Here is a 57,671-nt window from a genome sequence, read left to right on the forward strand (position 1 = left end):
TAAACAGTAACACAGCATCCTCTGTTTTCTGCAAAATTCATCAGGAAAATTCACTCTTTTTTCTCATAAAAAGAATATCATATTGAAATTTTTGAAACAATAATGTTAAAGAAGGTTGCGTTTTTTATGCACAAGATTGCGTTTTTTATGCACAACACAACCTGTTTGACAACTATCCAGAAGGCAGTGTGAAGATACTAAACAGTTATCCTGTTTGAAAAAAACTGCCGTGTCCAATATGTTTCTTAAACATATCAGACACGGCAGTTTATCAGAGGCATCATACATCCTGTAATATTGGCAGTTCTAAAGTCTGCCCCCTAATCATTCTTACAATCTGCACGCCCCGCTTTACGGTATATTTTGTCTTCTTTCAGTAGGCGTAGCCTGCTTCGCTCTCTTACGATTTATGACACTTTGACTGTAATAACCACCTTTTTACTTCCGGAGCGTACCGTAACTTTTGCAGTACCTTTTTTCTTCGCTGTGATTACACCACTTTTTGTCACAGTGCAGACTTTCTTATTAGATGTGGTGTAGGTCACTTTCTGCTGGGTTGTGATCGGCGCCAGAATCGGTGCCAAAGTCTGTTTTTTCCCTTTCTTTAAGGTAATTTTCTTCGGTACACCTGAAATTTTGGTGGTTTTCACCGTTCCCTTCTGGATGGTAACATTCACAGTTTTTACTGCCCCACCAGCCAGAGTCACTGTAAGTTTCGTCTTTCCTGTTTTCTTCTGCGCCTTCAGCGTAACTGCACCGTCTTTGGTGTAGGAGCTTACCTTCAGAAGCTTACTGTTGCCGGAAACCACAGATGCTACATAGTCCCCACTCTCCATGCCGGAAATCTTGAGCGCTTTTGTGGTCTGTTTTATTTTCATTTTCAGGCTGGAGGCTGTAAGTGTCATTTTGGAAGTCAGCGGATTTCCATTGTCTCTTTCTTCTGTGGTCTGGCAGATCTTACAGATTCTTTTCTCTTTCTGAGCTGCAAATACGGTAGCATCTGATGTCTTTTCCCATTCTCCCCAGGTATGTTCTGTCTTTGCGATTGTTTCACCACCGCTTAATCTGGTTCCGCAGGTCTTACAATAAGTGTCGCCTGTATAGCCTTCACTTGCACAGGTTGCTGCTTTTTTCCCTCTGACCTCTGTTTCCCCATGTCCCTTCGCGGGCAGCTTCTCGGTTCTGGTCTGTCTGCAGTTCACACAGGTAAAGGTTCTGATACCTTCCTCAGTACAGGTGGCTTCCTTTGTCACATTTCCGTTATCCCAGCTGTGGGCGTCCGGATTCACCGGTAAAACCTCTGTTCTGGTAATATGGCAGTCCGTGCACTCATAGCTGATAATTCCTGTGGAAGTACAAGTCGCTGCTATGACTACCGTTCCGTTATCCCAGCTGTGCTCTACCGACGGTTTTGTCTGCGATACCATACCGATATTCACTTCGGTTCGAAGAGGCGGAACGGTCATCCAGTCACTCCATGTAGTTTCATATCCCTCTTTCTCGTATTTTACTCTCCACCAGCCTTCCGGAACATCCCATGCATATTTTCCGTCTGCATTTGTCTGAAGAGGATTGTACTGGTTATACTCCCCCGCATTCCATTTCGTTCCATACTCGGATGGGGACGGCGTTTTATTCCAGAAATCATCAGATTCATCATATGGAATCCAGTAAGCTGTTACGGTAACATCCTCAATTCTCTCTCCTGTGGAAAGATCAAACACATAGCCGCTTGGATCTACTACAAAACGAAGCTTGAATTTTTCCCCTTTAATATCTGCTTTTCTGATATCCCAGAATAATGAGGAAGCTGCTGTAATCGTTCCCAATATGGCAGTCAGCGCAATTACCGGGCCTGCGCCCATCGCCCCTCCTGCTACGACCAGTGGAATCATCGCTGTCATGATCATAAACATTTTCTGGTCACTCTCCAGATTATCCACAGCTTTCAATTTCTCCTTTAATTCCTGGTCAGAATAGTGACCGCCAGAAGCCAGTACGTCTTTTCTCAGCTCATCCATGTCTTTCTCAATCTGATAGTTCTGATATAACATGGACGCTCCCTTATTTATTGTTGACAGGTGGGAGGAGATCTGGGAAAGTGTCCAGTACTGATCCAGAGTCCCGGCATTTTCAGTAGCAGTGTCCAGCATAAATCCAATGTATTTATTTCCGGTAACATCCTTTACCAGCATATACCAGGTGCCTTTGTCGGAATAATCCAGGTTGCAGATATACTTGCTGTCATCATACCCCGGGATCAGATAACCCATATCTTTATTGGCTTCGTCGATCAATCCCTTCCATGTTCCCATACTGGAACCGTTGCTCTCGTCAAACACGCTGATGGTGACATCCAGTCCTACATCTTTCAGATCCTCCCCGAATTTACTGAGATCAATGGTTGCGTCATAATCGGTTGCTGTATTTTTCCTTACCGTAATATCCTTTTCTGCACCTTCCGGAAGTCCTTTCTGCAGAGCCTCCCAGTCAAAATCCTGTCCCATTTTTACTTCTGGAACTGTTTTGTTATATTCATAGCTAATCACGCCAGGAACATAGTTGTGATCGGATTCATCGAAATATCCGTCTGTCACAAATGCATTTTTTTCTGGATCATAAGTCGCTTCCAGATATTTGGTCTGGTTGTTTCTGGTGCTTGTAACGTACAGAGTCTTTATCTGTTCCGGGTTTTCAAAGGTAAGCTCATAATCAAATTTGCTTTTCGGAAGGTAATACACCAAAGGTGTTACTCCGTCTGTCTTTGTCAGATCGTAGGATTTTATTTTGTCATGCTCATTATAGTACATTTTGAAGGACTCGATTGAGGGTTCTCCTTCATTATAAGTAACTGCGGCAGTTCTTGTTTCTGTTGTACCATCTGCCTGTGTGCAGAGTGCTTTGATCTTATAGGTCTCATAGTTGGAAGGATTTTCCAGTGTAAGGACGGCAGACCATAAGCCGGCCTTTGATACCTGGACTGTCTGCTGTTCTTTCTCATTCACAAGCAGGGTAACAGTTCCACCGGCATTTGCCATACCGGAAACATTTACGGTTGGCTTTGATACAACATCTGGTGCATCTATGGTGAACAGATTAATACTTTCATTCAGTACACCGATGATTTCCTGGCTGGAGTTTCTGTTCTTTTTGTAGTTCAAAATAGCGTAGCTGCGTGCTACCGACTGACTCTGTGCTTTGATACTGAAACGGATAATTCCAGAAGTACCGCTCACAGGAATGGTCAGTGTCCTGTCCTTTAAATTATAGTTCTGGCATAACTCCCCATCCACCTTTAATGTAGATTCGTCAAGCTCTCCGTTGGAAGGAAGAACCAGCTTCACATTCAGGTCGCTTACTGCGGATTTCCATGTGTCTTTTATGTTATAGCGTACTGTCATGGCCACATATCCATTGGCTGTGGCACTTCCGAAGTCTCCGTAATAGCTGGTGTCTGAACGATCCAGGACGGTTTCGGCGCTGTCCGTATAAGTTCCTATTTGCTCAAATGGAATATTATTTTCAATGGCATATATGGTTGCCATAGAATAATAACTGCAATGTATCGTCAGCTGTGGGCAGTTTTCGAATACAGCTTTCCTGATATCAGTAGTGGAATCTGGAATGTAAATGTCCTTTAAACCTGCGCAGTCGGCAAATGCATAATCTCTTATCGTCTTGGTATTGGAAGGAAACGTTACTTCTGTAAGACCGGTTGCTCCTGCGAATGCGTATGCACCGATTTCGGTCAGGCTTGATGGCAACGTTACACTGGTTAGTGTGGTTAAGCTTGCAAAGCTATGCGGTGCGATTGCCTTTACTCCTTCCGGAATCTCTATCTCGGTCAGTTTCGGACAGCCGGAAAATACATTTCCATATTCATAGCTGTTCGATCCGTTTCCACTGGGACTGTTTACCCAGTTCACCGGATAATTGGCACTGACAAGATTGCTGCAGCCTCCAAAGACTTTATAGCCCAATGTGGTAATGCTGTCTGGCAGATGTATGCTGGTGATACTGGTACAGTTTTCAAATGCATAGGCGTATATGGTGGTAAGACCATCGGGAAGCTCCACACTTTCCAGCACTGTATTTCCCTGGAATGCTCTCGCTCCGATCACCTGAACCGCATAACCACCTATGGTAGACGGAACCTGAACGCTGGTGGCACTTCCGGAATATCTGGTAATACGCGCATAACTGTTATTTACAATTACATAGGAAAAATCACCTTCTGTCATCTCTGCCGATTCAGAAAGAGCCTCTTCCAATTCATTTGTCTCTCCAGTTTCCTCTACGTTTTCTTCCACGTCGCCCGAAACAAAAGCTGCAGCATCTCGCTTTATCGCCTCATCTCCCGCTTCTGCTCCATTCATTTCCGCAGATTCCCATCCATCAGAACCATTTGCTGAAGATTCAACTGTTTCTGATTCTCCAGACCAGAATCCGTCCTTGTCAGTAACCGTTTCCTCCGATGTGGTCGCTGAATTACTCTCTTCCAACGTATACGCTTCCGATATGCCGGTTGTCGCATCGGCTTTCGCATTGGTTTCTGTATTAGATTCCGCGTTGGTTTCTGTGTTGGTTTCCGTGTTAGTTTCCGCGTCGCCTTCATTCAAACTCTGGTTTTCAATAGAATCTTCTGCGAAGAAGTCCGCTGCAGCTGAAGTCCTAATTTCTTCTGCCGCATAAATCGGAATGCTTTGTGCACACATTGCAACACTCAGCGAAATTGCAAGTATCCGGCTGATTGCCTTCCTTTTCATAACTCTTTTCTCTCCCTTAAATTCATTTGTAACTGGTCAGACTCAAACGACGAAATGCAAAGCATTTTTGAAATTGGATCTGAACAATTACATTTATTTTTGATAATTGACTAGATTCATTTTAGCATAGCTATTTTTCCCTTACAATCACAAACGGCGCCGGAAAAGTTAGTTGTCGTTTTTATGTATAAGCATGCAATTTTTATGTACATTCCATCAAAATAAGCGCATAGCATTACGCAAAAAAACCTCACCAGTCTGAGCTCTATACAAGCAGTATCAGATTAGTGAGGCTTCTTATTCGCTAGAGCGTGTTTGAAAAATCATTCCTGCAATCTGCACGCCCCACTTTGCGGGAGATTTTGCCCGAATTCAGTTGCCGTAGCCCGCTACGGCGCCCTCATCCGGACAAAATCTCCCACAAATTGTGACGCACATCTTGCAGAAAGCCTTTTTCAAACACGCTCTAAACTATAACTGTTTAGTTCTTTCACAGTTACCGTATATTTACAATGTATCTTTATTCAGTAAACAATGGTGTAGAATAATATCTGTCACCAGTATCCGGAAGAAGGGCTACGATCACTTTGCCCTTGTTCTCAGGCTTCTTTGCATAGTCGATTGCGGCTTTTAACGCAGCTCCGGAAGAGATTCCTACCAGGATTCCCTCTTTGTGTGCAAGAAGCTTCGCTGCTGCAAATGCATCATCTGCCTCTGCTTTATAAATTTCATCATAAACCTTGGTATTCAGAACATCCGGAACAAATCCGGCACCGATTCCCTGGATCTTGTGCGGACCTGCTTTTCCCTCAGATAATACCGGGGAAGTAGAAGGCTCAAGTGCTACAATTTTCACATTCGGGTTCTGCTCTTTCAGATATTCGCCTGTTCCGGTAAGGGTTCCGCCTGTACCAACACCTGCGATGAAGATATCAACCTTTCCCTCAGTGTCCTTCCAGATCTCCGGACCTGTAGTAGCCTTGTGCACTGCCGGGTTCGCCGGGTTCACAAACTGTCCTGGTATGAAGCTGTTCGGAATCTCCTCTGCCAGTTCGTTAGCCCTGGCAATGGCACCTTTCATTCCCTTGGTTCCATCGGTAAGAACAAGTTCTGCACCGTATGCTTTCAGAATGTTTCGACGCTCAACACTCATGGTCTCTGGCATGGTGAGGATGATTCTGTATCCCTTAGCTGCTGCGATAGATGCCAGACCGATTCCGGTATTTCCAGAAGTTGGCTCGATGATTACGGAACCTTCCTTCAGGATTCCCTTCTGCTCTGCGTCTTCGATCATAGCCTTGGCAATTCTGTCCTTAACACTTCCTGCCGGGTTAAAGTATTCCAGCTTTACAAGAACGGTAGCTTCCAGTCCAAGTTCCTTCTCAATATTAGTAACCTCTACAAGTGGGGTGTTTCCGATCAATCCAAGTGTTCCCTTATAATATGCCATATCCATTCCTTTCCCGGCGCCTGCGGCCGCTTTACATTTATTCGAGGTGATGTCGCCGTATGGCGGCCCGCCTGTTATGTCTGTATCTGCCCCCAGTAACTGCCAGCTTGCTTCTTCGGCAATAATTGTCGATATTCCGTATTGATTTACTGGGTTATTTATTCGTTAAATGGATATTACCACTATTAACCCACTATGTCAATAGGTTTTTGGGATTTTATATGAGAAAATAGATTAGAGCGTTACTGTTCACTGGTAACGTTCCGCGAGGTGTTTTTTGTGAACAAAGTTCACAGAAAACCCGAGAATTGCAGCGCGAAGCGCGTTACTGTGAACGGAGTGAACAGTAACATTAGAGCCGTCGCGTAGCGACGCTTGTACGATTTCTATACACTATAAAATCTCCACAATATGCAAGAAAAGTGCATCTAGTACTAAGTTTCGTGTTTTTAGCTGGATGCACTTTATTTTCAATAAATTATCACTCCTCTGCCTCAGCAACTTCACAGACCATCTCATATGCATCTTCCAACGCGTCCAGAGCCTCAGTCAGTGTATCCACTTTCCTTACATCTGCGCCATCATCCTCATACTCCTGGATCAAATCTGAAAACTGGTCTTTCAGTTCCTCCATGTACTCTACTACCTGCTGTAATTTTTCCTCTTTTTCCAGTACGGATGATAAATTAATAATTTTTCCCATAGTATAATGTCCTCCGCTTTCAAAAAATTGTTTCTTAAAGGTTTTTCATATTTTCCACATCATAACATGTCCGAAACGTGTTCTCAATATTTCGCTTAAATTTTCACCTGCAGATTATAACGTATATTTTACAGAAAGCCTTTTTTCAAACACGCTATAGAGTTTCTCCCTTTTAATTATAACGTAGTCTGTAAATTCTTTTACAGGATTCCGCCCCGCATGCGCCGTCTCGTACTGCGCCAGCTATAATTTGCAAAAGCATCCTGGATTTCCTTTCGCTTAAGACGACTGATGGGGATTTCTGTCTTATCCGACAGCTTCAGAATATCCGTAGGCATAGCCACGATTTCCCTCATGGAAACCAGCGCCCACCGGATCGGGCGGCAAAACTCATTGGCTGGCAGAACCTCTTCCAGATCTGCCATAGACATGGAAGCATCTATCACGCCCTTTTTCGTGTGAATTTTCGCTCGTTTTCCATCTGCTTCTGCATACAGAATATCGGAAATGTAAATGCTCTCCTCCAGCCGTCCCACTTTCACGTTCACAGTCCGCAGGGAGTAGACACTGTCAAAAAAGCGATCCAGAATGTGAAACAGCTTCTCTTTTCCCACTGGCTTCACCATGTAATGAAGTGCCTCAATATCAAAGGCCTCTGCTGCAAACTCCGTACTGGTGCTCCCAAACACGATCTGCACCCGGCTGTTTCTTGAAATCAGCTTCTTCGCCGTCTCCATACCGTTCATCCCACTCATAAAAATATCCATAAAAACCAGTGAATAAACGGATGTATCTGAGGATAAAAATGCCTCCCCGGAAGAAAATTCTTCTATTTTCACATATAGGTTATTTTTGTCTGTGTATTCCGAAAGCAGCCGGGTGATATTCTCCCTGTCTTCCGCAAGGTCGTCACAAACCGCTATTTTTATCTCCTGGTTCATGTGTTGTTCCTCCCATAGAATCTGTCTGAAGTCTGTTTCTGAACCTGCCATCCCTCATATTTCAGCATAATAAATGCCGCATTCTCCGGGTAAAAATCTGTCTTTTATGATTCGCTCAGTTTTTGAAACATTTCCAGATATTCCTGCTCTACTTCAACAAACGGCCGCACTGTATAATCCAGTTCAAAGTGCAGCTTCGGTGCATCCCCCGGTTGTTTCTCTTCCAGAAGAACCTCTAAATCATACCAGAGAAGATCATCATCGATTTCTTTCAGACGCTGCGCTTCTTCATCAGTCAGACTGCTTCCCAGAAATTTCTTATAAATCACCTGAAGCAGCTGCTCTTCCACCTCACGGTATCTGGGCATCTCCTGCTTCAGCGGACGGGGCACATCTGACATATAGCACTCGCTGGCATCATGCAAAAGACAAGCCAGCGCCTGACGATTGGAATACCCTCGCCCAAGTGCCTCCTTCGCACAGCAAATACAATGCTCCCCAACAGACCAGAAAGAACTTACATGCCCATTCCCCCTACAGGTCAGCGACAACGCATGTGCAATATCCTGAATATCGATCTTCTCCGCCTCCGGATGAACCGGATTGAAATGTTTTCTTGTGTATGTGGTTATGTAACTCATAGGATGCCTCCCCTACTGCTCTTTTCTTTTTCTTGCAAGATACTCATCCAGTTCTTTCTTGATTTTCTCCGGAATCTCCCTTGCAACCGGACACACTGCTGCATTTGCAAAACGTTCTGTAAACTTCGCCAGAAAATCAATATCCCCCTGTAGCTGCTCCATGGACATAACCTCCTTCACATCATAGCGGCAATGAATTGGTGCCACATTGGAGCTGGCAATTCTGGCAAAAGAGAGTGCCGGAATTCCACTGTCTGCAAAAGGTGTAGAATCACTGGAATACACTCCGGTCTTTGCCTCAATTGGAAAACCGATTTCTGCTGCCATGTAAGATATATAATGTGCCAGCTTGTCCTCTGCTGAAACACAGGAGATAAATTTACCCATATAAGTTCCAATCATATCCAGATTAATGTTCAGCACTATTTTGTCCAGTTCCTCTTTATGCTCCTTCACATATGCCTTAGAGCCCAGAAGCCCTCTCTCCTCACTTCCGCAGAATACGAAACGAAGACCATAGTTCAGTTCTTTTCCCTTCAGCTGTTCCATAATTCCAAGCAAACCTGCGCAGCCACTCATGTTGTCATAAGCGCCGTGAGATAAAGAAGTGGAATCGTAATGGGCACTAAGCACAATAAACTCGTCCCGTCTGCCCGGAAGCTCTGCAATTACATTGTGTGACTCCCCGTCGTACTCTTTCTGGGAAACCTCCAGACGAATGTTCTTCACCTTATTTTTCACCAGTTCTACTGCCTGGCTGGAATGGATCATGGCGCAAAGAACTTTCCGTTCTTCCCCTACAACGGCTTCGCGCAGATCACGCTGGTCAATATCTGTATTTGGATAATACATATTTCCGTACTGGAAAATAATTCCCTTTGCTTCTGCTTTCATCAGGTCCTGGTAAACAAAAAATCCAACTCCCTGAGTGTCCATCAGTACAATTTTATCTTTTGCACCTGCTATGGAAACAGGATCCGTTCCCGGCATATAATAAAGCTCTCCCTCTACGCTGCCGCTGCCACAGCAGTTAAACGCCTTACAGGTAATTTCCTTCCCATCTGCAAACAAATGTGCAGATTCAATCTCTCCCGTAGCAACCCGAAAAGCCTCCAGATGAGCTGGCACTCCCAGCGCCTCGCACTGCGCTTTCAGAAATTCTGCAACCTGCAGTTCCTCTTTCGTACCACTGGCGTGGACAAAATCGGTGGATTCGAAAATATTGGATAAATTCATGATGGTTTTCTCCTTTGTGAATTGAAGATAAAATCTCCGGCTCTCAGAGTGTCCCTGAGAACCGGAGGTTTGTTTTTATAAATTTCACTTAAGTTTATAACATTTTACGTATTAATACCTTTCATCGTGATTTGTTTCCCTTACTTAAATTTAGTTTTCGGTTACATTTGCTCTTTTTTCAAACAGATAACCCATTCCACGACCTCCAATCTCGCCCATCATCTCTCTTGCCTCGTCCACGGGCACATTCATCTTTATTAGTAAAGTCCATAAAATATTCTTATAAATTTCTTTTATCGCTTCCGGCGCATTGCTGTAAATAGAGTTGATTTGCTGGATACATCCTTGATATCTTCAGACTGAACATTCGCAAACAATGGAATATTCGTATAATTTCTCAAAAACTGGCTGGCAAGTGTATCGTTTTTGAAAATCTCCCGGCTGTTCACATCTCTTGTATGCAGCTCCGGATGGTAAGCAGTGTCTCTTTTTCTTTTGTTCTGTGGCTTTCTGCTCATTTTTCCTCCTTACGCAGGAAACGCTTCACAGATCAAAAGATATCTACAAGTTCATAGTAACACGCACAAATTCAGAATACAAGAAGGAATCATAAACTTTTACTTCTCATCTTGTATCCTTTTTCAACAATTCAAATTTTGACTTACAAAATTTGTTGTATTGTTTTAGTATATATGATGAGAGGCGGGTTTGTTACCGTACAGCTATTGCCCAAGCGGGGTGCTCGTCTCTTTTTTAATCTATGGTTATCGAAAAAATGGCCATGCGAGCCCTCTCGCACAGCCATGTATCTCTCTTATCATATTCCCTTTTCTCACACAAACGGATTATAAAATCTCCCCCACCGTATCGTCACCGTCATGCTGACCACAAGCAGTACCATCCCAACTCCAATTGCCACAAAGTCCCTTTTCTCAAAAGGTCTCTTCATATACCACGTTCTCTTCTTATCCTTTCCAAACCCACGCAGTTCCATCGCATTGGAAATAGTGTCAATCCGATTCAGGCTGGTGAGGATCAGCGGCAGAAGAATATTCACCGAATTCTTCAGCCGGGCAAAAAAGTGCTCGTTTTTTCCAAGCTCTACGCCCCTGGCCTGCTGAGCCTGGCTAATGCTGTGGTAGTCACGCTGAATATCAGGAATATAACGAAGGGCAATTGCAACAGAATAACCCACCTTATAGGAAATCCCAATACTGTTCAAACTGGCAGCAAACTCACTTGGGTTCGTTGCAGAAATAAACAAGATCGCAACCGGCAGCGCAACAAAATATTTCAGAGAAATATTCACCATATAAAACAGCTGCTCTGCGGTCAGATCATACCGCCAGAACAGGTGGCAAAGCACATGTCTGGTTCCGTACAATGTGGTTCCCTGATTTGGGTCAAACAGAAAAATAAACAAATTATTCAACACCAGAAATACCAGCATAAAAATCATCATAAACCGCACTTCGCGGAACTTAATCTTACTCAGCTTAAACGCTGCCAGGCTCACCGCAAACAACCCAAGCAACACCCACGTATTATAAGTGATCATACTTGCAAAAGTAAAAAGCAGGAAAAACGCCAGTTTGGTGGTACCTGTCAGCTTGTGTATCACACTTTCCCTTGGCAGATAATTCAACACTGTCTTAGCGGCCATGGCTTCGCACCTCCCTGTCCTCCTCAATAAAACGCTGCACAAACTCTTCAGCCGGACTGATTCCCAGCTGGTTCGCCAGGGTAAAAAGGCTTGTCTCCTTCAGTGCCGCCTGACGGATCAGCTGTGGATCACAAAGAACTGCTGCCGCGCTTCTATCCGCGATCAGCCTGCCATCTGCAAAAACCAGTGCCCGGGGCGTATATTCCAGCATCAAATGCATATCATGAGTAATCATCACAACTGTTACCCCTTTTTCATTCAGCCCGCGAAGGAACTCCATAATCTCTGTATAATGGTGAAAATCCTGTCCCGCAGTTGGCTCATCCAGAATGATCAGTTCCGGATCCTGCACCAGCACACTGGCAATGGTCACACGCTTCTTCTGCCCGAAGCTAAGCGCCGATACCGGCCAGTTCCGAAATGGGAAAAGTCCGCAGACTTTCAAAGTTTCCTCCACTTTTTCCCGAATCTCTTCCTCGCTTTTTCCCATATTGCGAAGGCTCAGTGCCACCTCATCAAAAATCATGGTCTTGGAAATCATCTGATTGGGATTCTGCATCACATAGCCGATATGTTTGGCTCTGTGGCGGATATTTTCCTGCAGAAGATCCCTTCCCTGGAAAAGGATTTCACCGGAATCTGGTGTCTCAAAGCCGCAGACCAGTTTGGAAAAAGTAGATTTTCCGGCACCGTTTTTCCCCACAATGCTGACCATTTCGCCCTTGTGAATTGTAAGAGAAACATCACGTAAAGTCTGCCTGCCTCTCTCATAACCAAAGGTAAGATTTCTTACTTCAAGCAGCGGCTCATGTTCTTTCTCTGCCTCTGCTGCCGGACGGGACCAGAACCAGTCTGTCATTTTCTTCCGGTCTGCCTCATCTATCACAACAGAATCAACATGTGCCGGTTTCTTCGCAGGAGCAAGTTCCACGCCTGCATAACGCAGTGCAGTAAGATAAAGAGGCTCCCGGATTCCGTTTTCTTCCAGAAGTCTGGTGGACAAAAGCTCATCCGGGTGAAGATCTGCCAGAATTTTCCCATCGCCCATAAGAACAATACGGTCTACATCTCGCCACAAAACATCCTCCAGACGATGCTCAATGATCACCACCGTAGTATCTGTTTTTTCCTGAATCTCATCGATCAGCTCAATAGTCTGCTTACCTGTAGCCGGATCCAGATTGGCCAATGGCTCGTCGAACAACAGAATTTTCACCTGATCTACCATTACCCCCGCCAGGCTGACGCGCTGCTTCTGCCCGCCGGAAAGCTCGTGGGGTGCAAAATCCAGATGATCCTGAATTCCGACCAGCTCTGCCGCGTGACGGGTAATCTCATGCATTTCATCCTGCGGCATGCAGCTGTTCTCCAATGCAAAGGCAATATCCTCACCAACTGTCAGCCCGATAAACTGACCATCCGGATCCTGCAGCACTGTGCCTACATATGCAGAGAGCTGGAAAATACTGCTCTTCGGCGCATCCACACCATCCACAATAAGTTCCCCGCTGCATTCTCCTGGATTGGAAAAAGGATTCAGGCCATTGATGCAGCCTGCCAGAGTACTTTTTCCACAGCCGGAAGGACCTGCGATCAACACCCGCTCGCCGGGATAAATATCCAGATTAATTTCCTTCAGCGTAGGCTTTTTCTGTGCCCGGTACTGGAAAGAAAAGTTTTTGAAAGAAATAATAGGAGATTTTTTCTCTGTCATATAGTACCTCAAAATCAAATATCCTGAAGCGAATCCATCGTCAATTTGTAAATAATGTGACCGCTTCAGAACCACTTAACAATTTGCATCTCTATAAGTGTACACCTTACACCATCTCAAAAGGATAACACGAATTTCTTAAATCCACAATAAAATTTCTTACCAAAGTTTATCTTATTTTGCATAAATCTTGCGAAATTTACTTTTGGGATCCAATAAAATTATGCATCAAAAAAGACCCTGCCACAAGTTTCCCCATAGCAAGGTCTTTTACAAATTTCCCTTTCAGCTTATTCCTGATCCAGAGAACCTTTCTTTGCAATTGTTTTTGTATAAGCCAGAATCAGAAGACCGCCGACTACAACACCTGTGATGGTGTTTGAAACAGCAGCGAATGCGCCCTGTGCGAATACTTTGTTTGCCGGTTCAGCATAGATTACAATGTCAAGTACAGGTGCAACAACTACCCATCCTACAACATGTGCGATCACGTTTGCAACTGTGAAAACGGCAACTTTGCCTTTTCCGAAATCGCCTTCCTGAACCTGAAGCTTCTTGGCGAACAGACCGATCACAACACCTACAAATGCAGATGTGATAACCCAGCTCCACCATGGGCTTCCACCCCAGGACAGGTCGATCAGTGTATGTCCGATGAAACCAATGAGTCCGCCTGCAACCGGACCATACATTGCTGCAAGAAGTCCAAGTACTGCGTACTGAAGACTGATGTTTGTGTTCGGGACCGGACTAGGGATCGCCACAAAACGTCCCAGTACAAAGAACAGTGCAGCACCGATACCGATAGCAACTACGGTTTTGATACTATTGTTGTTTTTCATAGCTCTTTCCTCCTACTATGTGTCTTAACACGCTATAGTATACGCTTTATTAAGAGCTTGTCAATCTGAATCACAAGAATTGGCCATTCTCTCTTCTCTTATTTCTTTAAAACAAATCCCCAGATTCGTATGCCTCTCCAAAGAATGCTTTCCCTCTTTTATAAATTCCCAGGAGTCCTTGAAATCCCCAACTACAGAAAATTCCGAATCCGCTATAAACTGAAGAAATTCATCCAGACGATCTTTATACCTTTTTGCAAATAAAAATGCATCATTTTCCTTATCTTTATCCGAACTGTTTAATTTATCATACAGTACATGATCCAGATTTGCAGACATATAATAAGCTCGATAAGGAACCGATCCCCATACTTTTCCCATTAGGCAAATGCGATTTATATTTTCACTTTTTCTTGCATTTCGCAAAAGAATCTGGTCTGGCTGTGCTGACTTAATTTCATTTTCTGTATAAAAAGGTTTCACCGCGTTTTCATCCTGTACTACCAATGAATTCGGAATAAATGCTCCATCCATATCAATAAGATGTACCACTTCTTGAAAATCACCAGCTTTATAGTGGTTTGCATTTGCATACCCGCGTATCATATCTCCAATTTTGGATGCAATATTTCCCGCGACAATGCCATTTCTCGAAGTAATATCGCCATGGGTAATTTCCACATATACAGCATTCTTATCATACAAACGGTTTAAAATAACTCCCAGAGCCTCATCATCAGACGGACCTTCCACGATTACATATATAATTTTTTTACGTGCCACTTACTTCACCAGCCTCTCTGAATGCAAATGCAATTTCTGCATTGTTAGTAGGCTCATAAAGTTCCTCGTTCTGTTCTCCCAGAACTATATCCCTGAAGTAAAAATCGCGAAGGTTATTGTTGTCCTTCACTTTTGACATTCTAATGTAACGCATCTCAGGATTCGTTGTTGTAAATGCAATAAACCCTCTGTCAATGGTCTCCAGTGGTCGTAGATTATGGGATGTGAAAATCAACTGCCCTTTTCCTTTTTCAGAAATTATTCTTAAAAGCTCTCCGAGAAGATATTCAAAGATACCGGAATCCAATTCATCAATTGCAACTGTAATTGACGGATTATTATACACAACAATCAACAATTGAAGAATAGAAATAATTTTCTTAATGCCATCGGACTCATTTTTTAACGGGATTTCTTTGCTATTTTTATGGGACATCAGCTGAACGCGATTTCCTATCTTTCCGTCATCCATGACCTGAGTCCCCAAATCTTTTAAGCTGATGGTAAGACCGGGAACAATCTGTTGCAGAACAATGTTCATGTTGTTAACAATTTTATAAACAACATCAGCTTTCCCCTTTTCTACAATTGCAGGGCCATCCAATGGTAAAGTAAACAATCCTACAGACTCGTTTTCTTCATCTTCATATTTAAAGATTAACGGAAGAGCATTCATACTAATTAATCCTGTATTAGCTGTATCAATCACAAATAGTTCCGAATTTCCATATAAAGCTAATCTTATTAGCAGCACCCTGTGTCTGACAAATTCAAGACTTAATTCACCATCTTGCTTCTCCATATCAAACTGTTGTTTTCTATTTGCGTTCAATAATTCAGGTGAAAAAATAAAAGATCTGGAAGTTTTGTATGCAAACTTTTTTGCAACAATCAAATCTGTCATTATATCTTTATCTTTTCCAATAAGACATTCATACTTAGAAACAGGTACAAAAACGGATTCTGTGCATGTATCTATCAAGGGACCTTTTCTTACCTTAACTCTTTTATCGGCATAAGAGTAACTAAGAATTTCATCATATATAACCAACCGTGTCTTTTGCTCATCATTTTTTTTCTCATTCCAATTATACGCATACTCCGTTACTTCTTTTTTCATCTTAAATTCATAATATGCCTCATATTTCTCGCTATATTTAGGAATACGTACATCAAAAATGAATTGAAGTTCTGCCTGTTCTGCATCTACATTAATACAATCCCAAAAATCTTCTGGAATCTCTTTTCCGCAAAGAAGATATTTTAATATTTGCAAGGCCTCAATCAACGCAGTCTTCCCAGACCCATTTTGTCCATATAAGCCTAAGATGCTGGCATTGTACTCTTTCCTGCGATTACAAAAATCCAGTTCTCCATACTTAACATTTTTAAAATTCTTTAACTTTATTCCAGTTAACCGCACAATCGAATTGTCCATATCTTCCCTCCATTCTGCCTGTAGCTTCATCATAACATTTCATTATATTTTAGTCAATTGAATCAAGAATTATTCACTTTTTGTTCCCATTTCATGATTTACTTTCTAATTTATGTTAATAAAATCCCCTTAAATAGATTTTAACAAGTTCACTTTTATCTATCCAAGGGGATTCCTACTATATTTCAATTTTTATGTATTATGCCCGAATGTCAGCCTTTCACCGGAATCTTAAACACAATCTTCGTTGCTGGCTGTGGTTCAGTTACGACGATGCAGGGCATATGTCCGTCTTCAGGAGCGTAGAAGCCGAACATTCCAGCCTCCAGAAGAGTGTATCCCTGCTCCGGACCACTTTTATAGAAAATAATGTCAGCTTCCGGGGTGCGGTCATCCTCTATGGTAAGCTTGCGAAGAGATGCCCAGTAGATTTTCTCAGTGCCTTCTACAATGTATTGAAGGTCACAGTATTTCTTATGGGATTCCATCTGTGCACCGTCCAGGGGCTTAGTGGTATATTTCTGAACCAATGCAAAAATGCCGTTTTCCAGGTCATATCTGCCTTCTGGAAGGTTCTCCTCTTTCTGTTTTTTGATAAACTGCTGAACCATGTCAGCGTAGCCTTTAAATTCCTCATATGTATTCAGTTTGTCTGCGTAATCTGCAATCATGATAATTCCTCCTGTTATTTTATTTACTATTTAGTGTGTTGGTCGTTATCCCGGACGCGATTTCACAATGTATATTCACCGCCGCGCGTCGCAACGTTCCGGCAAGCTAATGACTAACTGCGACTAAGACGCTCAGGAAAGCCTTCGCGCCTAAGTCTCCGTAAGTCATGGATCTCGCCTCCACTAAAACCGCTCCTGAAATGCGCGGCTTGCGAATATACATTGCAAAATCGCTGGTTACTGGAAAAGGAAGAAAGAAACAGTAACGACAACAACGGGGGTGGGGTGAAGTAGTTGGTATCCCGCAACTTTATTGTTTTTTGCCAATCTATCGTTGCCAAGAAAGTGTAGGGAAGACAGTCACTCACCCTCCCCCCTGTTGAAAGTTCCTATGTACAAATAAGTCCCAGCCAGTACACAGCATTCGGGCAATGGTGATTGCTCTAGCGAGCCATTTCAGGCGCGGTTTTAGCGTAGGCGAAATCCACTGCTTACGGAGACTTAATCGTGAAGGCTCTCCTGAACGATTTAGTCGCAGTTAGCAGTTAGTTCGCTGGAGCGTTGCGCCGGCGAGTGAGCAATCACCATTGTCCGAATGCGTCCGCCTTGAACAACTTTCAACACACTAAATAGCAATATTGTTACTAAAGCATATCTCTCACCTACTGCTCTTCATACTCACAAATATAACTCTGCCCCATCATACCGTAAGGCTCCAACACCTTCCCATCCGTATGGAACATTCCCTCGGTGCGGAAATCAGCCCAGCTGATCCGGCTGCAGCCGGTGTAGGACTGGTGGAATGGACCGAACATGTTTCTTGGGCTTCCGGAAACCTCGATTTCCAGAGTGTTCTCTTCTTTTTCGAAAAGACCAGTTACATCTGTGACACAGTTCTTCTTTTCGAAATGAAAACCAGCTTCCTTGCCATTTACTCTGACTTTCAGAAGGGTACCTCTCCACTCACCCAAATGAAGAAGAACCTGCTTATCGGAGATTAGCCTCGGTACCTTGTACTGATAAATCATTCCTCCCGGATAGTTTACATAACCTTGCATACTCCAGTCGCCAGTATGCAGAATTTCTTTTTCCCTAGAAATATTGCCGGACATATCTACGGCGAAATTTCCAATTACGAATACGTCTTCCAGTTCCCGCTTTTGGTCGTAGCTACCTTTTATGGTAATCCGATGCACCCCTTTACTCAAAGCAGGAAGTCCGAAGCAACGCATGTCTTTGTCAATAAACCACTTGCCGGTCTGCGCACATTTCACGCCATCGAAGTAAACTTCCAGGTCATAAGGCTTCTCAATCACAAAACTGCATTCACTGGAAATGCCTTCTGCAACATTAAACCGGAAATGCATGGCAAATGGTGTTCCATCTGCCGGATGTGGCTGATCCACCCAGGTATATCGCTGAGGTGCACCGTTATAATAAACCTGCTGCATGCGCAATTTCTCACGAATTTCCTTCTGCGCCTGCCAGATTTCCATCTCTGCGGACTCATAGACGCTTCCTGCTTCTGACAGTCCGCTGCCATGTCTGAATTCTGATACCTGCTCTACAATTGCGTCGAGATCTTTATCTTCCACCATAGCATTTCCGTCACAAATTTTATTTGCTGAAGCAGTCCCCAGCTCATAAGTACATTTATCTATCGTCAGCACATTCTCCATAGTTCTTCTTAATTTCGCGTCCGGACCAAATGTAGCCAATACGGGATCTGTGTAATGCGGATGTCTGTATGGGAATGTGGCAGCTTTGCTCACTGTCATTTCATGCACCGCATTTACGCCATCAGAAACAGCCGCCAAGTCCACAGCAGTAGTGTCTTCCACAACTCCACATTTGTTTTCAACACTATATTTCTCTTTAATAATCTGACCGGCCCTCATTATTTTCTTCACAAAATAAATTCGGCTCATCCCCGTCTCGAATGTCCTGGTAAAGCAAACGCCCTCTCCATCCGCAACAGTTTCCACCTCACGAACTTCCCCTGTCAGCGGGTCAAGCTCTTCCACAGCGTCTCCACAGTCTAGTTTTATGTAAACCTGATGTGCATTGTTCCGATCGTGATTTGTCAGGAAAAGAATATGTCCATCTTCTGTCTTTCTCAGCATGGAAAGAATCTCGCCATCCTCTGCGCCGCTGGCATTTCGCACAGTAAAATCTTTTCCGGTGCATTTCGCCACAGCTTCCGTCAGCTCCCATTCATGCTCAACCGTATGGACAAATGCTTCCTCATCTAAAACATCCCGGATATCACCATATTTTCCACACACTTTCCTGCTGTCAGATTTCTCTTCATTTACATCTTCACTGTCTATTTTTTTATCCCATCTCTTAGCAACGCAGATCTGCTTACTACCGATCCGTTCTCCTTCAATCATCACCGGATACGGCTTCAGCCAGATCACCGTTCCACCAGCTGCAAGAAATTCCTTCAGCAGCTTCACCGTGTTTGCAAACAGATTGCTCACTCCCGGAACTACAACCACCTGATAGCTGCACTTTCCTGCCACAAACAGCCCATTTTCCACTTTTCCATCCTGCTCCAACAAGATCTCATCTCCAAAATCAAAATCCACATGCCCTGCAGTCAGCGCTTTTGCGATCCGGTTATAATACTCACCTTTTCGATTTAAAGAAGTAATATGCTCATCCAGCCATCCCATATTCATTTCCAGATGATTGAAATCCTCCGCCCGGTCACTGCGGCACTCGGTCCAGATGCTGGAAATCGGATGGATCATCAACACCTTTCGCACCGGCTCCCCCTGGGAAAGACACAGCGCCAGACGACCAAAATAATTCTCCATCTTATCATTGTCATCCCACCAGGTATTCTGATAGTTGAAAACCGGTGGATAGTCCCGCTTTCTGCATCCAGTAATGGAATACAGTGCAAGATGCTGACAACGTCTCGTAATTCCAAGCGCGAACTGCCAGTCTCCCAACCATTTCTGAGTGGAAAAATCCAGCTCCCAGCCAGTGCAGCCATAAGCCTCACTGATCGTCATGGAGCGGTCATACTGATGCGCCACACTTGCACACTGCTTCACAGTCAGATACTCATCTGTCTGCGCCCCCAGAAGATCAATGCCCGGATTATGCAGATAACGAAGCTGAGGCATAGCCGCGCCGCACACACGTGTCTGATAGCCCAGGTCGTTCTCATATAAAATATGTCCCGTAGTACGAAGCCCTCGTTTATCACACCACTCATAAACCTGCTTCATATAGCTTTCTTCGAAACGCTGCGCCACTGTCTTCCAATAATCATGACGGATCTTCTCCGCCCCTTCCCCATCGAAAAACAGATAAGGCAGCTTCTCCTGCGGATCATACCCTCTCTTTTCAATAAAATACTCTGTAAATCCAATACTCCACGGAATCCACGGTCTGCCTTCATGGAAAACACTGAAGAAATCACAGCAGTTAGGCTCATCTGTGAAAAATCCTTTCACCTCTTTTGGAAAACTTCCGCCAAACACTTCCTCATAATGCTCATGTGTCAACTTCAAAAATGTCTTCACGCTCTCCGGATTCAGATTATCCGGCGGCATCAAGCCATTGTACCACTCGCTCTTACCAGAAATCTCCTGACGCAGAAGCAGAATCTCTTCATCAACACCGCAAGCTCCAGCAGCTTCCTCATAAGTCGGATATTCTTTCATCCTCTTAATAAATCTGCCGTCCGCTTCTGTCTGAATCACATAAATACCTTGAAGAAACTCTGTCTCCATAGTTTCTTCCACTGCCAAACCTTCACCGCCGTTCCTACCGGACATGGAATTTTCGTCCACGCTTCGATTCCCGCCGCACATTAACGAATCCGAGTCCTCAGTAACTATCCTTTCTTCCTCGGTACTTAGCTTCGCCGGCACCGCCAGCTCTCCTGCTTTCCCGCACTCCATCGTCAGCGCCCTGGCCGTAAACTCCGCTGGATTTACCTTGCTGACCATACCTCCCGCAGCCCCCGACGGCCATTTATCCTCATCATATATCCACAGCTCCAGGTCATTTTCCCGGGCTTTATCCACACAGAACTTCACATCCTCCATCCACTCTGTGGAAAGATACTCCGTCTCCAGCCCTTCACGGGAATGAATAAAAAATCCCCCCATTCCCGCCTTCTTAAATCCCTCTATCTGCTCTCCCAGATTCTCCCTCTGAAGCCTGTCATTCCACCCCCAGAAAGGAGCACTCCGATACTCCTTCGGCGGATTCTTAATCAATCCCTTTACCTCATCCAATGTGCCCATCCTCATGTCCTCCTCTTATAGTCCCACATTACATTATTGTTCTAAATTCCCTATTCCATCATCACCAGCACCGTCGCTTTTATTGTATCCATTCGTTACCAATACACAGCGTTTTCGCAACTGATATTCCTAAGCGGGGCATTTCCAGGTGCGCCCTTAACGGAGGCGAGATCCACTGCTTACGAAGACTTAATCGTGAAGGCTCTCCTGAACGATTTAGTCGTAGTTAACAGTTAGCTCGCCGCAGTGTTGCACCGCCCCGCGTGGAATATCAGCTGCGAAAGTGCGTCCGGGTAACCGCGCCTCCCGATACAACAAAAGGGACTGCAAAACAGTCCCTTTTCCAACTACCCAAGTTCATATTTTACATGAAGTTGTTAGGTATAAACATAATAATATCCGGTACATAAGTAACCAGGAACAACAGCCCGATCATAATAAGTACCATCGGCAAAATCTCCCGTATGACACCCTTGATCTTCGTTTTTCCAAGTCCCGAAACAATAAACAACAGCATACCAAATGGCGGTGTGGAAAGACCGATCATCATGTTCAGGCAGATTACAACGCCGAAATGAACAAGGTCAATACCCATAGCCTGTACCAACGGAAGAACCATTGGTACGAATACCAGCTGGATAGTACTTACATCAAGTACACAGCCAAGAAGCAGGAATACGATGTTTACGATAAACAGGAAAATGTATTTGTTATCTGTGATTCCCATAACCAGGCTTGCAACAACTCTCGGAACCTGCTCCAGAGAGATGATGTAAGAGAACAGCATGGAAGTTCCGCAAAGGAGAGCCAGTGTAGCTGTGTTTGCAGCGGATTTCTTGATGATACCCCAAAGCTTTTTCCATCCCAGTGTTTTGTAAATCAGTGCTGAGATGATCAGTGCGTATGCAGAAGCAACAGCACCAGCCTCTGTAGGAGTACAGATACCGGAATAAATTCCGCCAAGAAGGATTACAACTGTAAACAGCGCCGGAAGAGCCTGCACGGTAGCCTTCAGGAACTCTCTCTTACTCATGACCACACCAGCCGGATAATTTCTCTTATGAGAAATAAACGCAACATAGATCATAAGAAGAATGGCAAGTAAAACGCCAGGAACCATACCGCCCATGAACAGCTTACCAATGGAAGCGCCAGATAACATAGCGTAAATAACCATCGGAATACTTGGTGGGAAAATCGGTCCTACAGTTGCGGAAGCGGCTGTGATAGCACAGCTGAACTCTGCATCGTAACCCTCTTTTTTCATCTGGTCGATCTCCATCAGACCAATGCCGGAAGCATCTGCGATAGCAGAACCGGTCATGCCGGAGAAAATAAGGGAAATAAATACGTTAACCTGTGCTGTACCACCTTTTAATCTTCCAAGAAGACCATTACAGAAAGAGAACAGCTTGTCTGTTACCTCACCTTCATTCAGCACGTTTGCCATGAAAATAAACAGCGGCGCTGCAAGCATGGTATAGTTTGCAAACATGTTACCAGTGATAACGGTAAATACCTGGCCCAGTTTGTCCGGAGCTGCAAGCAGAAAATATGTAATAGAAGCTGCAAGCATGGAGAAAGAAACAGGCATACGGATTATGAAGCAGATAGCCATAACCACAAACAACATAATAATCGGCATACTCATGATTCTTTTCCTCCTTCCTTGTATTCTTTAAATGCATTTCTGATATTGATACAGGTTCTGACAATGATCTCAGCCAGCATATACATAAATGGTGCAAAAACAACTGTATATGGAAGCTTCAGAACTCCTGTCACCATTTTCTTTCCAACCATGGACTGGAAACACGGTACAAAACAGATTACCAGCAGGATTAAAAGAAATGTATTGTAAACTACTTTAAAAATAAACTGGGTACGAGGTTTTACAGCATCGTAAACTAGACCAAATACTACGTGTTCATCAGCCTCCATTGCCTTACCAACGCCGAAGAACATGGTCCACATGTAACCCAGAACAGATACCTCATAACTCCATGTTACAGGAGTTTTGAAAAAATATCTGGATACGATCGTTACCATAAAGGTAAGGAAAATTACCAAAAACGTAATGTTTGGGATAAAAACGCCAAGGAAATCGACGATCTTTTTCCCGATCTTTTTGAAATTATCCACAGTTTCCTCTCCTCTCAGATTCACTTTTCTGCCATTGGTTTGTTCCATTTTACAGACACTACTGCAAAATGTATCACCTGTGCAGACAGGCCAAAAATCTGTTCTTTAATAAAAAGCCCAGGCCGTACACACAGCCTGGGACTTTTCTTTGTTATAAGTCAGACAGATGTCTCAAGTTTTGCTGTCAATTCATAGTTAATCACTATGTCTTGCCTGTTGTCACGACAATTCAGTTTACTCTTCTGCGGTTGTTGTATCAGCCATAGCCTGGATTTCGTTGTAAAGATCCATATCCCAGTCTTTGATCATATCTTCGTTTTCCATGTACTTAGCCTGAACTTTTTCTTTAAACTCGTTGATGTCAGGATATGTAACAGTAAGTCCCTGCTCCTCAAAGAATTTGATCAGCTCAGCTTCTCTGTCAAGTCTTGCTGTATCGTTTACGTCTCTTGCATATTCCATAGCCTCAGTAACAGCTTCCTGCTGAGCCTCTGTCATGCTGTTCCATGTGTCACCGTTGATACATGGCATGATGGAGTCAACAACGTGGTTTGTGATTGCGATGTATTTTGTTACTTCATAGAATTTTGCACTCTCGATACTTGGAAGCGGGTTATCCTGTGCATCTACAGCGCCAGTCTGAAGTGCAGTATACAGCTCACTGAAGGAAAGTGGTGTCGGGTTTGCACCAAGTGCCTCACCAAGGAACAGCCATGCTTCGGAGTTCGGCATACGGAGAAGTAATCCGTTCATGTCATCGTAGCTGTTGATCTCTTTCTCTCTTGTGTTGATTACACGGCTTCCAAGATAGAAGCTGGAAAGAGGTTTGATGTTCAGTGTCTCTTCAATCTGTGGACGGATCTTGTTAAGTCCGATGTCACCGTTGAGAACGCTTGTCATATGCTCATAAGAGCTGAACAGATATCCGGAAGCAAACATGCTGTAGGACGGAATCTGTGTTGCAATTGTCGGGAAGGAAATATATGCCAGATCTGCATCTCCGTTAAGAAGAGCATCGAACTCGTTCTCAGAAGAGAACAGAGAACCGTTGTCGTAGCATTTACATGTTACGGAACCACCGGATAATTCCTCTACTTTATCTGCAAACTCATACATAGCCTCTGTATGGGAGTCACCGCTTACAGATACTGATGTAAAGATCAGCTCTACTGCCGGGTCATTTGCTGCTGCAGCATCTGCTGCCTGTACACTGATGCTTCCTGTTAACAGCATTGTTGCTGCCATAGCTGTTGATAATACTGCTGCCATTAATCTTTTTTTCATTCTCTCATCCTCCTGATTTTTACACACTATGTGTTTTTGTTTCCCTTTTTTCACGTATATTTGTAACCCCAATTACAAATCTTAAGAAATACCTTTCAGCCGGCCTTCCTGCCCTTCTGACAAGAAGTAACCTTTATCCCCGGCCCTTTCAATACCTTTCGCATCTGCCTCACGGTCCCCACCGTTCCGGCAGTTATCTCTGATTACTTTCCAAAAAAGCTCTTGCGGAAGGTCTCTGTGATCGCACAGAACTCTTCAATTTCTAATTTCTTGCTTCCTGTAAGAAGCTTATAATCCTGTCTTCTTGACTGAAGTGTCATCGGCACACCTACCAGATTCATATGGTATTTGCTGTTTACCGGATATACCTGGCACTCAACCATGGAAGCAGCACCAAGGAAGTTCATAAGCTCCTGTGCTTTCTCCGGCTGCTCTTTATAGTTCTTGCAAAGCCATACATAAAGATCCGGATGGAAGTTTGCCATAACTCCTGAGTATCCTGCACATCCCATTTCCATGCTGCGAAGAAGTGTTGCTGCATTTGCATTAAAGATCTTTAATCCGGTGCCTTCAACTGCTTTGCATTTTGCTTCCAGCTGATCAAGATCACAGCAGGTGTCTTTCAGGAATGCAAATTTCTCAGTCTCTGCACACCATTTCAGAAGCTCTGGCGAAAGAAGTCTCTTGTATGGTGCCGGGCACTCATAAACACCGAACATATCTCCATCAATGTGATCCAGAAGATATTCGATATTTTTCTTGGCTACATCCTCGCTCTCGTTCTCTTTTGCAAACTGATTGGAAATGAAAACATATGCATCTACACCGGCATCAATTACAGTCTGAGCTTCGCGGATCTGATCCTCTACCTTCTCAGCGCAATGTCCGGAAGCGATAACTCCCATATGCTTTGGTGTATTGTTGATAATAAATTTTGCAAGCTCCACTCTCTCCTGTGGGCTCAGCTCAAACATTTCGCTTGACTGGCATACTGCGAAAATTCCGTCAACACCGTTCTTGTCATACCACTCAATGATTCGAAGGACTGCATCATAGTCGATCTTGTTGTCCTCTGTAAAAGGTGTAATCATAACCGGCCATACGCCGCCTGCAATTGTTTTTTTCATGCTCTTCTCCCTCTTGATGTTTACTTGTTACTGTTCACCGGTAACGTTCCGCGATGTGTTTTTATGAACGGAATGAACAACAACATTTACTATCCACTGCAACCGCGCAATTGCTTTTCAACTGTGACTATAGTATAATATAAATAATTTAAAATTGCTTTCAGCAAAATATTTAGTACTATTTTATAACTTTGTACAAAAAAGAATACAAAATAGCACAGCATAGTGCGGTAAACAGAGCAGAGTTACGGTTCACTTCGTTCACAGTAACACACTTCGCGGAACGTTACCAGTGAACAGTAGTAAAACAGACTGCAACACAATAATTCACTGACATAAGAAGAGGCGGCTTGAATGGAACAGGAAATATTTGACGATTACACATGGAACGAACATAAAAAAATATTGACAGCAGATAAACATAAGATCCCGGGGCTTAGAAATCTTTCTCATTTTACACCTATGGCACCTGGCGTTCCGGTTCCTCTGCATTATCACTCTGATATCATTGAGCTTCATTTTATGGTGAAAGGCCAGCGCAAGACTTACGTTATGAAAGGCGGTGTCCGCACCAGTTACTGTGCTACCGGAAATAACCTTTTTATCACCAGACCTTATGAGCTTCACACTACAGGACGTATTGCCCAGAACCGCTGCGAATTTTTTGCAATGCAGCTGGATCTGAAGGAGCACGATAATTTCCTTGGGCTGAACCAGCATTACAGCAATATTTTGTGCCATCGGCTTTTGAATATGGATCAGCACCTGTATCATGTAGGCAGTTCCCAGATTTCCATGCTGCGCACTGCCTTTAACCTGATTTCTTACGGAACAGAAGCCGACTCCATTGCCGGTGTCCAGTATCTGACCTGTGTACTTGCCAGCCTGAACTACCTGACTGCAGTTCCAGCCCAGGAAGAGATCAATGAACAGCTGAACAGTGACATCGGACATGCACTGAAATACATTGAGCAGAATATTGAAAGTCCCATTACTCTTCAGGAACTTGCCCAGGCATCCAACTATTCTCTTTCCCGTTTTAAAGCCAAATTTAAAGAGGAACTGGGAATTACTCCCGCTGAATACATTACCCTCCAGAAAATGGACCGGGCACAGATGCTTCTGAAGACCACAGATGATTCCATTACAGACATTGCTTACCAGCTGGGCTTTTCTTCCAGCAATTACTTCTGCTCTGTTTTCAAAAAAACTCTGAGCTACAGCCCGGCGGCATACCGCAAAAGTTTTTCCCAGTCATAGAAAATGCTGCAAAATCATTGCAAAAATGATTTTGCAGCATTTTTTTATTCCGCGTCCAGAGCGTGTTTGAAAAATCATTCCCTCAATCCGCGCACCCTGCTTTGCGGTATATTTTTCCCGGATTCAGCTTCAGCAGCTGAATCCGGGCTTAATACCATTACTATTCACTGACTTTGCAATATCACCTTTTTAATTGATTGCAAAGGTCTGCTGTGTATCATAAAATCCATCCTGATACATAACATAGATTTCATAATTATCTGCATTCATTCCCTGAAGCGGCACCGGAATGTTTTCGTAGAAATCCAGATAGGTGTCCATATGCAGACGGACCTCTGTTGTATCATAAACATAAGTGTTCTTCTCCCCTTTGAAAATGATCTGGGAGATCTGATGATCATAAGTGCCTATATAGAGCACTTTTCCTGTGATGTTATATGTCAGGGTATCTGCCGGAAGCACCTGGTCCGGCTTCTTGTTCCACAGCCATTTCCAGGTCTTCACTGGCTGCCACAATTCTCCTTTGATATAATTTTCATCCAGCTCCATAGGACTTGCAAGATCGTTGTAATCAATCCGCATTTCCTCTGCACGGTAAAAGGTTTTCTTAAGACAGTACTGATTCAGAACCTTCTCTGTATCATAGTCAAACTCGTAGGTCATTCCCTTCCAGCCGTTTTCTACATTTGCCGCATGACCGCACATTCCGAAGAAATGATTGCTGTCAGCCTCATAAATCGCTGCGGATGTGATCTTGGACCATACCGTAGGAATCTTCTTAATCTGCTTCACAGTACCTTCTGCTTCATTTACAGAATATACCAGCAGGTAGGATTCCTCTGTCTTGTCATAATAGTCGATGTCTTTCTTCCTTCTCCACAGGAAATGGTTATCAAACATAGTGATTTCTATAGTCTGGTCATCGCCATCCAGATCTGTATCAATCTGATATGCTGTATGCTGCTGGAACTGATAAATGAAATCGCCATCTGCTTTCAGCACATATTTTTCATAGTCTGTGCCTTCCCAGAATCTTGGATCGCAAAGAATCCACTGGATTTCCTTGGTTGTCCAGTTTACCTTGATCACAGATTCCAGATTGCGGACGCTGAGCAGAATAGTATCTGTCTCCGGCTGATAGGAAACCGTATTAATATGAGCCCAGTCAACCAGATTCTCGTATTTACATTTAATAATATCCTGAAGTTTCAGCTCATTTACCACCGCACCTGTCTGCCGGTCGATTTCCTCAACTTTATCTTCACAATGGCTCTGCATGGAGCTTGTAAGCACCAGAAGATTTCCGCCTGGCTCCTTCTCAATTACCTCATGATGACTTCCCCCGGAAAGATAATACATGTTGTAAGCTCTTCCCAGATAATCCATCTCATAAAGATTGGTAGACTGGGGCTTCTCCAGGTTCGGAACATATCCGGCAGTATCCTGCCAGATCATTCTGCAGTTGGAAAGCATGTAAAGACCATAATTTCCTGTTTCTTTGTTCATATACCAGCGAATATCTCCCATGCAATCGTATGCAAAAGGAAGATGAGTGCTCTGTCCGTAAACCATGATCAGATCATATGCAGATTCTCCACTGGTCTCCACAGGTTCGATCACATCCGTAAGAGACTCCGGCAAAGCTTCTGTTGTAATGGTGATTTCCTGGGAATCCTTCACTCTGCCGGAATCATCCAGAAGTTCCAGTACTACTGTATTATCCTCTCCCGGATAAAGACCGATGATGGGCACTCTGTGTGAACTGGCCGCATCTATCTCTCCGCTGATGTCCGCTGCTGCAGTTTTTCCCTTCACCGTAAAGCGCACTCCGTACTCTTCTTCTGTGTCAAAAAGTACTACTGCAGTTAATGGGGAAATCTGATATGGGTTGAGAATAACCATAGGATCATCCCATGTATATCCATTTTCCTGCTCTGCCTGCAGCTGCTGGTCAATCTCATAGGAGGTCGCCACCAGTGTTTTCGTCTGAGGGATTTCTGTCTGGATATCATTCGCGGAATCATCGTCTTCCTGAATGGAAATCGTGTTATCCACATCCATGGTAACATTCAGCTTCTGACCGTAATAGCCATATTTTTTCTTCCGTTTTTCTTTTACAGAATAGGGAATTTCCTGATTGGTAAGTTTCATGTAAGTATTATAAATTCCTCGCCGCTTTTTCCAGCAAAGGCCTGCAAACAATACAAGCAGCACCAGAAACAGAAGCAGAATGGTGATTTTTTTCTTTTTGCTCCATTTTTTCATACTGTAAGCTCCTCAAATTTTGTCGTTACGTCCGTACAGACTGCAAAGCCTGTAACGTCAAAATGGGTTCAAGGCTCTTGAACCCATTTTGACAAATTATATACTTATGCCTGACTGTACATATATCCCGTATTATAAAGAACACCGTCCAGTTCCAGGTAAATATTCCATTCCTGACCTTCCAGCCCGTCAACTGCCGTCCAGCCCTTAACTGTAACATTTGTTCCGTCATCTCCTTCAGAAGGAGTCTGGGTCAGCTGATAAGCTCTCTGGGACTCACCGCTTATCAGGATCAGCTTTCCAGCCTGCAGATCTGCTGCTGCGGTCTGGGTCAGGAAGCTTCCGTTCACACTGATCTTGCTTCCATCCAGCAGGAAATTCCAGCCATCTGGCAAAGCCTCTGCAGTGCTCACATCAATGCTGCTTTCCTCATAACTTGTCTCTCCAAGAGAACCAAGCACCTCCGGAACTGCTGATGGATCATATTTTCCTTCTGTATAAAGAGGCATGCGGAAAGAACGATAGGTCAGCGCATTATAAGTGTCACCGGAGATCGTCAGCTCAAAGCTCAGCTCTCCATTATCTACCTGATCAATATGTGTGGTCTTGGTCAGTCCCTGTACAAACATATCTTTCGGGTAATAATCACTGCGGTTTTCTTCATCGCTATGCAGGTGGGAGCCAGCTGTGATCCACAGATGATCCTGTGTTCCATCCAGGGAAGCCACACCTGAAATCCAGTCCGAATACCAGTCGGCGCCTCGCTCTTTACCATACTCAGTTACCTGGGAAACGGTCATGTTCTCTGTATCAATCTGATAAACAACCGCACGGGAATATACGTTATCACCACTTACACGGTTATCGCCATCCACACGTTTTACCTTGGCAGTACCATTGTCAAAAAGAGCAATATCTCCATTATCCAGAATGGAAACATTATGCTGTGCATAGAACCATTCGAAATCTTCTCCTTCCGGAGTAAAGAAGTAAGACGGATCCACACCATCCCAGCCTGTAGGATCTCCAAGGATCCATGCCAGGGATTTGTCCTCTTTATTTACTGCTACAATGGCATCTTTGTGTCTTGCAGAAAGAAGAACCAGATCATTCTCTGCATCATAGGCAAGACCATTATTATGGAACCAGTCAGCTTCCTCACTTCCGTCTGAATCCATAGAAGCAGACTGTCCATCTTCCTGGCTGATGAGATCTTTCATGTCAAGCTCCCATACAACAGCACCGGTCTCGCGGTCAATTTCTACCACGTAGTCCTCAACTGTGCTTAAGTCCGGGCTGTCAGAAGCCACCAGGAGATTGCCATCCGGAAGCTCCACGAAATCGTGATGCTGGCCACCAGGAATCATGTATTCGCGGTAAATTTTTCCCAGAAGGTCGACTTCGATCATTCCTTCTTTATAATAGCTGCTCTTCAGCACATAGGATGCAGGCATGAGAAGATGCCCATTCTCCAGCTGGTGAACTCCGAGAGTTCCGCCAATATTGGTAAAGAATCTAATATCTCCGGCCGCATCTACTCCATACAGGGTTCCCATAGTGGAGCAGACAAAAGTCAGGTTCGAATAATCGTAACTTGCCTCGCTTTTCATCTCTGTCTGGATTGTACCGTAATCAACACCTATATCTTCTGTTGTTACTTCAAAGGTAGCCGAAGTTCCATCATCCAGAGTGATTACAACCTCTGTGGTATCATTGTTGTAAAGACCATAAATCGGGACGATATGCTCCGTTGCCTCCTCAAAAGTCCCCGTCACATCGTTCTCTGCGGATTTCCCTTTCACAGTAACAGTTCCGCCGCAGGCTTCCTCTGTGGAAAAAACGGCAACTGCACTTAAAGGGGACATTCCATATGGATTGACTACAATCAGCGCCTCATCAAGGCTGTAGCCGTTAGACGCCTCCTGAAGGAGTGCTTCATCAACAGCAGTCTGCTGTGCAAACCGGTCAGTTACTTCCAAGGCTGTCGCCTGGGACTGGGTATCTGCTGCTTCTGCTGCCTCGGAATCTGCATTCTCTGCACCCTCGGCAGTTTCTGTTTCCGTCTCATCTGTTTCTGTCTCTGCTGCAGTTTCTTCCTCTGCTGCAGTTTCTGTTTCTGCTGCAACTGTAGTAATAGAACCCGCTGTCATTGTCATCATTACAAGTATTGCAGCCAGTTCCCGATATCTTTTATTCTTCATGCCAGCCTCCTGTGCAATTTTATGATTTCTCAAACACGATCTAATACAAAATCCGCATTTTCATACCACCGTCATGGCAACGACGGATTGTTTGCATTTTTTATCATCCTTATAATGCGCAGTGATATTCCTCTGCCTCAAATGGATAGCTAAGCTCCAGACCTTCTGCATTCTCGTCAATCTCAAATGCGATCCAGCCCTCGTTGGAACCGAAATTCAAAGTGGTTCCTGCCATACGTGTCATACCAAGCTCTGTAATGAACTCATCATCCATTCTGCTGTATTCATTTCCTTCACTGTCAGTCAGCTTCAGATTCGCCCAGTCCAAAGTCTCCTTGCTGCCGTCTTTCTCGATCTTCAGCTTAATCATACAGAAGGTCTTACCTGCGTCAGCTTCCTTCTTGTAGTCGCTTGTCTCCACACCTGTATAGCCAAGTTCTACACTTACATTCTCAAGAGAGGAATTGATCTCCACATCTTCTACTGTAATATTCCATCCTGCTGCGGAAACAACCTCGCCGTATGCATCGCTGTTTGCAGTCTTGGCTGCTGTACCAGCAGAACTGCCTGCTGCTTCTGTCTCCTTGCTGTCGGCCACCTCTGCACTGTCTGCTTCTGTTGAATCACTACTTGCAGAATCCTCACCTGTACTCTCTGCTTCTGCAGCCGTATCATCTGCCTCTGCGCTGTCTTCTTCAGCGGAATCAGTACTTGCAGAATCTTCACTTGTATCTTCTGCTTCTGTGCTGTCAGTCTCTTCCTTAGCATCAGCCTTGTCTGCGGCAGCTTCTGTCTTGGTATTCTCTTCTTTCTTTGTATCATTTGTGCCACCACAACCAGCCATTAAACCAGCCACCAGAACGGCCCCCATTACCTGTAATAAAACTTTTTTCTTCATTTTTTTACTCCCTTTATTTTTCTGGTATAACTTTATTTCCCTGGAGCATGTTTGAAATAAATATTCTGCAAAATGTGCTGGAATCATTTTTCAAACACGCTCTGGTCGTGTTATCAACTATTATAACATAGTTCCGCAATAAAGTAGAAACACTTTCTTAATATTGCCTGTAAAAATTTAAAGCTTTACTGTTTCAACCATTTACAGCAACACGCTTCGCAAAATGTTACCAGTGAACAGCAGCATTACATCACTTAATTTTTATATTTTGTTCCAAATCATAAAATTCGTTCTGATATACAACATAAATCTCATAATCATCCGCTTCCATTCCCTGCAGCGGTACCGGAATGTTCTCATAGAACTTCAGGTAAGATTTCGTATGAAGACGGATGTCTGTAGTATCATAAACATAAGTATTTTTCTTTCCATGAAAAATAATCTGGGAAATCTGGTGATCATAAGCGCCTGCATAAAGCACCTGTCCGGTAAGATGCAATGTAATCTCGCCGTCATCCAGTACCTGTTCCGGCTTCTTCTGCCAGAAGAACCAGGTCGCTTTTACAGGCTGATATAATTCTCCCATAATATAGTTGTCTTTTATTTCCATGACTGCTGCCAGATCATTCCAGTCAATTTTCATCTCTGATGCGCGATAATAATAGCTTTTGATGCTGAACTGATTGATCAGCTCTTCTGTATCATAGTCAAACTCATAGTTCATTCCTCTTCGTTTATCTTCAGAATCCTTCACATGACCGCACATGCCGAAAATATGATTACTGTCAGCATCATAAATAGCAGAAGAAGTAATGGTAGACCATACAGTAGGAATCTTTTTAATCTGCTTTACTGTCTTTTCTGCTTCATTTACAGCATAAACCAACAGATAAGATTCTTTTTCACCATCAAAGTATTGCAATACATCGGACTTTCGTACTTTTACATAATGATTATCAAACATACTGACTTCTATTGTCTGGTCATCTCCATCCAGATCTGTTTCCATCTGGTAGGCAGTATGCTGCTGGAACTGATAAACAAAATCTCCTTCCGGCTGAAGCACATATTTCTCATATTCTGTGCCTTCCCAGAATCTCGGATCGCAGAGTATCCACTGGATTTCCTTTGTCGTCCAGTTCAATTTGACTACAGATTCCAGATTTCGCGGACTGATCACAATGGTATCTGTCTCCGGCTGATAAGACACGGTGTTTAAATGAGTCCAGTCAACCCGGTCCTCATATTTCCCGCTAAAAATGTCTTCCATTATCAATTCATTTACAACTTCTCCGGTCTGTCTGTCAATTTCCTGGATTTTGTCCTCAATGTGTCCTTCCAGAGAACTGGTCAAGACCAGAAGATTTCCGTCCGGCTCTTTTTCGATTACTTCATGGTGATTTCCACCCGCCACATAGTACATGGTGTAAGCGCGTCCCAGATAATCCATCTCATAGAGATTGGTTGTCTGCGGTTTGTCCTGGGATGGCATAAAAGCTTCATTGGAGGCAACTATCATCCTGCTATTTGACAGCATGTAAATTCCAGAAGTAAATTCTCCGCTCATGTACCAACGGATATCTCCCATACAGTCATAAGCAAATGGAAAGGTTGTACGCTGTCCATATACCATAGTCAGTTCAAATGCAGATTCACCGCTTGTTTTCACCGGTTTCACAGCATCATCCAGTTTATCCGGAAGTTCATCCGTTGTAATAGTGATTTCCTGGGAATCTGTAACCTTGCCTGATTTATCCAGAAGCTCCAGAACAACTGTATTTTCCATTGCCGGGTAAAGACCGATCACCGGGATTCTGTGTGAAGCAGCAGATTCCACTTCTCCGCTGATATCTGCGGCTTCCGTTTTTCCCTTGACCGTAAAACGCACCGCACACTCTTCTTTTGTGTCGAAAATAATCACCGCTGTCAATGGAGAAACCTGATAAGGATTCTGGATCACCATAGGCTCCTCCCAGCTGTATCCATTCTCCAGCTCAGCCTGCAGCTGCTGGTCGATTTCATAAGAGGATGCTATACGTGTGGTTTCTTTTGGAATGTCTGTTTCGATCTCATTTGCAGAACCGTCATTCTCAGTTATGTAAACCGGATTCTCCAGATTCATGGAAGCATTCAATTCCTGGTCATAATATCCATATTTTTTCCTTCTTTTTTCTTGAACAGAATACGGAATCTCCTGACCAGTAAGCTTCATATATGTATTATAGATTCCACGGCGCTTTTTCCAGCATAGAGCGGCAAACAGCACAGCTAAAATTAAAAATATAATAAATACAATTTTTGTTTTTTTATTCCACTTTCTCATTTTCCCAAATCCCTGATTTCCGGAAGTTGAAGCCAGAACAGCACTCCGTTCTCCATATTTTGGGCTCCGCAGCTTCCTTTATGTTTATCCACGATCTTTCGGACCACAAAAAGTCCAAGACCAATGTTACGTACTTCATTCTCAGATGTGACTGGTTTCTTCTTCTGGGAAGTTGTGTAAAAGCTGTCCCAGATATGCTCCATCTGCTCTTCTTTAATCTGCTCTCCATCGTTGTAGACTTCCATGCGTATCTGCTTTTTCTCTTTCTTCAGAGTAATCCGGATCCGCTTTCCCTGCTCTGTATGCTGAAACGCATTCATCAGATAATTGTTTACTGCTCTTTCCAGATACATGCGGTTTCCGTATGCGAAACAGTTCTTTTCGATTTCCTGTTCCACTTTGATCTCGTTTTTGCGGAACATAGCATCATATCGAAGAAGCAGATATTCTATCATTTCTGATACATTTACACGGCTCATTTCCATGGAACTCATCTGATTGTCCAACATGGAAAAATCAAGGAGTTCTCCTACCATTCTGGACATTTTGTCCAGCTCCTCGTGAATGGAAGAATAATAGTAGGAACGATCAATCTTATCTCCTGCGATTTCCAGCATTTCCACCTGGCTGGACACTACTGCAAGAGGTGTTTTTAATTCATGGGAAATATTCGCCACAAATTCTCTCTGGCTTTCCAGAAGCTGATAGTCAGACTGCTTTGCTTTTTTCTCGGTACTTGCTTTACTCATTTTTTCCAGGAAATAGCTTAATCCCACCATCAGAAGCAAAACAACCGCCAGATATAATCTGGTTCCCTCAATCACTTCCAGAACTGACTGAACATCTTTTCGCAGGTAAACATAGAATGTATGTCCATCCTGTATAATCTTCCCACGAAACATCAGAATATGCCTGGATTCCATGCGACGCTGTTCCAGGGTTCCTTCTTCTGTGTACTGGGCAATTTTGTTTTCTATGTACTTACGGGCATGCGTGGTCTTCAGAGATGATCTGGACGTATAAATCTGCTCATAATTTTCATTCGCAATTACAGTCTCAAATTTTTCTTTCTGATAATCACCAAGTGTTTCTTCGTCGTCCTCGCTAAGTTCCTCAAGATCCATGTCATGGATATCTTCATACAGCTGACGCATGATTCTGGCCTTTGATGAAGTATATATGGGATAACAGCACACGCTATACAGCATGACTGCCACCGCAAAGGCAATAATCTGAATCCACAAAGCTTTCCCATCTCTCCAGAAATTTTTTTTAATTTTCATGGATGTCCTCCCCGAAGATGTAGCCCACGCCGTAAACAGTCCGGATATAATTGCAGCCTTCTCCCATTTTTTTCCGCAGCTGCTTCACCAGAGTATCAATGGTCCGCACATCACCTGTATAATCGTATTCCCACACCGCATTCAATATGGTATCTCTGGGCAGAACAATTCCCGGATGCTCCATGAAGTAAATCATCAGATCAAATTCCTTCCTGGTAGTGGGGATATGCTGCTCTTTGTAAAATAAAAGCTGTGCATTTACATCTGCCTGCAGATCATTGTATTCCACCATAGTCCGCAGCTTCCCGGCACGCTTCAGCACCGCCTCAATGTGCATTTTCACAAGTGCAAGAGTAAAGGGCTTGGTGATATAATCATCCGCACCTTTCTCGAATCCGCTCATCTGGTCTGCCACTGCCGACCTTGCAGACAAAATAATAACCGGAACCTCCGATATTTTCCTGATCTCTTTCAATACGGTATATCCGGAAATATCCGGCAGCATAAGATCCAGAAGGATCAGATCCACCTTCTGCTTATTCTGGCAAAAATATTCCAGGGCTTTGTTCCCGGTCAGTGCTGTCTCTACTTCATAGTTCTGAATCCTCAGAAAGTCAGAAATCGTCTGTGCTAATTTCGGTTCATCCTCTACAACAAGAATCTCTATTTTTTTCACGGCTCTTTCCTCTCTCTTAAAGCCTGTCGCTAGAACGTGTTTGAAAAAGGCTTTCTGTATTTCAAACAGGCTTCAATGCTCTGTAAATCGTTGCGGTTTCCCATCAGACAGAAGCCGCAATTTACTTTAATATAGTATCATGTGATTTTGATGGAAATATGAGAAAATAAGTTTTCTTTTGACACAGAAAAATAAAAATGCCACAAAATCACCACTTTCCGTGACTTTGCGGCATTTTTTTAAGCAACCACTTCCAAATTTTGTTTTCTCATGACTCCCTAAAGGACCTCTATCTGGCAAGCTTTCATCGCTTCCAGCGCCCGTTCATGGCTCTCCGGCGTCACTCCGGCGCAGCAAAGAGAATCTACCATGATCGGTACCTCCGGCAAAAATGCTTTCAACAGCATGGCATTGGAAATCACACAGATATCTGTGCAAAGCCCTACCAGTGTAATGCTGTCAATGGTCTCTGATTTATTAAATTCTTTCAGGACTTTTCCAAGAGTTTCGCTGCCAAAGGTTGGCTTATCAATGGGTCCGGACTCCAGAAGCTCTGCAATCTCCTCCCGGATCTCCCAGCCGTAGGTGCCGCGGATGCAGTGCTCTACAGGAAGCATTCTGCCCTCCTGGGTCTGCAGATAATCCCCGCCGTGAGTATCCCTGGTCGCCAGCACAAGACCATTGAAATTCTTCACTCTGTCCACCACATTAGGCACAATGGCTTCCGCCTCCGGTGTGCCAAGCGCTCCGTCAATAAAATCATTCTGCATATCGATCACAACTAAAATATCCATATTTTCCCCCGTACTTCACATGTTTTTTGACAGAATTTTTCTCAATTCATCCCAAACGCCACATGTTTTTGTAAAACTTATTTAGATTAACTATACCACTTTATTGGAATTTCGTATACCGAAACGGTCAGATTTCTGAAAAATTTTAAAAATATATGTTACTGGTTCCTCTGTGACCAGTAACCGCCCCGCGATGCAAAGAAATCATGCATTCGCATGATTTCGCGCCGCAATTCTCGAGTTTTCTGTGAACTACGTTCACAAAAACACCTCGCGGAATATCACAAATACCTTCCATATAAATTTTCCACTCGTTATGAATAATAATGTTTTGATGAATCTTTTCATATATAGTATAATACAATTAACAACCACAAAAATTTAACACCACTCACATACAAGGAGATTACCATGACCAAGGAGAAATCCCCTGCCCGCCAGGGACCAAGATACATTTTCTATTTTCTGATGCTCGCCATTCTTGGATGGTTCATTTTCATGCAGTTTTTCGGTGCTGATGAAAGAACTGTCAGCGGAAACTCTCCGTCCCTCCTCTATCCCGGAACCTTTACCTGGGAAAAATCTGACGGCACCACTGAAGAAATCACAGTTCCCGGTTCCTATGATGTTCCCGCAGGCGAAACCATGGTCATCACATCTACCCTTCCGTCAGATTTTGATGCCTCATCTATAGCGATTCGTTCCTCCCTGCAGGACGTAAACATATACATAAACGGCACCTTAAGAGAACAGTACAGCACCAGTAAAACCCGTCTGATTGGGAAAAATTCCGCCAGCCGTTTCATTTTCTGCTCCACCTCCCATGAAGATGCCGGAAAGGAGCTCCGCATTGAACTGACCACCTACACCTCCAACTATTCCGGTGTTGTGAACCAGATTTTCTGCGGAGATAAAGCTGACATCTGGCAGCTGATCTTTAACCATTACGGACAGGCCACTTACATCGCATTTTTCACCCTGTTTGCAGGACTGACCACCATTCTTTTCAGCCTTACCCTTGGTTTTGTGTACCACACAAGCTTTGACATGGAATATCTTGACTGGTGCATGATAATGGGAGCAACCTGGATGCTGGGTGAGTCCAAGATCCGCCAGCTGCTGATTCCAAACTCATCTGCCCTGGCTTCCTTATGCTTCGTTATGATCCTTCTTGGACCGATTCCCCTTCTGCTTTATGCAGACAATGTACAGAATGGGCTTCACCGCAGACTTTATCATATTGTAATCGGAATCTCCCTACTGGATTTTACAGTCTGCTCTATTCTGGCCATAGCAAATATTGCAGACTACATTGAAACCCTCCCCCTGGGACAGATCATACTGATAGGTACATTCCTGATGGTGTTTATCCATCTCTGCCTCTACATCCGCCACAGAAAAAAAGCCTCAGACCATCTTCTGCTCCTGGCTCATTTGCTCGTTTTGCTTTGCGTTGCAGCTGAATGCGTCTCTGTATATTTTGTCACATCCCTGTCCGGTCTTTTTATCGGCATTGGAATGCTCATTCTGCTGTTTGTCAACATTGTCCGAACTCTTCGAAGCATTCAGCATATAGAGAATGCGCGCCAGCAGCTGGAGCTGGAACACAAACAGAAGCAGACAGAGAACCTTTCCCTGCAAATGATGCAGACTTTGTCCACCACCATCGAGGCTAAAGACGAATACACCCGCGGACATTCCTACCGGGTTGCAGAATATGCCGCACTTATTGCAGCCGAACTTGGATGGTCTTCAGAGGAAATCCAGCAGTTAAAGCATGCCGCTTACCTTCATGATATTGGAAAAATTGGTATTCCGGATCTGATCTTAAACAAGCCCTCCAGACTTACAGATGACGAGTATAATCTGATAAAAAAACATACCGTCGTCGGTGCAGAAATACTGAAGGATATTACCTTTGTCCCTCATATTGTTGAAGTGGCCAGAAATCATCACGAACGGTATGATGGAAATGGATATCCAGACGGGCTTTCCGGTGTCGAAATTCCCATTCATGCACGCATCACCGCAATGGCAGACAGCTATGATGCCATGAATTCCCGCAGAATTTACCGAAATGCACTTCCTCCGGAAATGATCCGGGAGGAAATCAGTAAGAACCGCGGGAAACAGTTTGATCCGGAAATTACAGATGTATTTTTAAAGCTATTAGATGAAAAGCGTGTTGTTCTCCACAATATCCGCACACAGGAAATAACAGCTCCACCAGAGGCTGACCACACCATTAACAAATTCATTTCAGAAGTAGTCAGCACCATAAAGAACCAGGAGGATTCAAAGAATTATGATTTCCTGACCGGTCTTCCTATGAGAAGCCTTGGAGAGCGGCTTATTGCAGAATTCATGCAGGAACATAACGGCTGTCTTATTTTCCTTGATATGGATAATCTGAAAAAAATCAATGACGTTTATGGACACATGGCCGGTGACCGCGCCTTAAGGAATCTGGGAACCCTGCTTTCACGCTATACAGCCAACGGTATTGCCTGTCGTCTTGGTGGAGATGAATTTCTTCTGTTTCTGCCAGACATAAGTGCTGAAAATGTGTCGAAACTAACGACACGGCTTTTCCACCACTTCCATTCCATCGCAGAAGCTGATCCTGAAATCAAAGATGCTGCTCTGTCTGCCGGTTTGTATATGTGCACTACCAGCGATACCTTTGCAGACTGTTATTCCAAAGCAGATAAGGCATTATACAATGTAAAGCAAAATGGTAAAAATCACTTTTCCTTTTATCATCAGATCAGTCATTCCTCTTCCGATTCACCAGGTACTGCCAGGGATCTTCAGCAGGTGGCAGACGCGCTTCGCAAAAGTGGCAGCTATGCAGGTGCTCTTGAACTGAATTACCGGGATTTTTCCAGACAGTATGAATATATGCAACAGCTCATTATCCGAAGCGGAAGCCGCTGCTACCTGGTAATGCTCACACTGGAAGCCACTTCGGACACTCCCGCTCATATTGAAGAAATTGAGCAGACACTTTCCCATATGGAACAGGCTATCCAAAACACCATCCGGCGTGTGGATATCTGTACCAGATACAGTTCCATGCAGTATCTGATCATCCTGTTTCAGCCGGTTGAATCTCAGATTCCCAATATTATGGAACGTATTTTTATGCAATACTATAGAAAGGCAAAAAGCACTAACTTTCTGCCCACATATAAATATCTGTCTATGGCAGAAAATAATATGGATACAAATCAAAAATAAAAGCTTCTGACAGATACAGGATTTTTCAGTCCTGTGTCTGATTCAGAAGCTTTTATTTTTGGGGGATGACCATATCACTTTGAATATTTCTCTACTTTTTCCTCATACTCTTCCTGACTTGTTATCTCATGCTTCACAATATGCCCATGGTTCTTTTTCTTTGCAGTCAGATTTCTGCCAGGTCTTGGTGCATACTGATCCTCCGGAATCTCCAGTGCATTTGCAACTGCATGAATAATCCCATTACTGCTGTAGGTTGCTCCACTTACCGCGTCTACATTCAGACTCTGCTCAGCCTTCATCTGCTCGATTACAGCTGGTGCTGCCCTGAAAAAGTATTCCTCTGTATCACAATAGGAAAGAATGGAAATATCCGTTACCTTCTGTTTTTCAACTGTAACCTGAACCTCCACATCACCTCGAAATGCATCGGCCGAGCCGGTATAAATGCCATCTGTCAGATTCTGAAAACGTCCAGCCTCTATAAAGGATTGCTTATCTTCAGATTCTTCCTGTTCGGGTTTCTTCCCTTCACCTTCCTCATTTCCCAGTGCTTTATTCACAGCTTCAATCAAGCCGTTACTGCTGTAAGTCGCTCCGGAAACTGCATCTACATCTGTATTCTGCCTGCTGATCATCTCCTGGAAAATCCTGTTTTTCGCTCTCTCCATATAAGACTTATCATCTGCATAATCATCCAGTACAAGCTCCGTTATCTTCCCATCGGCAACCTTTACCGTAACCGTCACCTTGCCTCTGTAGCCCTCACCGGTTCCTGTGTAAATACCATTCTGAAAGTTACCTTCAGCATTATTTTCTGCCGTTTTTTTCACTGAATCTGCCATTTTCTCTCTAGCCAGATTTCCTGCTATAAAGAGCTGTGACACCATGATTGTAATACAGGTAACGCCCACTCCGATCAGCACTCCATATCTGCTTCTAAAGCGCGCATTTCCTTTCGGACACCAGCTTACACACTTCTGACAGCTGATACATTCTCCTCCGGCAATCCGGTCTTTCTTCGTAAGATCCATCCCCATGGGGCATTTCGAGGTACATAAATGACATTTTCCGCACCCGTCCCGCGGCTTATCAATTTTCAGGAAAGACGCCTGTGAAATCAGTGAATAAATTGCTCCCATAGGGCAAAAATATCTGCAAAAAAATCTCTGCACAAACAGTGAGCCGATAAAGATCACAAGAAGCAGAATTCCTCCAACAGAAAGCAAAGGCTTCAGTCCCGGCCAGTGACCAAATGAAACATACTGCCCAAACACCTGCCACAGGCCGGCTGTTTTCACAGCTGTTACGCCACTCCATACGAATATTATAAAGTAAAAAAGCACTGCATACTTGGCAAATCTGAATATCCGATCAGCCTTTTTCAGATTTCTTTTTCCCGGAAATAATGCCCGCAATCTATGTGAGCCAAACCATAACAAATCCTGCACTGCCCCAAAGCTGCAGAAAAATCCGCAGAAAAACCTTCCCACAAGTACTGTTGCCGGCACAGTTGCCACCAGCATCCATACAGAATACTTCACACTTTCCCAGGAAATATTTCCCTTGTATATGCAGGAAACAATATTTCCCACAGCTGCAAATTCCCCTTCAAATAAGCCCGGAATTAAAGCGAAGGACAATATCTGGATAACCACTTTGATCCAGTTGATTTTCTTATTTTTCAGAAAGTTTTTTCTGTTCATTCTTTATACTCCTTAGAGCGGGTCTGAAAAAGACTCTAATACAAGTCTTCGATTGTAAGCAGCACCGCGTTTTCTCGCACCGCCCTTTCCTTTACTGACTCTGTGAAACCAGACTTGCTGAAAAACATAAGATACTTTTCCTCTGCATTTTTAAACATTTCTGCAGCCATAACCAGGTCATCATACTCTTCCATAGGCATTGGTTTATTTCGAAACTTACATTCACAGAGCAACACTTTCTTTCCCGTTTTATCAAACGCAAGTATATCAACATCATCCTGCGCTTTTATCAATGGATTATTCCCCCACCATTTTATATGGAATAAACGGAAGTTTCTTCGCAGGAAAGCTCCAGGCCCAGCATGGAATAATAATTCTGATTTGTAAAAAGGAATCTGTACCAGAACTTATAATAATTATCTGTTATCTCATAAATCCCTTTTTTACTTGTTTCTGGCTCGGTACAGGGAACACACTTCTCAATTAATCGCAGAGTCTGCAATGTAAGCATATATTTGCTGCACTTGCTTTTCTCTTCATGAATTCGATCTGCAATCTCACGAATCTTATTACATCCATTGGAAATCGCCTCTAAAATGGAATTGTATACCGAAGGCTCTCTCAATTCAATCCTCAAAAGTGTCTGGGGTTCATCATTCAAAAAAGTCCCTTCCGTAAGCAGATTATTTTTTATATTTTCCTCCAGTGAAATCTCAGAGGAAAACGCCTCCAGATGTCATTGAAGGATTCGGTTCTGCCAGAAAAGGAAGCTCATCAATAATCAATACCAATTTTTCGTCTGAATTTTTTCCTGTAATATATTCAAATGCAGCTTCCCAATTTTGAAAAGAAGATATAAAAGAGCCTTCGAAAAATGTTTGCACCATCTTGGAAAAGTCCAGAAGATTCAAAGAATCATTCTTCTCTGTGCAGAAAAAAACAGGGCTTTATGTCTGCCGGCAAATTCTCTTAAGCAGCCTCCTCGTTGTCAAATCATAAGCGCCGTAAACAAAATATACTACTTGCAGTAGTATACTTATAAATAGTATATTTTGTTCTGTGATATTTTCAATCGATTTTCCATATTATTTTAAGAAAATATGTTCGCCAGTTTCCATATCCTCTACATCCAGGTAAATTGCCCTGCACTTTTGGGGCAATTCTTCCATGTGCATAAGCTCAAGCCAGTTTTTGTTCCAGTCGGTGTGCCAGTGACCGAAATACCAGTGTTTGAAAGATCTGCCCTTCTTGTCGCCGCTGCCATCTGCAAGCATCTCATTAGTCTGGTTCAACTTGTCACATACCCATTGAAAATAGTTCTGAAGGGGTTCTTCTTCCCTGGCTACGTGGTAGTAGCCAAGCGTTTTCACTCGGTATAATGGGCAGGTGTGTGTGATCGCATAGTCTACTTCATAATCTTCTGCTTCCAGATTCTTATTGGAATTGGCGTAATCAGAGTCTGTAGGAAGCTTTTTGGCCATCATCGCAATGTAGTCTCCATTTTTTTCTGCAGCTGGTAATAATTACTCTCTTTTCTTCATATACATTGTTTTGCGTCCTGCGCCAGTTCGTATTATAGCACCCTCATCAACCAGTTTTTTTAATGCTGATTCTACTGAGGAACTTCCAAGACTAGGACATGCAACCAGTGCATCATGTTTCGAAAACTTTCCGAGCGTGTTTTCTGAATATGTCTTTACAACATCATATGCCTTGCTTTTTTTTCCTGTTTTTTCAGCTAATACTATTCTTGCCTCAAACTCTCTATAGCACGATAGAATAATTCCTAACATATATTTAATAAATGGCTTGGGATCATTCTCTCCCTCATACCAGTTTTGATCCGCATTTTGCAAAACTTCATAATATGTTTCTTTTGTATCCGCAATAGCTTTTTCTATACTGATATACTGCCCAACAATATATCCACTTCGATATAGGAGCAATAATGTTAATAGTCTGCTCATTCGTCCATTTCCGTCATTGAAAGGATGAATACATAGAAAATCTAATATAAAATTAGGTATCAGAATGAGCGGATCTACAATACCATCCCCTATAGCTTTGTTATACTCATTGCAAAGTCGTTCTACTGCATCTGGGGTTTCGTAAGGTTCTAATGGCTTAAACAACACCACTTTCTCTCCATTTTCAAGCATCATATCAATCTCATTTGGAGTGGTCTTATATTTACCAGCATAAGAAAATGCAGTATGTTTTAACATCTCACCGTGAAGCTGCAAAATATAATTACTTCGAACAGGAATTGCTTCGTAAGCTTCATGGACAATATTTAGGACATTACGATATCCAAGTATTTCTTCTTCATCTCTATTCCTGGGCGTTGTTTTATCTTCCACAAGCTGTTTTAATCTTGCATTTGTTGTCACAATACCTTCTATCTGATTCGAACTTTCTGTACTCTGTATTTTCGCAATTTCAATCAGGCGATTAAGTTCAACGGGCTTTTGTCTTAGATACAGATCTTGTTTTCCTTTATACTCATGGATTTGTGCAACATATGCCAGAATCTCATTATCCCAGGTCCTTTCCTTAAGTTTGGAATAATCAAATACTCTCATTCCAACTCCTTTCTCCCAAGCTTCTTTTCTTTCTCCCAATATTGGCGCATTTTTGGGAGATATTCAAATATGTTGGGATAATAATATTATTGTCCTTTTTTCTTATCCTTTCAGCAACTGCACTGCCCCGCCACAGACCTTTTCGTGCACATATGCATCTCTGAATTTAATTTAAAGCTTATACTCTTCAATCATGCATTCATGTACTTTCGTTCTCTTATTATAATTCACTCCAACCAGAAGTGCATTTCCAGCATATTCTTCCAGACTTCTGCAATATTCTTTTCTTTTAATCTGGCTGATTGCCCCATCTGCACTCTTGTCCCATTTCAGCTCTACCACAAGTGCCGGTTTATCCTGAAATTTCTTACGTGGAATAAATACAATATCCGCAAATCCCTTTCCGCCAGCCAATTCCCTGTGCATTGTATAAAAATTCCTTGCAGCATATAAAGCAAGAGAAATCGTATAACTCAAGGCGTTTTCATCATTATACTGAATATGAGACGTTTCAAAATGAGCCAGTTGTATTCCTTCCGCAACCTGTTGTGGCCGTCTCTGCCAGATTGCATTTAACGTGTCAGCAGATTGCTTCAGCGCAATTGATACCTCCCCCCAGTCCGATGCAGCTACACTGTTAACATACTCATTTCGCACTTCATTATTCGGAATCTTCACCACCTTATTCTCCGAATCATAAGCCAGATAACCCAGATGAATCAACAATGTCAATACATCGTCCTCTGTCCGGAAGGTTATCATATCGTTAGTAAAACTTCCCGTATTAACCGGAATCCTTTCCCCTGCAATCATGCTCAAAACATCATCCTTCAGGCCATCAAAATTCATATCAATATAAACCTGCAAGGCCTCGAATGTTTCTGTCTGATTCCAGTAATTCTCTATTTTTCCAAAGAGCATACTGTTTACAACAGAGCGAGGACTATACACCGACGCCGCCATGGAAAATGAATATCCATCATACCAGGCTTTTACCTCCTGTGTCCTTATCCGTTTCCATATTCTCATAGCATAAGTATATAACATTTTTTTACTTTTGACTACCTTAGAGCCTGTTTGAAAAAGGCTTTCCGCAAGATGTACGTTACACTTTGATCTCCATTCTCTTTTTAGAATGTGTTTGAGAAAGGGTTCGTCTATAAACTTCATTTCGCAAAGTTTAATTACACCATCTTTTCTGATATCTTGTTGCCGTAAACATTAAAACAATATTACAATTATTCTTTCACACTATTCTTGCCAACCGGCGACAGCACTATTAAAGAAGCCAAAAATACAGGCGGTACTCACCTTTCCTGAATACCAGCCTGCATTTTCCGAGGTTTTTTCAAAATTTTATAGCAATTTCTATCTTCAACTTAATTTATTAACCGCTTCTGCCAGTTTCAGATACTCCTGGTAATGTTTCTTATACCAGTCTTTCTTCTCAGAATCCGGTTTGTAAATCTTAATACATTTCGCAGCCATATGCTCTGCTGCCACTTCCAATGTCTCGTAAATTCCAGCTCCCACAGCAGCATACATAGCGGCTCCCTGTGCACATGTCTGGTCACTGTCCAGAATGTGTATCTCACGTCCGCTTAGGTCAGACAACATCTGCATAACATAAGGTGATTTCTTAGAAATTCCACCTACCGCGATCATCTTTTCAATATCAATTTCCTGTTTCTCGAAGCCCTCAATCAGACGGTACAGACCACATACAGCTCCAAACACAAGACTGCGGTAGAGATACGGCGCATCCATTCCCAGCGATAATCCGGAAATGGCAGATCTCTGGAAATCGTCTGTATTTGGATAACGGCGTCCATTAAACCAGTCCAGTGCAATTGGGAATGGCTCTTCCGGAAGTTCTTCCGCCTTCTTCTGCAGCATAACCAAAATCCGATCTTCGACTTTTTTGTATAGTTCATCTGAAATACCAGAATTCTCATCAGCTGCAAGTTCTGTCAGCGGCCACTCCAACAGCCTCTTAAACCATGCAAATATATCTCCAAAAGCCGCCTGTCCGGTCTCCACGCCTACGTATCCAGGCAAAATGGAATTCTCAGCCTGTCCACAGTACGCCTGAATATCTTTTCCCTTCAGGTTCTCCGGCTTCTCCACGAACATATCCACACAAGAAGTTCCCATCGTACATACAAAAGTCTTCTTCTGAATACCAGCACCCACAGCGCCTGCATGAGCATCAAAAGAGCTTCCTGAAATCACAGTACTCTCTTTTAATCCCAGTTTCTTAGCCCATTCCGGACAAAGAGTTCCAACCTTCACAGTAGACGGCTGCGGTGCATTTCCATACCGCTCGCGAACCTGTACCAGATACGGATCCAGCTGTTCCAGAACAGAAGCTGCCGGCAGACCATTCCACTCGCTGTGCCACAAAGCCTTATGACCAGCTGCACACGCACTGTGGTAAATTTTCTCCGGTCTTGTTTCCCCGCAAAGAATACCAGTCATCCAGTCACAATGCTCCTCCCAGGTATAAGCTGCCTGGCGGATTGCTTCATCATGTCTCACTGCATAAAGGATTTTTGCCCAGTACCATTCCGCACTGTAATCTCCTTGGTATTTGGTATAGTCATTCTCACTGTTGTTCCTGAATAACTTGTTTATCTCGTCCGCCTCAGCAGCTGCAGCGTGATCCTTCCAGAGGAAAAACATGGCGTTTTCATTCTCTGCAAACTCATCAAGCAGCGCCAGCGGAGTTCCATTTTTATCTACCGGAACCGGAGTGGAACCAGTAGTGTCCACTCCAATTCCAATCACATGATCTTTCTGCTCTTCGGTAAGCTCTGCCAGTGCTGTCGTAATGCATTTTTCCAAAGATTCCAGATAATCTAATGGATGCTGGCGGAAAATGCTGTACTCCGGATGCTGATAGAGTCCAGCTTTCCAACGTGGATAACAGGCAACACCCTGTCCAACATTTTCCCCAGTCTCTGTATTTACAATAAGCGCACGAACAGAATCACTTCCGAAGTCAACTCCAATTACATAACTTTCTGCCATTTGCTTAACCGTTTCTTTCCTGTAATTATTTTCTGGAAATTGCTTTCTTTGCTTTCTCAGCAATATTCTCAGGGGTTAATCCGTAATGTTTCAGCAGCTCTGCCGGAGAAGCGGAATGTCCAAATGTATCCTGAACTCCAACAAACTCAGTCGGAACACTCTTGTTCTGAACCAGAACTTCTGCAACAGCTGCTCCAAGTCCGCCGATCACATTGTGCTCTTCTGCTGTAACAATTGCACCGGTCTCTTCTGCTGCTTTGAGAATGATATCACGGTCAATCGGTTTAATTGTATGCATATCAATAACTCTTGCACTGATTCCCTCAGCCTCCAGAAGTTTCTGTGCTTTCAGAGCTTCCTGAACCATAAGGCCACATGCAATGATTGTAACGTCTTTACCATCTTTCAGCTGTACGCCTTTGCCAATCTCAAATGAGTAATTCTCAATTGTATCAGTTACACACTCAACTGCCGGACGCCCTGTACGGAAATAGCATGGCCCCTGGAAATCAAGCATAGCCTTTGTTGCAAGACGAGTCTCATTTGCGTCACATGGAACAATTACAGTCATTCCCGGAATTGTACGCATAAGGCTGATGTCCTCAAGAGCCTGATGGGTTGCACCATCCTCACCAACTGTAAGGCCAGCGTGGCTTCCTACTACCTTTACATTTAATCCTGGATAGCAGACATTGTTTCTTACCTGGTCATAAACACGGCCTGCTGCAAAAATAGCGAATGTATGTACCAGAGCAGTTGCTCCACATGTTGCAAAACCAGCTGCTACATCTACCATGTTTGCCTCAGCAATACCGATGTTGTAAAAACGTTCCGGATATTTCTCTGAAAAATAAAGTGTCATGGTGCATTTCTTTAAGTCTGCGTCAAATACATAGATGTTCTCATCTGCACCAAATTCAGCTAATGCACGTCCATATGCTACTCTTGTTGAAATATTCTCTCCCATTTTATCAGTCCTCCAGTTCCGCAAGTCTAGCATCCAATTCAGCAAAACATGCCGGCCACTGTTCCGGTTTTGGCTGTCCGCCGTGGAAGTCAACATTATTTTCAAATAAGGAAACGCCTTTGCCTTTAATAGTATGTGCTACGATTGCAGTAGGTTTTCCGGTTACTACAGAAGCAAGCTCTACAGCGTCTGCGATCTGCTCTACATCATGTCCGTCGATTTCGATCACATTCCAGCCAAATGCTTTGAATTTGTCACCGATCGGGTATGGAGACATAACTTCTTCCAGAGAGCCATCCAGCTGAAGATTGTTATTATCTACAAATGCGATCAGATTATCAGCTTTATAGAAGCCTGCACACATAGCAGCTTCCCAAACCTGGCCTTCCTGAATTTCACCATCTCCCATGATACAGAATACACGGTTTCCAGTCTTATTTGCCTTTGCATACATAGCCATTCCAAGAGCCGTGGAAAGTCCCTGTCCAAGAGAACCCGCAGACATATCAACACCTGGCACATGAATCTCTACATGTCCGGAAAGATCACTGTCCAGTTTACGGAATGTAGAAAGATGTTCTACCGGGAAAAATCCCTTGAGAGCTAATGTTGCATACATTGCCGGTGAGCAGTGTCCTTTGGAAAGAACAAGTCTGTCACGGTCTGGCTGGTCCGGGTTTGCCGGATCTACATTCATTTTGTCGAAATACAGTACTGACATAATATCACAGATGGAGAAAGATCCTCCAATATGTCCGGAACCTGCAGTCTGGATTGTCTGCAAAGCTGTTTTACGAATTTTTGCAGCCCATAACTCCAACTCTTTTTTCTTCTTGCTGTCCATTTGTTTAGTCTCCTTTTTGAATTTATATGATTATTTTGCTGCGTTCTGTTTTTTCTGTTTCACCATATCAACATAAACTGCTGCGATGATGATAATTCCCTTTAATACAAACTGCCAATAAGAGTTGACATGCATTAAGTTTAATCCATTTGAAATAAGTCCGATGATCAGAACACCGATCAGAAGTCCACCTACAGAACCGGTACCACCGAAGAAAGAGGTTCCACCAAGTACTGCTGCTGCAATCGCATCTGTCTCATAACCTTCGCCTGTGGATGGCTGTCCGGAAGCAAGACGGGAAGCAAGAACTACACCGCAGAAGCCAGCAAGCGCACCACTGATTGTCCATACAAGAATTTTAATCTTCTTTACATTAATACCGGAGAAACGAGCGGATACTTCGTTTCCACCAACTGCATAGATATGACGTCCTGTCTGGGTTTTATTAAGGAAGAAATAGTCCAGGATCAGGAAAATGATCATATATACAACTGGAAGCGGAACTGGTCCAAGAGAACCCTGTCCGATTTTTGCGAAACCATCGTTACCATAAGCTGTTACAGGAGATCCGTTTGCTACCAGATAAGCAGTACCACGACAGAAGGACTGCATTGCCAGTGTTACAACGAATGGATGGATTCCTGTGTAAGCAACAATTACACCATTCAGTAAACCGATTACAACACCAATCAGAATACCCATAAGAACAGCAAGCTGTACCGGGAATCCCCACCACTGGAAAGCTGCAACGGTCATAACACCACTCAACGCTGCAAGTGCACCACCGGTCAGGTCGATACCAGCAAGGATGATTGCCATCTGAACACCGATTGCAAGGAAGCAGTTTGTTGCACATGTTCTTAACAGGTTAAGAATGTTTTTCTGTGTCAAAAAGTTATTTCCAAAGATGGAAAAGATTACGCAAAGAATTGCTAAGCCTAATAAGATTCCCCAGTTCTGGGAAAAATAGTTTTTTACAGCCCGGCCTACGTAGCTCTGTGATTTTTTATTATTCATTGTTGGATACCCCCATAGCGTACTTCAAAATCCGTTCCTGATCATACTCATCGTGACTTAACTCACCCATGATGTGACCTTCTCTCATGATCATCATTCGGTCACTCATGTTCATTACTTCAGGCATCTCTGAAGAAATCAGAATGATTGCCAGTCCCTGTTTCGCCAGGTTGTTGATGATGGTATAAATCTCTGCTTTTGCACCGACATCAATTCCTCGAGTCGGCTCATCCAGGATCAGAATCTTCGGATCAGTAGCCAGCCATTTCGCCAGCAGTACTTTCTGCTGATTTCCACCTGAAAGAGTAGAACAGTTTACAAGAGATGAAGGAGTCTTAATGTGAAGTTTCTCGATTCCGTCCTCTGTGATCTCATCTTCTTTTCGGGTATTTACTACCAAATTCTTAATGAAACGATCCAGTACAGCAAGTGTAGTATTGAACTTGATGGTATTGTTTAACAAAAGACCTTCTGTCTTTCTACTCTCTGGAACAAGGGCAATACCATGTTTCTGCATGTACGCCGGATCATGTTTCTTTGTTTTTTCTCCGTTCAGATAAATCTCTCCGGAATCCATAGGATCAAGTCCCATGATTGCTTTCATAAGCTCAGATCTTCCGGCCCCTACCAGTCCGTAGAAACCAAGTATCTCTCCGCTTCTTACCTGGAAGCTGCAGTCAATTGCTCTTTTTCCTGCATTAATGTTCTTAACTTCCATCATGATGTCGCCTGGTTTATTATAAGTACGAACATAGTAGTTACCCAGGTCCCGACCTACCATCAGGGAAATCAGCTCACTCTCTGAACATTCAGCTGACTGACGTTCTCCCATAAATTCTCCATCTCGCATAATGGTAACTGCATCACAAAGCTGGAATACCTCTGCCATCTTATGTGTGATGAAGATAATGCCCATTCCCTGTTTCTTAAGGTCTCGTACTGTATCAAACAACACATCTACCTCTTTTTCAGAAAGAGAAGATGTCGGTTCATCCAAAATTAAAATCTTCGCATTCAGTGAAAATGATTTTGCAATTTCCACCATCTGCTGCTGTCCAATAGAAAGTCTTCCTACAAATTCATTTGGGTCTACATCAAGACCAACTCTCTCAAGAAATGGTCTTGCGGCTTCTGCCATTTTATCTTTACTTACCATACCAAAAGAGTTCTTCATCTCTCTTCCAAGAAAGATGTTCTCTGCAATTGTAAGATATGGCTCCAGCGCAAGTTCCTGATGGATAAATGCAACTCCCAGAGCCTGAGATTCATGAATTGAATGGATTGCTACTTTTTTTCCTTCAATATAAATGTCTCCTGAATCAGCCGGAAAAACACCGCCCAGAACATTCATCAGTGTGGATTTACCGGCTCCGTTCTCACCCATAAATCCCATAACCTCTCCGGCGTGAACTGTGATTGCTGCATTGTTCAACGCTTTAACACCGGGGAAAGTTTTTACTATGTTTTCCATACGTAAAAGTTCTTTTTGCATATTTGTGCTCCTCTGAAAAACTGCCAGAGATTTCACTCTCTGGCAGCCAGTTTTCATTCCTGTCTTCCGATATTTCGAGACAATAACGGATTATGGATTACTGCCAATCTGTTACATCGAAATCAGCAATATTGTCTTTGTTGATCAGAACTACGTCTACAGTCTGGTCATGCTCTACTTCTTTGCCATCCAGAGTATCAATTGCTGCGTCAAGAGCTTTCTGTCCGATTACAGATGGCTGCTGAGCTGCAGATGCTGTAGCAGAACCGTCAGCAACATATCCCATGAAGTCCGGGTTACCATCAACACCATAAATCAGGATGTCATCTTTGCCTGCTGCCTGAGCGGCCTGTACACATCCAAGAGCGCCCATATCATTGATGCAGAAGAATGCTGCAAGGTCATCATCAGCTGTTAAAACATCCTCTGCTGCTGTCATTGTCTTAGCTGTGTCACCTTCTGTATCTGTTGTAGATACGATTTCGAAGTAATCACCAACTGTATCAAGGAAGCCCTGCTCACGCTGTACACAAGCTGTTCCGGATGGCTGATCCATAACTGCGATCTTGGAACCCTCGTCCAGTTTGCTCATCATATCGTTTGCACACTCAACACCTGCTTTGTAGTTATCGGAAGCGATAATACTAACAACTTTGTCGGATGCATCAACTGCTGTGTCTACGTTGATAACCGGGATTCCAGCATCTTCGCAAGCCTGAAGAGCCTCTGTTACTGCTGTACAATCCATAGGAGCAAGGATGATCGCATCAACTTCCTGAGCGATTAAGTCGTTTACGTAGTTGTTCATGGTTGCCTGATCGCTGTTTGCATCAACTGTTACAAGCTGGGAATCAACGTCCATTCCTTTTGCTTCCATCTCTTCTTTGATACCGCCAAGCATTGCGGTCCAGAATGGGTTGTTCATTGTGGTCGGTACATATGCGATTGTGTAGTCGTTTCCAGCTGCATCATCAGATGCATCGTCTGCAAATACAGTTGCGCTTCCTATTGTTGTCATTGCCATTGCCAGTACCATTGCTAATGCGAGATTTCTTTTTTTCATTTCGATTCTTCTCCTTTTTTTACGTTTCTGCTCATTTATTTTATCTTCTGATTATAACTTTTCGAAAAGATGTTCATGGACTCCGGATTCCATTAGCAGGTTCCCATATTTTGTTATAATCAGATGATCAGTACATGTTTCATTGCCTGATTTCAGGCTGGTTTCCACCGCGCACCCTTAGCGCTTCGGATCAGATCAAATATATTATCTCTTCTGCAGAGATTATCAAATGTATAGTAAAATCCACCCAACAGGAAAGAATCCTGACTGATTTTTGAATATCTTATAGAAGCATTTTCTTCCACAAATGCAGGTACAAAATTTCGAATAGCCTCCCGGATTTTGTTTACAAAATCTTTTGTATCCGGATAATCAGGTCCAATAATGATACAATCTGGATTGATCAGATAGATAATATTGGCAATTCCATATCCCAGCATCCAGGCTACTTTATGTACTGCCCATGTGGCCAGTGCATCCCCTTTCCGGTATGCATCAAATACTTCCAGATATGTACTTTTCTCATTTAAAATAGTGTCTGGAAATTCGAATAACCTTTCTTTCACATATCGTGCCGCGCTTTCTGAACCTGCACAATATTCAAAGGTTCCTTTATTTCCCCTTGCCTGGTTATAATTGATTCCCATGTAACCACCTTCACCGGCAAGCCCCAAATGACCATTCATAATATTTCCATTTACAACACATCCGGTACCAATACCAAATCCTCTGGATCGTACCACTACCAGACTTCCCCGCTCCTGACCTTTGATTTCCTCTGCACATCTCCACTCTGCGTAAGCGGAAAGTTTGGCGTCATGCTTGATCATAACCTTTCTGCCAAGTGCTTTTTCAAGTTCAGCTTTCACATTGATCTGGCTTAGCTCTTCGAATTCGGAAACCATGAAGATTTCTTCATTCTTCTCCGGTCTGTTGATAAACAATCCAGGCACTGCCAGACAGATTCCAAGGATACGGTTATTTCCATATTCATTTGCCATTTTCACCGCATCGGCTTTCAGGTTTTCAACAATTTCCCGGAAGCCATTCTCTTTTTGAAAATTGCAGCAGCTGTGTTTAATCATATTGCCGCTAAGATCAAAAATCGCCAACTGGTAATCCTTACGAGTAATTCCTATGGACATTGTATAAATGTCATCCAGTTTCAAATTAAGCTTCTCGCCTCTTCGTCCAGCGGCAGTCTCACCATTTACTTCAACAATCCCCATTTCAAAAAACTCATTGATGATATTGGTGATCGTTGCTTTCTGCAGGTTTAACTCTACGGCTAACTCTGCTCTGGTCATCATGCCTTTCTCCTGAAGAGTTTTAAAAACAAGGATCCGATTGTTCTTCTGCATCTCCATGCTATTCATTCCACGTCTCATTGCTGTCCCTACCTTTTGTGTTTTTTTATTAAACTTAAGACCGATGTGTTCGAATCATTAACATTCTGTAGTGTTCATTTCTCGTCTCCTTGCATTAATTATATTAACGCAAATCCCCCTAGTAGTCAATCATTTTGTGTTAAATTAATGAACAAATTTCGTGTATTAAGTTTGTGCATGTTTTATATTTTTCTATTTTTGTCGTGTAGAGTTCATTTGTTGAACATTATGCAATAATAAAGGTTCCTATTTCCGTTCATTTGGTTATAAACTTGTGTTCATAGGAAATCTTTTGTATGTTCATCATTTGAATTTTAATCTGATTGGTTCTATTATACGGCAGAAAGAAAATATGAGCAACGAATAACAAAAATTAAAGTAATCCATACCGCACAAAAGGCAATGAACCATTTCTGGTTCATTGCCTTTTACTTTACCTACACTGTAATTGCAAATAATAACAATAAAATTTATTCTCCTTCTCTTCAAAAGAAACCATAATGCGTCACCTCAATTTGACCTCTACAGCCGTAACCCTTTAATATCTTTAATCCGTGATAGGATTGTATTGCAGCTACAGCTGATAATGCCGGGCAGTGTATCAATGACGTTGTGCAGGAAGTGTTCCATTTCATCACTTGATGAAGCAACTGCATGTACATGCAATTTATCTCTTCCTGTGACACGATAAATCTGTGTGACTGTATCATCTTTGTATAAAATATCCGTCACCTGTGACAAATGATCTGGTTTTATTTCAATTTCAAAATAACAGGATACAGCCCCACTGATTTTTTGAGGATTTATTATTGTTGTATATTCTTCAATTATCCCTTTTTTCTCCATAGCCTGAATCCGGGCTTTTACTGCCACTCTGGAAATGCCAGTTTCTTCACCGATATCCGAGTAGGAGATACGTGCATTTTCTATAAGTAACTGGATAATCTTCTGATCCAGTTCATCTAAATTATCCAGGTACATAAGTGCCCTCCTGTAAAATAATATACGCCAGCTTTATTCGATTTCCCAACCAGCTTTACGGCACAATCTCAAGCCAGTAGCCATCTGGATCTACGATGAAATAGATTCCCATTGCTTCATTTTCGAAGCAAATGCAGCCCATCTCTTTGTGCTTCTTGTGCGCCGCCTCGTAATCCTCCGCCTGGAATGCCAGATGGAATTCGCATTCACCCAGATTATATGGCTGTGGATGATCCTTAAGCCAGGTAAGTTCCAGCTCAAAATCACTTACATCGTTACTCAGATACACGATGATAAAATCATCGGTAGTCTTTCTTCTCACCTCGTGCAGATCAAGGGCCTCATTGTAAAATTTAATAGATCGGTCCAGGTCTGACACATTGTAGTTTTCGTGAATCATCTTAAATTTCATAATTCTTCTCCTTTTGTACATTCTGTGTTTTTAATGCGTGACTTATATTGCGGATATTCAGTAATGAACCGCTTAATTACACTGGCATCATTCCAGTAATGCATTGGAAAAATGACATTGCAATCTACATTTTTAAGGAAATACAGGATCCCGTCGGCATAATGATCTCCCTGCCGCGGATCTAAGGGAACAAATGCAGCATCAAAATGCCTGCCCTTAATTTTCCTGATCTCCGCACGATATGCAGAAGTAAGTCTCTGGTTGTCAGGTTTCGGCTCACCATCCCAGTACCAGTCGTTTAAGTCACCAGCATGGTAAATGGTGCCTTCCTTTGTCTTGACAATAAATGCGACACCACTATCGTTAGACAGCAAGGTATCCACTTTGGTATCATTATCCAGATTATAAGTCTGATCATGATAAACATATGTGATCTTCAGATCCGATAAATGATTCCTTTTTCGTATATCATTCGCCAGGACTGCCTGATAAGTCATCCCCATATCCTCAAGAATCCCAAAGATTTGTGGGTTAAAATGATCCTCGTGGAAATGGCTGCAAAAGACGATTACTTCTTTTTCCTTGTCAAGGTGCGGCAATTCACCCTTGTAATAATCAAAAATATAGTAGCAGTCTCTGGTCTCAATTAAAAATCCACTGTGGTTAATGTAAGTAATTTTCATGATGCCTCCCTCATTTCCCGCGTTCTCTTTCAGCTATTTCTGACGCAACACGTTGAATGAAAAACTTTTTCCTGTAGCATGTTTGAAAAAAGCTTTCTGCAAAATACAGCCGGATACTATAGACTTGATGATCTCCTGAGCGCCACATAGGATATTAAAAAGTTCGCAAACCAACCTGCTGGTACAGCAAGCCAGACGAATTCAATACCAAAACGCGGTGCAAAAATCAAGGCAACAGACAGACGAATCGCCAGGTTTACCATGTTTGCAATAAGGAACGGACGCATGATTCCAAGACCACGAAGGACTCCATCGGTTGCCATTTTGATTCCCATAAAGATGAAAAAATAACCAATCCATCTCATATAATCCCCGGATACCTGATAGGCCAGGGCGGTTCCGTCTTTACCAAGAAACAGCGAGGAAATTTGCGTATGCAGCGTTTCAATAACGATGAAGGCAATGGCTGCAAAGCACACATCCAGCACCAATGCAGCCTGGTAGCCTTTTTTGATACGCTGGGGTTTGTTTGCGCCGAGATTCTGTGAAACATATGGCGAAACTGCATTGCCGATGGATACAAAAATCAGGGAAAAAACATTCTCAACCCGCATCGTCGCCGCATATCCCGCAAGCGCCTGTGTGCCGAAGGGATTTACAACAGCCTGTACGATCATCATGCCGATAGACACTGTAGACTGCTGAAGAACCGAAGGTACAGCAATTTGAAACATGGAATATAACTCCTGCCTGTCAAACCAGTCAAAGGGACTTTTATATCGCCGCATCCGGTGAAAGAAAATCAAAAGCGAAAACACGGCGGAAATGCCTTGTGCAATCAAGGTTGCAAGCGCCGCACCGAACACGCCGAGGTCAAGACCAGCCACCATCCAAAGA

General features: G+C 43.1%; 46 protein-coding genes and 1 pseudogene (1 of these 47 running past the window's edge). 3 read left to right on the forward strand and 44 right to left on the reverse strand.

The window, feature by feature from the left end; all coding sequences use genetic code 11:
* Positions 1–407 precede the first annotated feature (407 nt).
* Positions 408–4,766, reverse strand: a complete 4,359-nt coding sequence (locus ACESTK_RS01150) for a leucine-rich repeat protein (RefSeq protein ID WP_173716775.1) — start codon at positions 4,764–4,766, stop codon at positions 408–410.
* A gap of 315 nt (positions 4,767–5,081) precedes the next feature.
* On the opposite strand from ACESTK_RS01150, the gene ACESTK_RS01155 reads away from it, so the two are divergent.
* A complete protein-coding gene (locus tag ACESTK_RS01155) occupies positions 5,082–5,243 on the forward strand; it encodes a DUF6783 domain-containing protein (protein WP_373118246.1) in 162 nt (53 codons plus the stop codon).
* 43 nt (positions 5,244–5,286) lie between these two features.
* Here ACESTK_RS01155 and cysK read toward each other — a convergent pair whose 3' ends face one another.
* The 17 genes from cysK to ACESTK_RS01240 all read right to left on the reverse strand — a co-directional run bounded on the left by cysK (position 5,287) and on the right by ACESTK_RS01240 (position 25,669).
* Positions 5,287–6,216, reverse strand: coding sequence for a cysteine synthase A (gene cysK / locus ACESTK_RS01160; RefSeq protein WP_173716774.1), 930 nt, complete (start codon positions 6,214–6,216; stop codon positions 5,287–5,289).
* Positions 6,217–6,697: 481 nt separating this feature from the next.
* On the reverse strand, positions 6,698–6,919 hold the full coding sequence (locus ACESTK_RS01165) for a hypothetical protein (RefSeq protein WP_173716773.1): 222 nt from the start codon (positions 6,917–6,919) through the stop codon (positions 6,698–6,700).
* A 200-nt stretch (positions 6,920–7,119) separates the two neighbouring features.
* On the reverse strand, positions 7,120–7,860 hold the full coding sequence (locus ACESTK_RS01170; protein ID WP_178090577.1) for a LytTR family DNA-binding domain-containing protein: 741 nt from the start codon (positions 7,858–7,860) through the stop codon (positions 7,120–7,122).
* 104 nt (positions 7,861–7,964) lie between these two features.
* Positions 7,965–8,501 carry a hypothetical protein gene (locus tag ACESTK_RS01175; RefSeq protein ID WP_148461358.1) on the reverse strand — a complete coding sequence of 179 codons (537 nt, stop codon included), beginning with the start codon at positions 8,499–8,501 and terminating at the stop codon, positions 7,965–7,967.
* 12 nt (positions 8,502–8,513) lie between these two features.
* A complete protein-coding gene (locus tag ACESTK_RS01180; protein ID WP_294424173.1) occupies positions 8,514–9,737 on the reverse strand; it encodes a M28 family metallopeptidase in 1,224 nt (407 codons plus the stop codon).
* Between the two features lie 293 nt (positions 9,738–10,030).
* Complete coding sequence (locus ACESTK_RS01185) at positions 10,031–10,255, reverse strand: hypothetical protein (RefSeq protein WP_118577904.1); 225 nt, start codon at positions 10,253–10,255, stop codon at positions 10,031–10,033.
* Positions 10,256–10,569: 314 nt separating this feature from the next.
* Positions 10,570–11,400, reverse strand: coding sequence for an energy-coupling factor transporter transmembrane protein EcfT (locus ACESTK_RS01190; RefSeq protein ID WP_226815163.1), 831 nt, complete (start codon positions 11,398–11,400; stop codon positions 10,570–10,572).
* Positions 11,390–13,114 (reverse strand): ABC transporter ATP-binding protein, encoded by a 1,725-nt coding sequence (locus ACESTK_RS01195; RefSeq protein ID WP_294424167.1) that lies wholly within the window; start codon positions 13,112–13,114, stop codon positions 11,390–11,392. The genes ACESTK_RS01190 and ACESTK_RS01195 overlap by 11 nt, the downstream gene beginning before the upstream one ends.
* A gap of 290 nt (positions 13,115–13,404) precedes the next feature.
* Entirely contained in the window at positions 13,405–13,956 is a 552-nt protein-coding gene (locus ACESTK_RS01200) for an ECF-type riboflavin transporter substrate-binding protein (protein ID WP_148461353.1), read from the reverse strand.
* Positions 13,957–14,016: 60 nt separating this feature from the next.
* Entirely contained in the window at positions 14,017–14,739 is a 723-nt protein-coding gene (locus tag ACESTK_RS01205; protein ID WP_173716767.1) for a hypothetical protein, read from the reverse strand.
* Positions 14,729–16,177: an AAA family ATPase gene (locus ACESTK_RS01210; RefSeq protein ID WP_173716766.1), complete on the reverse strand. Its 1,449-nt coding sequence runs from the start codon at positions 16,175–16,177 to the stop codon at positions 14,729–14,731. Before ACESTK_RS01210 ends, ACESTK_RS01205 begins: the two co-directional genes overlap by 11 nt.
* Positions 16,178–16,389: 212 nt before the next feature.
* Positions 16,390–16,848 (reverse strand): YhcH/YjgK/YiaL family protein, encoded by a 459-nt coding sequence (locus ACESTK_RS01215; protein ID WP_173716765.1) that lies wholly within the window; start codon positions 16,846–16,848, stop codon positions 16,390–16,392.
* 662 nt (positions 16,849–17,510) lie between these two features.
* On the reverse strand, positions 17,511–21,116 hold the full coding sequence (locus ACESTK_RS01220) for a glycosyl hydrolase (RefSeq protein WP_226841034.1): 3,606 nt from the start codon (positions 21,114–21,116) through the stop codon (positions 17,511–17,513).
* A gap of 364 nt (positions 21,117–21,480) precedes the next feature.
* Positions 21,481–22,767 (reverse strand): TRAP transporter large permease, encoded by a 1,287-nt coding sequence (locus ACESTK_RS01225; RefSeq protein WP_173717181.1) that lies wholly within the window; start codon positions 22,765–22,767, stop codon positions 21,481–21,483.
* A complete protein-coding gene (locus tag ACESTK_RS01230; protein ID WP_173735351.1) occupies positions 22,764–23,258 on the reverse strand; it encodes a TRAP transporter small permease in 495 nt (164 codons plus the stop codon). Before ACESTK_RS01230 ends, ACESTK_RS01225 begins: the two co-directional genes overlap by 4 nt.
* 234 nt (positions 23,259–23,492) lie before the next feature.
* Entirely contained in the window at positions 23,493–24,542 is a 1,050-nt protein-coding gene (locus ACESTK_RS01235; protein WP_118577897.1) for a sialic acid TRAP transporter substrate-binding protein SiaP, read from the reverse strand.
* A gap of 203 nt (positions 24,543–24,745) precedes the next feature.
* Positions 24,746–25,669, reverse strand: a complete 924-nt coding sequence (locus ACESTK_RS01240; RefSeq protein ID WP_173718005.1) for a dihydrodipicolinate synthase family protein — start codon at positions 25,667–25,669, stop codon at positions 24,746–24,748.
* A 354-nt stretch (positions 25,670–26,023) separates the two neighbouring features.
* On the opposite strand from ACESTK_RS01240, the gene ACESTK_RS01245 reads away from it, so the two are divergent.
* A complete protein-coding gene (locus ACESTK_RS01245; RefSeq protein ID WP_195408846.1) occupies positions 26,024–26,929 on the forward strand; it encodes an AraC family transcriptional regulator in 906 nt (301 codons plus the stop codon).
* Here the strand turns inward: ACESTK_RS01245 and ACESTK_RS01250 are convergent.
* The 8 genes from ACESTK_RS01250 to ACESTK_RS01285 all read right to left on the reverse strand — a co-directional run bounded on the left by ACESTK_RS01250 (position 26,924) and on the right by ACESTK_RS01285 (position 37,369).
* The gene (locus tag ACESTK_RS01250; protein ID WP_373118358.1) at positions 26,924–27,052 is read right to left on the reverse strand and encodes a DUF6783 domain-containing protein; all 129 of its coding nucleotides are present in this window, start codon (positions 27,050–27,052) and stop codon (positions 26,924–26,926) included. The genes ACESTK_RS01245 and ACESTK_RS01250 overlap by 6 nt on opposite strands.
* 66 nt (positions 27,053–27,118) lie before the next feature.
* Positions 27,119–29,194, reverse strand: coding sequence for an aryl-sulfate sulfotransferase (locus ACESTK_RS01255; protein WP_173770572.1), 2,076 nt, complete (start codon positions 29,192–29,194; stop codon positions 27,119–27,121).
* 104 nt (positions 29,195–29,298) lie between these two features.
* Positions 29,299–31,395 (reverse strand): aryl-sulfate sulfotransferase, encoded by a 2,097-nt coding sequence (locus ACESTK_RS01260; protein ID WP_373118254.1) that lies wholly within the window; start codon positions 31,393–31,395, stop codon positions 29,299–29,301.
* A gap of 109 nt (positions 31,396–31,504) precedes the next feature.
* On the reverse strand, positions 31,505–32,293 hold the full coding sequence (locus ACESTK_RS01265; protein ID WP_173718001.1) for a DUF4352 domain-containing protein: 789 nt from the start codon (positions 32,291–32,293) through the stop codon (positions 31,505–31,507).
* Positions 32,294–32,543: 250 nt separating this feature from the next.
* Positions 32,544–34,616, reverse strand: a complete 2,073-nt coding sequence (locus ACESTK_RS01270) for an aryl-sulfate sulfotransferase (RefSeq protein WP_173770228.1) — start codon at positions 34,614–34,616, stop codon at positions 32,544–32,546.
* Positions 34,613–35,899 carry a cell wall metabolism sensor histidine kinase WalK gene (locus tag ACESTK_RS01275; RefSeq protein WP_173770229.1) on the reverse strand — a complete coding sequence of 429 codons (1,287 nt, stop codon included), beginning with the start codon at positions 35,897–35,899 and terminating at the stop codon, positions 34,613–34,615. Before ACESTK_RS01275 ends, ACESTK_RS01270 begins: the two co-directional genes overlap by 4 nt.
* Positions 35,889–36,575: a response regulator transcription factor gene (locus tag ACESTK_RS01280; RefSeq protein WP_173770230.1), complete on the reverse strand. Its 687-nt coding sequence runs from the start codon at positions 36,573–36,575 to the stop codon at positions 35,889–35,891. The genes ACESTK_RS01275 and ACESTK_RS01280 overlap by 11 nt, the downstream gene beginning before the upstream one ends.
* Positions 36,576–36,853: 278 nt before the next feature.
* Entirely contained in the window at positions 36,854–37,369 is a 516-nt protein-coding gene (locus ACESTK_RS01285; RefSeq protein WP_173770231.1) for a cysteine hydrolase family protein, read from the reverse strand.
* 411 nt (positions 37,370–37,780) lie between these two features.
* On the opposite strand from ACESTK_RS01285, the gene ACESTK_RS01290 reads away from it, so the two are divergent.
* Positions 37,781–40,609, forward strand: a complete 2,829-nt coding sequence (locus ACESTK_RS01290; RefSeq protein ID WP_226815173.1) for an HD domain-containing phosphohydrolase — start codon at positions 37,781–37,783, stop codon at positions 40,607–40,609.
* 74 nt (positions 40,610–40,683) lie between these two features.
* On the opposite strand, the gene ACESTK_RS01295 is transcribed toward ACESTK_RS01290, so the two are convergent.
* The 18 genes and pseudogenes from ACESTK_RS01295 to ACESTK_RS01380 form a co-directional block, all read right to left on the reverse strand.
* Positions 40,684–42,315, reverse strand: a complete 1,632-nt coding sequence (locus ACESTK_RS01295; protein WP_173717189.1) for an FMN-binding protein — start codon at positions 42,313–42,315, stop codon at positions 40,684–40,686.
* Positions 42,316–42,350: 35 nt separating this feature from the next.
* Positions 42,351–42,719 (reverse strand): DUF234 domain-containing protein, encoded by a 369-nt coding sequence (locus ACESTK_RS01300; protein WP_373118361.1) that lies wholly within the window; start codon positions 42,717–42,719, stop codon positions 42,351–42,353.
* Positions 42,629–42,976, reverse strand: a complete 348-nt coding sequence (locus tag ACESTK_RS01305) for an ATP-binding protein (RefSeq protein ID WP_173717191.1) — start codon at positions 42,974–42,976, stop codon at positions 42,629–42,631. Before ACESTK_RS01305 ends, ACESTK_RS01300 begins: the two co-directional genes overlap by 91 nt.
* Positions 42,977–43,400: 424 nt before the next feature.
* Entirely contained in the window at positions 43,401–43,799 is a 399-nt protein-coding gene (locus ACESTK_RS01310; RefSeq protein ID WP_187565364.1) for a hypothetical protein, read from the reverse strand.
* A 39-nt stretch (positions 43,800–43,838) separates the two neighbouring features.
* Positions 43,839–44,897 (reverse strand): Fic family protein, encoded by a 1,059-nt coding sequence (locus ACESTK_RS01315; protein ID WP_173717194.1) that lies wholly within the window; start codon positions 44,895–44,897, stop codon positions 43,839–43,841.
* A gap of 171 nt (positions 44,898–45,068) precedes the next feature.
* Positions 45,069–45,944 (reverse strand): PD-(D/E)XK nuclease domain-containing protein, encoded by an 876-nt coding sequence (locus ACESTK_RS01320; RefSeq protein ID WP_373118364.1) that lies wholly within the window; start codon positions 45,942–45,944, stop codon positions 45,069–45,071.
* A gap of 6 nt (positions 45,945–45,950) precedes the next feature.
* A pseudogene (locus tag ACESTK_RS01325) lies at positions 45,951–46,067 on the reverse strand (DUF6783 domain-containing protein); the annotation flags it as partial.
* Positions 46,068–46,271: 204 nt separating this feature from the next.
* Complete coding sequence (locus ACESTK_RS01330; RefSeq protein ID WP_173772938.1) at positions 46,272–47,927, reverse strand: ribulokinase; 1,656 nt, start codon at positions 47,925–47,927, stop codon at positions 46,272–46,274.
* 25 nt (positions 47,928–47,952) lie between these two features.
* Positions 47,953–48,894, reverse strand: a complete 942-nt coding sequence (locus tag ACESTK_RS01335) for a transketolase family protein (RefSeq protein WP_173772937.1) — start codon at positions 48,892–48,894, stop codon at positions 47,953–47,955.
* 4 nt (positions 48,895–48,898) lie between these two features.
* Complete coding sequence (locus ACESTK_RS01340) at positions 48,899–49,738, reverse strand: transketolase (RefSeq protein WP_173772936.1); 840 nt, start codon at positions 49,736–49,738, stop codon at positions 48,899–48,901.
* A gap of 30 nt (positions 49,739–49,768) precedes the next feature.
* Positions 49,769–50,755: an ABC transporter permease gene (locus ACESTK_RS01345; protein ID WP_173772935.1), complete on the reverse strand. Its 987-nt coding sequence runs from the start codon at positions 50,753–50,755 to the stop codon at positions 49,769–49,771.
* Positions 50,748–52,247, reverse strand: coding sequence for a sugar ABC transporter ATP-binding protein (locus ACESTK_RS01350; RefSeq protein ID WP_148463105.1), 1,500 nt, complete (start codon positions 52,245–52,247; stop codon positions 50,748–50,750). The genes ACESTK_RS01345 and ACESTK_RS01350 overlap by 8 nt, the downstream gene beginning before the upstream one ends.
* Before the next feature lie 97 nt (positions 52,248–52,344).
* Positions 52,345–53,310 carry a substrate-binding domain-containing protein gene (locus ACESTK_RS01355; protein WP_173772934.1) on the reverse strand — a complete coding sequence of 322 codons (966 nt, stop codon included), beginning with the start codon at positions 53,308–53,310 and terminating at the stop codon, positions 52,345–52,347.
* 152 nt (positions 53,311–53,462) lie between these two features.
* Positions 53,463–54,698: an ROK family transcriptional regulator gene (locus tag ACESTK_RS01360; RefSeq protein ID WP_173772933.1), complete on the reverse strand. Its 1,236-nt coding sequence runs from the start codon at positions 54,696–54,698 to the stop codon at positions 53,463–53,465.
* 522 nt (positions 54,699–55,220) lie between these two features.
* Entirely contained in the window at positions 55,221–55,679 is a 459-nt protein-coding gene (locus ACESTK_RS01365; protein ID WP_173717985.1) for an Lrp/AsnC family transcriptional regulator, read from the reverse strand.
* A gap of 55 nt (positions 55,680–55,734) precedes the next feature.
* Complete coding sequence (locus ACESTK_RS01370) at positions 55,735–56,091, reverse strand: VOC family protein (RefSeq protein ID WP_148463109.1); 357 nt, start codon at positions 56,089–56,091, stop codon at positions 55,735–55,737.
* On the reverse strand, positions 56,088–56,774 hold the full coding sequence (locus tag ACESTK_RS01375) for an MBL fold metallo-hydrolase (protein WP_226815377.1): 687 nt from the start codon (positions 56,772–56,774) through the stop codon (positions 56,088–56,090). The genes ACESTK_RS01370 and ACESTK_RS01375 overlap by 4 nt, the downstream gene beginning before the upstream one ends.
* 116 nt (positions 56,775–56,890) lie before the next feature.
* A protein-coding gene (locus ACESTK_RS01380) for an MATE family efflux transporter (protein WP_373118262.1) crosses the window boundary here: on the reverse strand, positions 56,891–57,671 show its 3' portion. 542 nt of this gene lie beyond the right edge of the window; only the last 781 of its 1,323 coding nucleotides appear in the window; its start codon lies off the right edge, out of view — the gene reads right to left on this strand; its stop codon occupies positions 56,891–56,893.

The organism is Ruminococcus sp. Marseille-P328 (assembly GCF_964249465.1).
GTDB lineage: Bacteria > Bacillota > Clostridia > Lachnospirales > Lachnospiraceae > Blautia_A > Blautia_A faecis.

Excerpts from the sequence above, each read along its gene's own strand:
- ACESTK_RS01170 (WP_178090577.1), bottom strand. The coding sequence starts at position 7,860 with ATGAACCAGGAGATAAAAATAGCGGTTTGTGACGACCTTGCGGAAGAC.
- ACESTK_RS01240 (WP_173718005.1), bottom strand. The coding sequence starts at position 25,669 with ATGAAAAAAACAATTGCAGGCGGCGTATGGCCGGTTATGATTACACCT.
- ACESTK_RS01200 (WP_148461353.1), bottom strand. The coding sequence starts at position 13,956 with ATGAAAAACAACAATAGTATCAAAACCGTAGTTGCTATCGGTATCGGT.
- ACESTK_RS01375 (WP_226815377.1), bottom strand. The coding sequence starts at position 56,774 with ATGAAAATTACTTACATTAACCACAGTGGATTTTTAATTGAGACCAGA.
- ACESTK_RS01265 (WP_173718001.1), bottom strand. The coding sequence starts at position 32,293 with ATGAAGAAAAAAGTTTTATTACAGGTAATGGGGGCCGTTCTGGTGGCT.
- ACESTK_RS01365 (WP_173717985.1), bottom strand. The coding sequence starts at position 55,679 with ATGTACCTGGATAATTTAGATGAACTGGATCAGAAGATTATCCAGTTA.
- ACESTK_RS01245 (WP_195408846.1), top strand. The coding sequence starts at position 26,024 with ATGGAACAGGAAATATTTGACGATTACACATGGAACGAACATAAAAAA.
- ACESTK_RS01330 (WP_173772938.1), bottom strand. The coding sequence starts at position 47,927 with ATGGCAGAAAGTTATGTAATTGGAGTTGACTTCGGAAGTGATTCTGTT.
- ACESTK_RS01285 (WP_173770231.1), bottom strand. The coding sequence starts at position 37,369 with ATGGATATTTTAGTTGTGATCGATATGCAGAATGATTTTATTGACGGA.
- ACESTK_RS01290 (WP_226815173.1), top strand. The coding sequence starts at position 37,781 with ATGACCAAGGAGAAATCCCCTGCCCGCCAGGGACCAAGATACATTTTC.
- ACESTK_RS01340 (WP_173772936.1), bottom strand. The coding sequence starts at position 49,738 with ATGGACAGCAAGAAGAAAAAAGAGTTGGAGTTATGGGCTGCAAAAATT.
- ACESTK_RS01235 (WP_118577897.1), bottom strand. The coding sequence starts at position 24,542 with ATGAAAAAAAGATTAATGGCAGCAGTATTATCAACAGCTATGGCAGCA.
- ACESTK_RS01150 (WP_173716775.1), bottom strand. The coding sequence starts at position 4,766 with ATGAAAAGGAAGGCAATCAGCCGGATACTTGCAATTTCGCTGAGTGTT.
- ACESTK_RS01210 (WP_173716766.1), bottom strand. The coding sequence starts at position 16,177 with ATGGACAATTCGATTGTGCGGTTAACTGGAATAAAGTTAAAGAATTTT.
- ACESTK_RS01345 (WP_173772935.1), bottom strand. The coding sequence starts at position 50,755 with ATGAATAATAAAAAATCACAGAGCTACGTAGGCCGGGCTGTAAAAAAC.
- ACESTK_RS01370 (WP_148463109.1), bottom strand. The coding sequence starts at position 56,091 with ATGAAATTTAAGATGATTCACGAAAACTACAATGTGTCAGACCTGGAC.
- ACESTK_RS01270 (WP_173770228.1), bottom strand. The coding sequence starts at position 34,616 with ATGAGAAAGTGGAATAAAAAAACAAAAATTGTATTTATTATATTTTTA.
- ACESTK_RS01310 (WP_187565364.1), bottom strand. The coding sequence starts at position 43,799 with ATGATGGCCAAAAAGCTTCCTACAGACTCTGATTACGCCAATTCCAAT.
- ACESTK_RS01165 (WP_173716773.1), bottom strand. The coding sequence starts at position 6,919 with ATGGGAAAAATTATTAATTTATCATCCGTACTGGAAAAAGAGGAAAAA.
- ACESTK_RS01215 (WP_173716765.1), bottom strand. The coding sequence starts at position 16,848 with ATGATTGCAGATTACGCAGACAAACTGAATACATATGAGGAATTTAAA.
- ACESTK_RS01360 (WP_173772933.1), bottom strand. The coding sequence starts at position 54,698 with ATGAGACGTGGAATGAATAGCATGGAGATGCAGAAGAACAATCGGATC.
- ACESTK_RS01190 (WP_226815163.1), bottom strand. The coding sequence starts at position 11,400 with ATGGCCGCTAAGACAGTGTTGAATTATCTGCCAAGGGAAAGTGTGATA.
- ACESTK_RS01260 (WP_373118254.1), bottom strand. The coding sequence starts at position 31,395 with ATGAAGAATAAAAGATATCGGGAACTGGCTGCAATACTTGTAATGATG.
- ACESTK_RS01195 (WP_294424167.1), bottom strand. The coding sequence starts at position 13,114 with ATGACAGAGAAAAAATCTCCTATTATTTCTTTCAAAAACTTTTCTTTC.
- ACESTK_RS01185 (WP_118577904.1), bottom strand. The coding sequence starts at position 10,255 with ATGAGCAGAAAGCCACAGAACAAAAGAAAAAGAGACACTGCTTACCAT.
- ACESTK_RS01350 (WP_148463105.1), bottom strand. The coding sequence starts at position 52,247 with ATGCAAAAAGAACTTTTACGTATGGAAAACATAGTAAAAACTTTCCCC.
- ACESTK_RS01180 (WP_294424173.1), bottom strand. The coding sequence starts at position 9,737 with ATGAATTTATCCAATATTTTCGAATCCACCGATTTTGTCCACGCCAGT.
- ACESTK_RS01315 (WP_173717194.1), bottom strand. The coding sequence starts at position 44,897 with ATGAGAGTATTTGATTATTCCAAACTTAAGGAAAGGACCTGGGATAAT.
- ACESTK_RS01295 (WP_173717189.1), bottom strand. The coding sequence starts at position 42,315 with ATGAACAGAAAAAACTTTCTGAAAAATAAGAAAATCAACTGGATCAAA.
- ACESTK_RS01320 (WP_373118364.1), bottom strand. The coding sequence starts at position 45,944 with ATGTTATATACTTATGCTATGAGAATATGGAAACGGATAAGGACACAG.
- ACESTK_RS01355 (WP_173772934.1), bottom strand. The coding sequence starts at position 53,310 with ATGAAAAAAAGAAATCTCGCATTAGCAATGGTACTGGCAATGGCAATG.
- cysK (WP_173716774.1), bottom strand. The coding sequence starts at position 6,216 with ATGGCATATTATAAGGGAACACTTGGATTGATCGGAAACACCCCACTT.
- ACESTK_RS01220 (WP_226841034.1), bottom strand. The coding sequence starts at position 21,116 with ATGGGCACATTGGATGAGGTAAAGGGATTGATTAAGAATCCGCCGAAG.
- ACESTK_RS01175 (WP_148461358.1), bottom strand. The coding sequence starts at position 8,501 with ATGAGTTACATAACCACATACACAAGAAAACATTTCAATCCGGTTCAT.
- ACESTK_RS01275 (WP_173770229.1), bottom strand. The coding sequence starts at position 35,899 with ATGAAAATTAAAAAAAATTTCTGGAGAGATGGGAAAGCTTTGTGGATT.
- ACESTK_RS01225 (WP_173717181.1), bottom strand. The coding sequence starts at position 22,767 with ATGAGTATGCCGATTATTATGTTGTTTGTGGTTATGGCTATCTGCTTC.
- ACESTK_RS01255 (WP_173770572.1), bottom strand. The coding sequence starts at position 29,194 with ATGAAAAAATGGAGCAAAAAGAAAAAAATCACCATTCTGCTTCTGTTT.
- ACESTK_RS01335 (WP_173772937.1), bottom strand. The coding sequence starts at position 48,894 with ATGGGAGAGAATATTTCAACAAGAGTAGCATATGGACGTGCATTAGCT.